The organism is Microbacterium sp. S308A+ (genome assembly GCF_049800815.1).
Classification (GTDB): Bacteria; Actinomycetota; Actinomycetes; order Actinomycetales; family Microbacteriaceae; genus Microbacterium.
The window spans coordinates 970,441-1,027,746 of record NZ_JBNAFT010000001.1; the positions used below are offsets into that span (position 1 = coordinate 970,441).

The 57,306-nt window shown below is 70.2% G+C and carries 51 protein-coding genes and 1 tRNA gene (2 of these 52 cut by a window edge); 18 read left to right on the plus strand and 34 right to left on the minus strand.

Translation table 11 applies throughout. The features are described 5' to 3' along the window. From ACP15J_RS04545 to ACP15J_RS04560, 4 genes are all read left to right on the plus strand, one after another. Nucleotides 1-575, plus strand: the 3' portion of a protein-coding gene (locus tag ACP15J_RS04545; RefSeq protein WP_424935246.1) for a riboflavin synthase. The gene continues 79 nt to the left of window position 1, outside the view; only the last 575 of its 654 coding nucleotides appear in the window; the start codon falls outside the window, past its left edge; the stop codon is at nt 573-575. Beyond that, on the plus strand, nt 572-1,861 hold the full coding sequence (gene ribA, locus ACP15J_RS04550) for a GTP cyclohydrolase II (protein ID WP_424935245.1): 1,290 nt from the start codon (nt 572-574) through the stop codon (nt 1,859-1,861). The genes ACP15J_RS04545 and ribA overlap by 4 nt, the downstream gene beginning before the upstream one ends. Then, complete coding sequence (ribH, locus tag ACP15J_RS04555) at nt 1,858-2,337, plus strand: 6,7-dimethyl-8-ribityllumazine synthase (RefSeq protein ID WP_424935244.1); 480 nt, start codon at nt 1,858-1,860, stop codon at nt 2,335-2,337. The genes ribA and ribH overlap by 4 nt, the downstream gene beginning before the upstream one ends. A 75-nt stretch (nt 2,338-2,412) precedes the next feature. Next, the gene (locus ACP15J_RS04560; protein ID WP_424935243.1) at nt 2,413-2,772 is read left to right on the plus strand and encodes a hypothetical protein; all 360 of its coding nucleotides are present in this window, start codon (nt 2,413-2,415) and stop codon (nt 2,770-2,772) included. Nucleotides 2,773-2,860: 88 nt separating this feature from the next. Here ACP15J_RS04560 and mfd read toward each other — a convergent pair whose 3' ends face one another. Beyond that, nucleotides 2,861-6,463: a transcription-repair coupling factor gene (gene mfd, locus ACP15J_RS04565; RefSeq protein ID WP_424935242.1), complete on the minus strand. Its 3,603-nt coding sequence runs from the start codon at nt 6,461-6,463 to the stop codon at nt 2,861-2,863. Nucleotides 6,464-6,654: 191 nt separating this feature from the next. Between mfd and ACP15J_RS04570 the strand changes: the two genes are divergently transcribed. After that, nucleotides 6,655-7,296 (plus strand): hypothetical protein, encoded by a 642-nt coding sequence (locus tag ACP15J_RS04570; protein ID WP_424935241.1) that lies wholly within the window; start codon nt 6,655-6,657, stop codon nt 7,294-7,296. Between the two features lie 114 nt (nt 7,297-7,410). Here ACP15J_RS04570 and ACP15J_RS04575 read toward each other — a convergent pair whose 3' ends face one another. The 3 genes from ACP15J_RS04575 to ACP15J_RS04585 all read right to left on the minus strand — a co-directional run bounded on the left by ACP15J_RS04575 (nt 7,411) and on the right by ACP15J_RS04585 (nt 9,925). After that, a complete protein-coding gene (locus ACP15J_RS04575) occupies nt 7,411-8,505 on the minus strand; it encodes a M23 family metallopeptidase (protein ID WP_424935240.1) in 1,095 nt (364 codons plus the stop codon). 139 nt (nt 8,506-8,644) lie between these two features. Beyond that, on the minus strand, nt 8,645-9,244 hold the full coding sequence (gene pth, locus ACP15J_RS04580) for an aminoacyl-tRNA hydrolase (protein WP_424935239.1): 600 nt from the start codon (nt 9,242-9,244) through the stop codon (nt 8,645-8,647). An 84-nt stretch (nt 9,245-9,328) separates the two neighbouring features. Further along, entirely contained in the window at nt 9,329-9,925 is a 597-nt protein-coding gene (locus ACP15J_RS04585; protein WP_424935238.1) for a 50S ribosomal protein L25/general stress protein Ctc, read from the minus strand. Nucleotides 9,926-10,111: 186 nt separating this feature from the next. On the opposite strand from ACP15J_RS04585, the gene ACP15J_RS04590 reads away from it, so the two are divergent. Together ACP15J_RS04590 and gndA are read left to right on the plus strand one after the other, a co-directional pair. Continuing rightward, a complete protein-coding gene (locus tag ACP15J_RS04590; RefSeq protein WP_424935237.1) occupies nt 10,112-10,237 on the plus strand; it encodes a hypothetical protein in 126 nt (41 codons plus the stop codon). A 109-nt stretch (nt 10,238-10,346) separates the two neighbouring features. Then, the gene (gene gndA, locus ACP15J_RS04595; RefSeq protein ID WP_424980887.1) at nt 10,347-11,789 is read left to right on the plus strand and encodes an NADP-dependent phosphogluconate dehydrogenase; all 1,443 of its coding nucleotides are present in this window, start codon (nt 10,347-10,349) and stop codon (nt 11,787-11,789) included. Between the two features lie 124 nt (nt 11,790-11,913). Here the strand turns inward: gndA and ACP15J_RS04600 are convergent, their stop codons facing one another. Continuing rightward, nucleotides 11,914-13,200: an FAD-binding oxidoreductase gene (locus ACP15J_RS04600; protein WP_424935235.1), complete on the minus strand. Its 1,287-nt coding sequence runs from the start codon at nt 13,198-13,200 to the stop codon at nt 11,914-11,916. Between the two features lie 94 nt (nt 13,201-13,294). Here ACP15J_RS04600 and ACP15J_RS04605 point away from each other — a divergent pair, with 94 nt between their 5' ends. Together ACP15J_RS04605 and ACP15J_RS04610 are read left to right on the plus strand one after the other, a co-directional pair. Further along, nucleotides 13,295-14,026, plus strand: a complete 732-nt coding sequence (locus ACP15J_RS04605; RefSeq protein ID WP_424935234.1) for a response regulator transcription factor — start codon at nt 13,295-13,297, stop codon at nt 14,024-14,026. 10 nt (nt 14,027-14,036) lie between these two features. After that, entirely contained in the window at nt 14,037-15,698 is a 1,662-nt protein-coding gene (locus ACP15J_RS04610; protein WP_424935233.1) for a sensor histidine kinase, read from the plus strand. Between the two features lie 43 nt (nt 15,699-15,741). Here the strand turns inward: ACP15J_RS04610 and ACP15J_RS04615 are convergent, their stop codons facing one another. The 6 genes from ACP15J_RS04615 to ACP15J_RS04640 form a co-directional block, all read right to left on the minus strand. Further along, nucleotides 15,742-17,331, minus strand: a complete 1,590-nt coding sequence (locus ACP15J_RS04615) for an FAD-dependent oxidoreductase (protein WP_424935232.1) — start codon at nt 17,329-17,331, stop codon at nt 15,742-15,744. 40 nt (nt 17,332-17,371) lie between these two features. Then, nucleotides 17,372-18,238: an FAD:protein FMN transferase gene (locus ACP15J_RS04620; protein ID WP_424935231.1), complete on the minus strand. Its 867-nt coding sequence runs from the start codon at nt 18,236-18,238 to the stop codon at nt 17,372-17,374. A gap of 1 nt (nt 18,239) precedes the next feature. Continuing rightward, complete coding sequence (locus ACP15J_RS04625) at nt 18,240-18,716, minus strand: FMN-binding protein (protein WP_424935230.1); 477 nt, start codon at nt 18,714-18,716, stop codon at nt 18,240-18,242. Nucleotides 18,717-18,789: 73 nt separating this feature from the next. Then, nucleotides 18,790-19,824: a ribose-phosphate diphosphokinase gene (locus ACP15J_RS04630; protein WP_424935229.1), complete on the minus strand. Its 1,035-nt coding sequence runs from the start codon at nt 19,822-19,824 to the stop codon at nt 18,790-18,792. 9 nt (nt 19,825-19,833) lie between these two features. Beyond that, entirely contained in the window at nt 19,834-21,267 is a 1,434-nt protein-coding gene (glmU, locus tag ACP15J_RS04635; protein ID WP_424935228.1) for a bifunctional UDP-N-acetylglucosamine diphosphorylase/glucosamine-1-phosphate N-acetyltransferase GlmU, read from the minus strand. A gap of 1 nt (nt 21,268) precedes the next feature. Beyond that, nucleotides 21,269-21,340: transfer RNA gene (locus ACP15J_RS04640), tRNA-Gln, on the minus strand. Nucleotides 21,341-21,475: 135 nt separating this feature from the next. On the opposite strand from ACP15J_RS04640, the gene ACP15J_RS04645 reads away from it, so the two are divergent. The 3 genes from ACP15J_RS04645 to ACP15J_RS04655 all read left to right on the plus strand — a co-directional run bounded on the left by ACP15J_RS04645 (nt 21,476) and on the right by ACP15J_RS04655 (nt 23,481). Continuing rightward, complete coding sequence (locus ACP15J_RS04645) at nt 21,476-21,940, plus strand: GNAT family N-acetyltransferase (RefSeq protein ID WP_424935227.1); 465 nt, start codon at nt 21,476-21,478, stop codon at nt 21,938-21,940. A gap of 73 nt (nt 21,941-22,013) precedes the next feature. Continuing rightward, nucleotides 22,014-22,523 (plus strand): MarR family winged helix-turn-helix transcriptional regulator, encoded by a 510-nt coding sequence (locus tag ACP15J_RS04650; RefSeq protein ID WP_424935226.1) that lies wholly within the window; start codon nt 22,014-22,016, stop codon nt 22,521-22,523. A 13-nt stretch (nt 22,524-22,536) separates the two neighbouring features. Continuing rightward, entirely contained in the window at nt 22,537-23,481 is a 945-nt protein-coding gene (locus ACP15J_RS04655; RefSeq protein ID WP_424935225.1) for a pseudouridine synthase, read from the plus strand. A 144-nt stretch (nt 23,482-23,625) separates the two neighbouring features. Here ACP15J_RS04655 and ACP15J_RS04660 read toward each other — a convergent pair whose 3' ends face one another. The 10 genes from ACP15J_RS04660 to ACP15J_RS04705 form a co-directional block, all read right to left on the minus strand. Next, nucleotides 23,626-24,285, minus strand: coding sequence for a methionine ABC transporter permease (locus ACP15J_RS04660; RefSeq protein WP_424935224.1), 660 nt, complete (start codon nt 24,283-24,285; stop codon nt 23,626-23,628). Next, complete coding sequence (locus ACP15J_RS04665; RefSeq protein WP_424980844.1) at nt 24,285-25,388, minus strand: methionine ABC transporter ATP-binding protein; 1,104 nt, start codon at nt 25,386-25,388, stop codon at nt 24,285-24,287. Before ACP15J_RS04665 ends, ACP15J_RS04660 begins: the two co-directional genes overlap by 1 nt. Before the next feature lie 89 nt (nt 25,389-25,477). Then, complete coding sequence (locus ACP15J_RS04670; protein ID WP_424935222.1) at nt 25,478-26,389, minus strand: MetQ/NlpA family ABC transporter substrate-binding protein; 912 nt, start codon at nt 26,387-26,389, stop codon at nt 25,478-25,480. A gap of 142 nt (nt 26,390-26,531) precedes the next feature. Beyond that, nucleotides 26,532-27,140, minus strand: coding sequence for a DUF305 domain-containing protein (locus ACP15J_RS04675; RefSeq protein ID WP_424935221.1), 609 nt, complete (start codon nt 27,138-27,140; stop codon nt 26,532-26,534). Nucleotides 27,141-27,199: 59 nt separating this feature from the next. Next, nucleotides 27,200-27,685, minus strand: a complete 486-nt coding sequence (locus ACP15J_RS04680; protein ID WP_424935220.1) for a hypothetical protein — start codon at nt 27,683-27,685, stop codon at nt 27,200-27,202. A gap of 76 nt (nt 27,686-27,761) precedes the next feature. After that, nucleotides 27,762-28,451, minus strand: coding sequence for a DedA family protein (locus ACP15J_RS04685; protein WP_424935219.1), 690 nt, complete (start codon nt 28,449-28,451; stop codon nt 27,762-27,764). A gap of 108 nt (nt 28,452-28,559) precedes the next feature. After that, nucleotides 28,560-30,323 (minus strand): Na+/H+ antiporter, encoded by a 1,764-nt coding sequence (locus ACP15J_RS04690; protein ID WP_424935218.1) that lies wholly within the window; start codon nt 30,321-30,323, stop codon nt 28,560-28,562. Nucleotides 30,324-30,440: 117 nt separating this feature from the next. Then, nucleotides 30,441-31,274 (minus strand): class I SAM-dependent methyltransferase, encoded by an 834-nt coding sequence (locus ACP15J_RS04695; protein WP_424935217.1) that lies wholly within the window; start codon nt 31,272-31,274, stop codon nt 30,441-30,443. 48 nt (nt 31,275-31,322) lie between these two features. Beyond that, on the minus strand, nt 31,323-32,180 hold the full coding sequence (locus ACP15J_RS04700) for a TrmH family RNA methyltransferase (protein WP_424935216.1): 858 nt from the start codon (nt 32,178-32,180) through the stop codon (nt 31,323-31,325). A 71-nt stretch (nt 32,181-32,251) separates the two neighbouring features. Further along, entirely contained in the window at nt 32,252-32,653 is a 402-nt protein-coding gene (locus ACP15J_RS04705) for a nuclear transport factor 2 family protein (RefSeq protein WP_424935215.1), read from the minus strand. An 84-nt stretch (nt 32,654-32,737) separates the two neighbouring features. Here ACP15J_RS04705 and ACP15J_RS04710 point away from each other — a divergent pair, with 84 nt between their 5' ends. Further along, nucleotides 32,738-33,109 (plus strand): winged helix-turn-helix transcriptional regulator, encoded by a 372-nt coding sequence (locus ACP15J_RS04710; RefSeq protein ID WP_424935214.1) that lies wholly within the window; start codon nt 32,738-32,740, stop codon nt 33,107-33,109. 15 nt (nt 33,110-33,124) lie between these two features. Here ACP15J_RS04710 and ACP15J_RS04715 read toward each other — a convergent pair whose 3' ends face one another. Then, a complete protein-coding gene (locus ACP15J_RS04715; RefSeq protein ID WP_424935213.1) occupies nt 33,125-34,951 on the minus strand; it encodes an ABC-F family ATP-binding cassette domain-containing protein in 1,827 nt (608 codons plus the stop codon). Nucleotides 34,952-35,234: 283 nt separating this feature from the next. On the opposite strand from ACP15J_RS04715, the gene ACP15J_RS04720 reads away from it, so the two are divergent. After that, complete coding sequence (locus ACP15J_RS04720) at nt 35,235-36,002, plus strand: amidohydrolase family protein (RefSeq protein WP_424935212.1); 768 nt, start codon at nt 35,235-35,237, stop codon at nt 36,000-36,002. Between the two features lie 22 nt (nt 36,003-36,024). Continuing rightward, on the plus strand, nt 36,025-36,219 hold the full coding sequence (locus ACP15J_RS04725) for a helix-turn-helix domain-containing protein (RefSeq protein WP_424935211.1): 195 nt from the start codon (nt 36,025-36,027) through the stop codon (nt 36,217-36,219). 89 nt (nt 36,220-36,308) lie between these two features. Here ACP15J_RS04725 and ACP15J_RS04730 read toward each other — a convergent pair whose 3' ends face one another. The 9 genes from ACP15J_RS04730 to metG all read right to left on the minus strand — a co-directional run bounded on the left by ACP15J_RS04730 (nt 36,309) and on the right by metG (nt 47,267). Beyond that, nucleotides 36,309-37,427 (minus strand): substrate-binding domain-containing protein, encoded by a 1,119-nt coding sequence (locus tag ACP15J_RS04730; RefSeq protein WP_424937509.1) that lies wholly within the window; start codon nt 37,425-37,427, stop codon nt 36,309-36,311. A 48-nt stretch (nt 37,428-37,475) separates the two neighbouring features. Further along, entirely contained in the window at nt 37,476-38,780 is a 1,305-nt protein-coding gene (mmsB, locus tag ACP15J_RS04735; protein ID WP_424937508.1) for a multiple monosaccharide ABC transporter permease, read from the minus strand. After that, nucleotides 38,777-40,297: a multiple monosaccharide ABC transporter ATP-binding protein gene (gene mmsA / locus ACP15J_RS04740; protein WP_424937514.1), complete on the minus strand. Its 1,521-nt coding sequence runs from the start codon at nt 40,295-40,297 to the stop codon at nt 38,777-38,779. The genes mmsB and mmsA overlap by 4 nt, the downstream gene beginning before the upstream one ends. A 154-nt stretch (nt 40,298-40,451) precedes the next feature. Then, entirely contained in the window at nt 40,452-41,465 is a 1,014-nt protein-coding gene (locus tag ACP15J_RS04745) for a LacI family DNA-binding transcriptional regulator (RefSeq protein ID WP_424980845.1), read from the minus strand. A 129-nt stretch (nt 41,466-41,594) separates the two neighbouring features. Then, a complete protein-coding gene (locus ACP15J_RS04750) occupies nt 41,595-42,533 on the minus strand; it encodes a 4-(cytidine 5'-diphospho)-2-C-methyl-D-erythritol kinase (RefSeq protein ID WP_424937506.1) in 939 nt (312 codons plus the stop codon). Nucleotides 42,534-42,540: 7 nt separating this feature from the next. Then, on the minus strand, nt 42,541-43,605 hold the full coding sequence (gene mgrA / locus ACP15J_RS04755) for an L-glyceraldehyde 3-phosphate reductase (RefSeq protein ID WP_424937505.1): 1,065 nt from the start codon (nt 43,603-43,605) through the stop codon (nt 42,541-42,543). A 256-nt stretch (nt 43,606-43,861) separates the two neighbouring features. Then, the gene (gene rsmA / locus ACP15J_RS04760; protein WP_424937504.1) at nt 43,862-44,704 is read right to left on the minus strand and encodes a 16S rRNA (adenine(1518)-N(6)/adenine(1519)-N(6))-dimethyltransferase RsmA; all 843 of its coding nucleotides are present in this window, start codon (nt 44,702-44,704) and stop codon (nt 43,862-43,864) included. A 97-nt stretch (nt 44,705-44,801) separates the two neighbouring features. After that, the gene (locus ACP15J_RS04765; RefSeq protein ID WP_424937503.1) at nt 44,802-45,686 is read right to left on the minus strand and encodes a TatD family hydrolase; all 885 of its coding nucleotides are present in this window, start codon (nt 45,684-45,686) and stop codon (nt 44,802-44,804) included. 3 nt (nt 45,687-45,689) lie between these two features. Continuing rightward, entirely contained in the window at nt 45,690-47,267 is a 1,578-nt protein-coding gene (gene metG, locus ACP15J_RS04770) for a methionine--tRNA ligase (protein ID WP_424937502.1), read from the minus strand. Nucleotides 47,268-47,444: 177 nt separating this feature from the next. Here metG and ACP15J_RS04775 point away from each other — a divergent pair, with 177 nt between their 5' ends. Beyond that, entirely contained in the window at nt 47,445-47,801 is a 357-nt protein-coding gene (locus tag ACP15J_RS04775; protein ID WP_424937501.1) for a VOC family protein, read from the plus strand. A gap of 72 nt (nt 47,802-47,873) precedes the next feature. Here ACP15J_RS04775 and ACP15J_RS04780 read toward each other — a convergent pair whose 3' ends face one another. Together ACP15J_RS04780 and rsmI are read right to left on the minus strand one after the other, a co-directional pair. Next, on the minus strand, nt 47,874-49,829 hold the full coding sequence (locus ACP15J_RS04780; protein ID WP_424937500.1) for a hypothetical protein: 1,956 nt from the start codon (nt 49,827-49,829) through the stop codon (nt 47,874-47,876). A gap of 196 nt (nt 49,830-50,025) precedes the next feature. Continuing rightward, entirely contained in the window at nt 50,026-50,847 is an 822-nt protein-coding gene (gene rsmI, locus ACP15J_RS04785) for a 16S rRNA (cytidine(1402)-2'-O)-methyltransferase (RefSeq protein ID WP_424937499.1), read from the minus strand. 22 nt (nt 50,848-50,869) lie between these two features. On the opposite strand from rsmI, the gene ACP15J_RS04790 reads away from it, so the two are divergent. Then, complete coding sequence (locus tag ACP15J_RS04790) at nt 50,870-52,432, plus strand: dolichyl-phosphate-mannose--protein mannosyltransferase (protein ID WP_424937498.1); 1,563 nt, start codon at nt 50,870-50,872, stop codon at nt 52,430-52,432. Nucleotides 52,433-52,459: 27 nt separating this feature from the next. On the opposite strand, the gene ACP15J_RS04795 is transcribed toward ACP15J_RS04790, so the two are convergent. Continuing rightward, nucleotides 52,460-53,296, minus strand: coding sequence for an aldo/keto reductase (locus tag ACP15J_RS04795; protein WP_424937497.1), 837 nt, complete (start codon nt 53,294-53,296; stop codon nt 52,460-52,462). Nucleotides 53,297-53,443: 147 nt separating this feature from the next. Here ACP15J_RS04795 and hrpA point away from each other — a divergent pair, with 147 nt between their 5' ends. Next, nucleotides 53,444-57,306: the 5' portion of an ATP-dependent RNA helicase HrpA gene (gene hrpA / locus ACP15J_RS04800; RefSeq protein WP_424937496.1), read on the plus strand. The gene runs 166 nt beyond the window's last position; only the first 3,863 of its 4,029 coding nucleotides appear in the window; its start codon is at nt 53,444-53,446; its stop codon lies off the right edge, out of view.

The window sequence follows — 57,306 nt, forward strand, 5'->3', positions numbered from 1 at the left end:
GTGCACCGCGTGCCGCCGCCGACGCCGTGCACGGGGAGTCGATCGCCGTCGACGGCGTCTGTCTGACCGTCGTCGGATCGACGGAGACCACGTTCGACACGGACGTCATGAAGCAGACCCTCGACGTCTCCGCGATCGCGGAGGCGGCCGTGGGCTCCCGTGTGAACATCGAGAAGGCGATGCCCGTCGGCGCCCGTCTGGGCGGCCACATCGTCCAGGGCCACGTCGACGGCGTCGGCGTGGTCCTCCAGGTCCGCCCTGGCGCGGAATGGCGCGTGCTCAGGATCTCGCTGCCCCGTGACGCCGCGCCGCTCGTCGTCGACAAGGGATCGATCTCGGTGAACGGCACCTCGCTCACCGTCAGCGCGGTGGGCGCCGCCGACGCGGTCGAGCACTGGTTCGAGGTGTCCCTGATCCCGGAGACCCTCGCCGCCACGACCCTGGGCGCCCTCACGGAAGGGGACCGGGTGAACCTGGAGACCGACATCCTCGCCCGGCACGTCGAACGCCTGCTCGCGTTCCGCGCCGACACTCTTGGCGCCCTCCGCGCCCGATTGGAAGGAGGCTCGCGATGAGCCTTGGCACCATCCCCGAAGCCCTCGACGCCCTCCGCGCGGGCCGCCCCGTCATCGTCGCCGACGATGAGAACCGCGAGAACGAGGGCGACGTGATCCTCTCCGCCGAGCTCGCGACGCCCGAATGGGTCGCCTGGACCGTCCGCTGGTCCTCCGGTCTCGTGTGCGCCCCGATGACGGCGGACATCGCGGACCAGTTGAACCTCCCCCCGATGGTCGAGGTCAACGAGGATGCCAGGTCCACCGCCTACACGGTCACGGTCGACGCGGCGAGCGGCGTGACCACCGGCATCAGCGCCGCCGACCGCGCGCGGACGCTGAACGTGCTCGCGGACCCGACATCGACCGCGACGAGCGTCATCCGTCCCGGCCACATCCTCCCCCTGCGCGCGGTGGACGGCGGCGTGCGCGAGCGCGGCGGCCACACCGAGGCCGCCGTCGAGCTGATGCGGCTGGCCGGGCTGCGCCCGGTCGGCGCGATCGCCGAGGTCGTGGCGGAGGACGGGAGCATGATGCGCATGCCCGGTCTCCTCCAGCTCGGAGAGACCAGCGGCATCCCCGTGATCACGATCGAGCAGCTCATCGCCTACCTCGACGAGCACGAGCCGCGCACCGCAGGCGACGCCTCGCAGGCCACGGCCCGTCGCCGCGTGAGCCTGCGTGCGAGCGCGACGGTGCCGACCGCGCATGGCGTCTTCCGGTTCCTCGCGTACAAGGACCGCACCACCGGCACCGACCACGTCGCGGTCGTCTCCGGCGAGCCAGGCGAGACGGCCCTCGTCCGGGTGCACTCCGAGTGCCTGACCGGTGAGGCGTTCGGCTCGCTCAAATGCGAGTGCGGCCCGCAGCTCGACGCGGCACTCGACGCGATCGAGCAGGAGGGCGGCGTCGTCATCTACATGCGCGGGCACGAGGGGCGCGGCATCGGCCTCATCAACAAGCTGCGGGCCTACGGCCTCCAGGAGGACGGCCTGGACACAGTCGACGCCAACCTGGCCCTCGGGCTGCCCGCGGATGCCCGCGACTACGCCGCGGCGGCAGGGATCCTCGCCGACCTCGGCATCTCGAAGGTGCGCCTGCTGACCAACAACACGGACAAGGTCTCGCAGCTCCGCGAGCTCGGGCTCGACGTCGTCGAGCAGGTGCCGCTGATCGTGGGCGTCGGCCCCAACAACCACCAGTACCTGGCGACCAAGCGTGACCGCATGGGCCACATCATCGGGGAGGCGGAGCTCGCCGCCGCCCTCGCCGGCGCCACGGACGCGAACAAGAAGGAGAAAGCATGAGCGGAGCAGGAGCACCCCCGACCGGAGGGATCGACGCGAACGGCCTGAGCGTGGTCGTCGTCGCCGGCACCTGGCACGAGACGATCACCGACGGGCTCATCGCCGGCGCGCGACGCGTCCTCGACGAAGCAGGGGCCTCCCACCGGCTCGTGCGCGTGCCAGGCTCGTTCGAGCTCGCCGTCGCCGCCCAGGCCGCCTTCGCCGGCGGCGCGGATGCGGTCGTCGCCCTCGGCGTGATCATCCGTGGCGGCACCCCGCATTTCGAGTACGTGTCGGCGGCCGCCACGGACGGGCTGACCCGGGTCTCGCTCGACGCGGGGCGACCGGTCGGCTTCGGCCTGCTCACCCTCGACGACGAGCAGCAGGGACTGGACCGCGCGGGGCTCCCCGGTTCGAAGGAGGACAAGGGTGCTGAGGCGGCGGACGCGGCCCTCCGCACCGCACTCGTGGTCCGCGGTCTCCGCGCCGGGGCCTGACGGCGCGAAGACCATCGGGCGGGGTGAGGCCTGCCTTCCTAGCGGCGCCGGAGCACGGCGGCGTAGCGTGAGGTCATGGAGATCCTGCGTCACGTCGTCGTGTTCGTCCACCTCATCGGTTTCGCCACGCTGTTCGGCGCCTGGGCCGTGGAGGCGTTCGGCGGCCGCAGGAACGTCACCCGGCTGATGAGCGTGGGAATGACGATCGCCGCTGTCGCCGGCCTCGCCCTCGCTGCCCCGTGGGGCCTGGCCGAAGGCGCGTCGATGAACTACGCGAAGATCGGCACCAAGCTCGTCGTGCTCCTCGTGATCGGCGCGTTCCTGGGCATCGGCTCGGCTCGCCAGCGCAAGGACGGCACCGTCCCCTCCGTCCTCTTCTGGGGGATCGGGGCGCTGACCCTCGTCAACGCCGGTCTCGCCGTCCTCTGGCGCTGATCCTCCTCTTCCGCGTGCACGCACGGTCGGCGTTGTCCATGCACGCTCGGTCGCGCCGACCCGGCCATGTCGGACGCACTCGCCCGACCTAGACCTGCGCCTCGGCCTCTTTCCGTGGCACCGCCGCGTCATCGCCCGCGGGCTCGGGGAACAGCGCGGTCAGCAACTGGCCGACCCACTCCAGCAGACCAGCGTCGGCCGGGGCCTCGCCCGCGGGCCGAGGCAGCGGCACGATCAGCGCCTCTCCCCCGCCGACGAGCTTCGCCTGCGGATAGAGCCGCTGCAGCCGCACTTTCATCGATTCCTCCAGCCGCGCCGGCGCCACCCGCAGGTTCGATCCCATCGCCACCACGTCCTGGAGTCCCGCCCGGGCGGCCCGTCGACGGAGACGCGCGACGGCGACGAGCCCCTGCACCTCTTCGGGAAGCCCGCCGTATCGGTCGACGAGCTCGTCGACGACTAGGTCGATCGCCTCGGCGGGCGCCGTCGCGGTCGCCGAGGAGGAGAGCTTCTGATAGGCCTCCAGGCGCAGCCGCTCGCTGTCGATGTAAGAGTCGGGGATGCGGGCGTCGACCGGCAGCTCCAGGCGGAGCTCGGCACCGGTCTCGGTCTCCTCTCCGCGGAACGTCGCCACCGCCTCCCCGATCATGCGCAGGTAGAGATCGAAACCGACCCCGGCGATGTGTCCGGCCTGCTCCGCGCCGAGGAGGTTCCCCGCCCCTCGCAGCTCGAGGTCCTTGAGGGCGACCTGCATCCCCGAGCCGAGATCGTTGTTCACGGCGATCGTCTGCAGCCGATCGGCGGCGGTCTCGGACAGCGGCTTCGCGTCGTCGTAGAGGAAGTAGGCGTAGGCACGCTCACGCCCTCGTCCCACGCGCCCGCGCAGCTGGTGCAGCTGCGACAGACCGTAACGGTCGGCACGGTCGATGACGATGGTGTTGGCGTTGGAGATGTCGAGTCCGGTCTCGATGATCGTGGTCGACACGAGCACGTCGAACTTGCGCTCCCAGAAGTCGTCGACGACCTGCTCGAGCTGGTGCTCCCCCATCTGACCGTGCGCCACGGCGATCCTCGCCTCCGGCACGAGCTCGGCGAGCTCGGCGGCGACCCGCTGGATCGACTGCACTCGGTTGTGGACGTAGAAGACCTGACCTTCGCGCAGGATCTCGCGCCGGATCGCCGCGGCGACCTGCTTGTCGCTCTTGGGCCCCACGAAGGAGAGGATCGGGTGGCGGTCCTCGGGCGGCGTCGCGAGCGTGGACATCTCACGGATCCCGGTGACTGCCATCTCCAGCGTCCGCGGGATCGGCGTCGCGCTCATCGCGAGGATGTCGACGTTGGTCTTCAGCTTCTTCAGCGCGTCCTTGTGCTCGACGCCGAAGCGCTGCTCCTCGTCGATGATCATCAGGCCCAGATCCTTGAACTGCACCTTCTCGGTGAGGATCCGGTGCGTGCCGATCACCATGTCGATCGAGCCGTCCAGGAGCCCTTCCACGACCTGGCGCGCCTCCTTCTCGGTCTGGAAGCGCGACAACGGGCGCACCTTGACCGGGAACCCGGCGAAGCGCTCGGCGAAGGTCTCCATGTGCTGCTTCACGAGAAGGGTCGTCGGGACCAGCATCGCGACCTGCTTGCCGTCCTGGATCGCCTTGAACGCCGCCCGCACGGCGACCTCGGTCTTCCCGAAGCCGACATCGCCCGAGAGGAGCCGGTCCATCGGGGTCGGCCGTTCCATGTCGGCCTTGATCTCGTCGATCGTCTGCAGCTGGTCCGGCGTCTCCGCGAAGGGGAACGCCTCCTCCAGCTCGCGCTGCCAGGGCGTGTCGGGGGCGAACGCGTGCCCCTTGGCCGCCATGCGGGCGGAGTAGAGCTTGACGAGCTCCACGGCGATGTCTCTGACCGCACGACGGGCCTTGCCCTTCGCCGCGGCCCAGTCGCTGCCGCCCATCTTCGACAGGGCGGGCGCTTCCCCGCCGACGTACTTCGAGAGCAGGTCGAGCTGATCCGTCGGCACATAGAGCTTGTCGCCGGGGTACCCGCGCTTGGACGGCGCGTACTCCAGGACCAGATAGTCACGGGTCGTCTTGGTCGCGTTCCGCCCGCCCGAGGACACCTCCCGCTGGGTCATCTCGACGAATCTGGCGATGCCGTGCGTCTGATGCACGACATGGTCGCCCGCCTTCAGCTGCATCGGGTCGACGACGTTCTTGCGGCGGGAGGCGAGCCTCTTCACCACGCGCTGGTCTCCGCCGATGGTCCGCCCGTAGAACTCGTTCTCCGTCAGCACCGCGAGCTTGGCCTCGGGGACCTGGAAACCGGCTTCGACCGAGCCCACGACGAGCGTCGCGACGCCGGGGTGGGGAATCGTGGCGAGCCCGTCCTCCACCCTCGCCGCCACGCCGCGGTCCGAGAGCACATCCCGAGCCCGCTCGACCAGCCCTGTCCCCGAGGCGACCAGCACGACCCGCCAGCCGTCGGCGACCCGCGCGGCGACGAACTCGATCGCGCCGTCGACGTTCCCGTGGAAGGACGGGATCGCGACGGCCGCCTGCCCGTCCGCTCCGTGCTCCGCGAACGCGTCCTCGGAACCGGGGTCGAAGGCGCTGAGCCGCCACCAGACCCCCTCCCGCCCGTGCACCGCCGCGCGGAGGTCCGCGATCGAGAGGAAGTCCCCCTGCTGCAGATCGATCGGCGCCGAGGCGCCGGCGGTCGCCGCGCTCCACGCCGCCTCCAGGAACTCGCGGTTGGTGTCGCCGAGGCTGGCCGCGCGCGCGCCGGAGCGTTCGGGGTCGACGAGCGCCACCGCCGCCCCCCGCGGAAGGTAGTCGGACAGCGGGACGACGGGTCCTGCGACGACCGGGAGGAGAGACTCCATGCCCTCGACAGGGATTCCCTCGGACATCTTCTGCAGCATTCCCGCGATGCCGGGGAACGCCGCGACAAGGCCCCCCGCGCGCTCACGGACCTCTGGGGTCAACAGCAGCTCCCTGCTCGCGGGGAGCGAGACACTCTCGACCGCGCCGGGCAACGATCTCTGGTCCGCCACCGAGAACAGGCGGATCTGGTCCACCTCGTCGCCGAAGAACTCCACGCGCGCGGGATGCTCGGCCGTGGGCGGGAAGACATCGAGGATGCCTCCTCGAACGGCGAACTCACCCCGTCGCGACACCATGTCCACGCGCGAGTACGCCCGCTCGACGAGTGCGCGGGCCATCGTGTCGAGATCGTGGCCACGCGACCCCTGGCGCAGCTCGAGCGGGGCGACCGCGCCGAGACCGGCCGCGATCGGCTGCAGGGCCGCTCGCACCGAGGCCACGACGACGAGCGGACGCTCTCCGTCCCAGACCGTCATACGGCGCAGCACATCGAGCCGGCGACCCACCGTGTCCGGGCTCGGGCTCAGACGCTCGTGCGGCAACGTCTCCCACGCCGGGAAGGAGAGGATCTCGGCGTCGGGGAGGAACGACGCCAGCGCGGCGGAGAGCGCCTCCGTCCTGCGCCCGGTCGGCGTGACCGCCAGCAGCGCGGCCGGCGCGCCGGAGCCGGCGCGCCGAGAGAGAAGCCCGGCGAGCATCGGAGCGTCCAGGCCGCCCGCGGCGACCAGATCGGCGTCGGTCTGAGCCCAGGTCAGGGCATCGCGAAACGACGACGCATCCTGTTCCAAGGCGCGAATGATCCCCTGCACAGTCACCGGAAGAGTCTACGCGGACCCCCGGACACCGCCGGCCGCAGCCCCGCGATCCCGCACCGGTCACCGTGATGTCGGCCCGGACGGACGATGCCCCCACCCCGCTCCTCACCGGCAACGACCACCTCATCCGAGGCTCGGACGTGATCGCAGACGATCGCGATGCTCCCTCCCGTCACGTCTAGGATGAACGCGTGAGCGATCCGCAGCAGCCGTCCGGTCCAGGGGCGACCCCGGGCTTCCCGCCTCCCGCCGCGCCGGCGCAGGGCTTCCCACCCCCGGCGGCGACGGCACCCAGGACAGCCACGCCCGACCTCACTCCGGCCTCTCCCGGCTCGGCTCCCTCGGCGTCGCCCCTGTCGGCTCCGGCACCTCACGCCCCGCCCGGTGCCTACCTCGGCCCCGCCGGCGGGTACACGGCCCCCTTCGCGGCGGCGACGCCGGCGGCGGCGCGACCCTCCCTCGGGCTCGGGCTCACGGCCTTGATCCTGTCGCTTCTGGCGACGGTCGGCGCATCCCTGGCGGGCGGCTGGGCCGCCTTCGAGATCGGCCGTGGCGTCGTGGACGACGAACACCTGAGCTCGCTCAGCGGTTCGCTGCTGCGCATCCTCTCCCCCGTGCGCGACATCGTGCTGTGGGCGGAGATCTCGTTCTGGGTCGGGACCCTGCTCGGGCTCACGGCCTTCGTGCTCGGCATCGTCGCGACAGTCCGGCGCAACGGTCGGCCCATGGGCATCGCCGCGATCGTGCTGGCCACGCTCGGCCCGGCCGTGTTCGGGGCCATCGTGTCGATGCTCCTGCCCCTCGGTGCCGCAGCCGGGTCCGTCGGCGCCTGACGCCCGCCCGGGACGGACTCCCGGCGCAGGCATCGCCGCGCCGTCAGGGAGGGAACGATCCGATGGACGCCGCTGCTCGGCGATCGGACGGCCGAGGCGGCGCTGACCGCCCGATCAGCGCACGTTCGCTTCCATCCACGGCACCGGGTCGATCGCAGTGCCATTGATGTGCACCTCGAGGTGCAGGCAGGAGCCGACGATCCATCCCGTGTTGCCGACGTACCCGAGGAACTGGCCGGCGGTCACGCGTTGGCCGACCTCCACCGCCCTGCTGCCGTACTGCATGTGGGAGTACAGGGTGGCGACGGCCTGACCGTCCCCCAGACCGGTGTGCTCGACCTGGACCGTGACACCGTAGCCCTGATAGCTCTCCTGGGAGAGCGAGATCACGCCATCGGCGACCGCATAGATCGGGGTGCCGATGGCGGCCGCGTAGTCCTGGCCCATGTGGGAACGGCCCGACCGCGCCGCGCCGAAGCCGTCGGTCAGCGTGTAGCTACCCGCCGTCAGAGGCTGGACCACCTGACCGGGCTTCGCGATCGAGGCGATGCCGGTCTTGGCCATCGCGGCCTCGGCTGCGCGGATGTCGAGAAGCTCGTCGGGCGTGGTGGCCGTGTAGCTGCCGGAGATGCGAACCTCGGGAAGGATGTCCTCATCGGCGGTGTAAGACTGCGCCGCCCGGATATCGGAGGCAGCGAGCGTCGTCGCACCCCCCTTGTCGTCGGCGTGCACCAGGGCGGCGGACACCGGCAGGGTCGTCCCGCAGACCAGCGCGACGATGGCGAAGGCGGCACCCACCGTGGTGGTGCGCCCGGCCCCGCCACGAGGGTGGGTGGGATCCGCCGAAGGACGTTCGGGGGCGGTAGAGGCCCGGCGCCCGGGTCGGGGCACCGGCGGGACCGCGCGGGCCGCACGACGACGCCTCTTCGGCTCCTGCGCCGGCTCTGCCTTCGGCGCGGCGATGTCATCAATCCGTGCTGCATCGATCTGTGCGGCGTCGGTCTGCGTCACGTCGTCGGACGAAGCCGCCTCATCGCCCTGAACCGCCCCGAGCCGCTGCGCCTCCGTCGAGGACGCGACGACAGCTGCCGGCGACGTCTCGCCGCCGCCCCGCTGCGTCCGCTCACGTCGGAGATCACGGCGCAGGCGCACCGGAGCCGCTTCGGCGTCCGAGGTCGCGGAGCCCGTCGGCCGAGCAGGAGTGGGCACGGTTTCGGGCAGTGACGAACTGATGATGGGCTCCTCGGGACGCGGAGTGTGTGATCAAAACGTAACAATAATACGGGGAGCTTCGCTGAGCACACTCCCAGGTTGGCGGAAAACGGCGCACGGAACGGCGTAAGAACGCTCAGGGGCGCGGCGCATGATGCTTCTGCTGCGCGGCGAGCAGTCCCTCCTCGATCAGCTGCTCGACAGCGTCCGCCGCGTCCGAGACGAGGATCGGGAGGTTCGGCTGCTCGGCGCTCCCGAACGGCGCCAGCACCCAGTCCGCCGGGTCCTGCCGTCCGGGTGGACGTCCGATCCCCACCCGGACGCGGGGAAAGTCCGGGGTCGCCAGCACCCGGGCGACATCGCGGATGCCGTTGTGTCCGCCGTGTCCGCCGCCGACCTTGAGCTTGACCGTGTCGAACGGGATGTCCAGCTCATCGTGCACCAGGACCACCCGCTCGGGCGGGACCGAGTAGAAGCGGGCGAGGGCCGCCACCGGGGGTCCGGAGACGTTCATGAAGGTGGTCGGCTTGGCGAGGACGAGCCTCTCGCCCCCCTGCCGCAGCCAGGTCTCGACGACGCGGGCCCCGCTGGACCGGCCACGGACCGAATGTTCACGGAACGACTCTCCCCGGCGTGCCGCCAGCTCGTCCACGACCATCTGGCCCACGTTGTGCCGCGTCGGCGCGTAGCGGGGGCCGGGGTTCCCCAGACCGACCACGAGCCATGTCTGTGCCATGACCTCATCCTTCCGGAACGGTGAAGGGGGCGCGACGCGCGGTCGCACCCCCTTCGGAGTCGTTGCGGGGCATGCCCGGGCGGATTACTCCGCGGCCTCCTCGGCCGGCGCCTCGTCCGACGCCGCCTCCTCGGCGACCTCGGCCGCCGGGACCGACACGGTCAGGAGCAGCAGGTCGGCCTCGTCGGCAAGCGTCGCGCCCTTGGGCAGCGTCACATCGCCGGCGGTGACGCGGGCGCCCTCCTGGAGGCCCTCCACGCTCACCTCGACGTGCTCGGGGATGTGGGTCGCCTCGACCTCGAGCTTGATGGTCGTGATGTCGACCGTGACGATCGTGCCGGAGAAGGACACGCCGGTGACGAGGACGGGCACCTCGACCGTGACCTTCTCGCCCTTCTTGACCACGAGCAGATCGATGTGCTCGATGACCTGGTGCACCGGGTCCTTCTGCACGTCCTTGACGAGCGCGAGCTGGTCCTTGCCCTCGATGACGAGCTCGAGCAGCGCGTTCGCGCGACGGACGATGAGCGAGACCTGGTGGCCGGGGAGCGCGAGGTGCACCGGGTCGGTGCCGTGGCCGTACAGCACGGCGGGGATCTGACCGGCGGCACGCAGACGGCGGGCGAAGCCCTTGCCGAAGTTCGTGCGGATCTCGGTCTGGACCTTGTTGTCTTCGGTCATGATGCTCTCCTTCATGCGCACGGGGCGGTTCCGCGCGGGGGTCTGGGTCGTGTCCTCCCGGGCACGACACGAGGAGGAGAGCATCGGGGCCCGCTTCGCCGCGTCGATCACGGACGGGCGCAGACGCACACCGTCCCTCGCCGAGGAACCCCTCCATGCTACCCGAAGACCCGATAGGCTGAAGGCATGCTCGATGGCGCCTTCCTCTCCCATGTCCTCTTCTGGCTGATCGGCGCCATGACGGTCGCCGGCGTGGTCCTCGGTTTCGGCGCCATGTTCACCATGGGCCGCTCCGGCTACCGGAAGGACTGAGGCTCGCCCGCGGGCCGAACCCGTCCTTCGACGAGCGCCGTCATGGCGCGGCGCTACGCTGATTCCGTCACCCAGGAGATCAGGAGCACACATCGTGTCCGAAGCAGAAGTGCCCGAGGCCGCAGCCAACATCGGAGTCGTCGGACTCGCGGTCATGGGATCCAATCTCGCCCGCAACCTCGCGAGCCGCGAGGGCAACGCCGTGGCGATCTACAATCGCAGCCGCGAGAAGACCGACGAGCTGATCGCCGCGCATCCCGAGGCCGGATTCACCCCTGCCTACTCCTACGAGGAGTTCGCCGCCGCGCTGCAGAAGCCGCGGACCGCGATCATCATGGTGAAGGCCGGCGCGCCCACCGACGCCGTGATCGACGAGCTGGTGCGGGTCTTCGAGCCGGGCGACATCATCGTGGACGGCGGCAACGCCTACTTCCCGGACACGATCCGCCGCGAGAAGGCGGTGCGCGAGACGGGCATCAACTTCGTCGGTGCCGGCATCTCCGGCGGCGAGGAGGGCGCGCTGACTGGGCCCTCGATCATGCCCGGCGGCTCGGACGAGTCCTGGGTCACGCTCGGCCCGATCCTCCGCTCGATCGCCGCGGTGGCCGAGGGCGAGCCCTGCGTCACCCACGTCGGCCACGACGGCGCCGGCCACTTCGTGAAGATGGTGCACAACGGCATCGAGTACGCCGACATGCAGCTCATCGCCGAGGCGTACGACCTCATCCGCCGCGGCACCGGCAAGACGCCGGCCGAGATCGCCGAGATCTTCGCCGAGTGGAACAAGGGCGAGCTCGAGTCCTACCTGATCGAGATCACCGCCGAGGTTCTGCGGCAGGTGGACGCCGAGACGGGCACACCGCTCGTGGACGTCATCCTCGACCAGGCGGGGGCCAAGGGCACCGGTGCCTGGACCGTGCAGACGGCGCTCTCCCTCGGCATCCCCGTGTCGGGCATCGCTGAGGCCACCTTCGCCCGCTCGCTGTCCTCGCACCCCGAGCAGCGCGCCGTCGCGGCCGCCCTCCCCGGGCCCGACGAGACGTTCTCGGTCGCCCCCGGCGACGTCGACGCCTTCATCGAGGACGTGCGCCTGGCGCTCTACGCCTCCAAGATCGTCGCGTACTCGCAGGGCTTCGACGAGATCCGTGCCGGCGCCGCCGAGTACGGCTGGGACATCGACCTCGGGGCGATCTCCAAGATCTGGCGAGGCGGCTGCATCATCCGTGCCCAGTTCCTCAACCGGATCGCCGACGCCTACGGCGAGACCCCCGATCTGCCCGTGCTCATGACCGCGCCGTACTTCGCCGAGGCCCTCGCCCGTGGGCAGGCGTCCTGGCGCCGGGTGGTCGTCGCCGCCGCACAGGCGGGCATCCCCGCGCCGGCGTTCTCGTCGTCTCTGTCGTACTACGACGGCATCCGCGCCGACCGTCTGCCCGCCGCCCTCGTGCAGGGCCAGCGCGACTTCTTCGGCGCCCACACCTATCGACGCGTCGACAAGCCGGGCGTCTTCCACACGCAGTGGTCGGGCGACCGGACCGAGATCGAGGTCTGACCCGACCGCGACCGGTCGCGCCGATCGGCCACGCTCGCCGAACGATCGCGCGTGCAGGCCGACTGCGCAGCCCGCCCAGCAGGCCCCGCCCCGGCGGGGCCTGCTGGGCGGGCTGCGAGCCGGGTCAGGCCGTCGGCGGGACGTTGTGGTTCGTGCGGAAGAGGTTCCGCGGATCCCACTCGGCCTTGATGCGCGCCAGGCGCGCGAACGCCTCGGGCTCGTACATCCGACGCACGTCCTCTCCCGATGCGGCATCGGTGAAGTTGCCGTACCCGCTCAGGCGTCGCGCTCCGATCGCAGCCCAGTCCCGCAGCGCGGCAGTCCGGCTCTCCTCGTCTATCCCCGGGTGGTCGAAGGCGCCTGCCATCACGAACCAGGACGCCCCGCGTCCGGGGAAGGGGGTCTCAGCCTGGGGCACGTCGCCGAACGCGCCGCCCAGGGAACGCACGAACGTCACCGAGGCCGGGTGATCGCGCCGGAAGGCGACGAGCCGGTCGATGAGGTCGTCGTCGAGCTCGGCGAACAGGCCGTTCCCGCCGAGGAAGCCGGGAGGCCCCTGCTCTTCCGCGGGGCCGTCGTTCGCCGGCATCTCCATGAGGATCTCCCGATAGGACGGTGTGGTCACCTCGCCCGCCACGCCGGGAAGGGCGCGCACCGGTGCGAGGACCCCGGCGAGCCGCTCCGGCTCGGGGCCGGCCCAGACCGCCGTGAGACCTGCCCCGGGAGGCGCGCTCGGATCCATCGGAGGCACGTCCATGAACGTCGTGGTGAGCTCGCGCGGAGCATCGCGCAGGACGTCTCTCATCGCGCGGAGAAAGGCGCCGTGATCGTCGGCGGCCTTGAGGTCCGCGAATGCGATGCCGGGGAGCGAATGGGCTTCGAAATCGAAGCGCGTGACGACGCCGAGGTTGCCGCCGCCGCCACGCAGCGCCCAGAACAGCTCGGGGTTCTCGGTCGCCGAGGCCTCGACGATCCGCCCGTCCGCCACAACGACCTGCGCGCCCCGCAGCTGGTCGGCCGCGAGCCCCCAGGCCCGGACCATCCAGCCGACGCCCCCGCCGAGGGTGAGACCGCCGACGCCCACCGTCGCGGTGTCGCCGGAGCTGATGGCAAGACCATGCGGCGCGAGCTGCTCCGCGACCTCATGCCACAGCGCTCCCCCGCCGATGCGCACCCTGGCGCCCTCGACTTCGACCGACGCGAGGGCGCGCAGGTCGATCGTCAGTGCCCCTGGTTCCGGAGTCCAGTGCCCATGGCCACCGGCCCGCACCGCGATCGCTCGCCCCTCGGCACCTGCTCTTCGTACCGCCGCGGCGACCTCGGCCACATCCCGGGGGTGCGCCGTCTCCGCCGCGGCCGCACGCCACGGTTCTGTCTCGCCTGCTGCCTCGCTCATGCTCTCTGCAGTCATGCCGTGACCTTAGACCATGCCACCGACACCGACCATGCCACCGAGACCGTGGTCCTCATAGGAAAGTCATAGCATTCTGGCGGATGATGACGACATGAACGATCACGTGCCGTCCGAGCTGCGCCGTGCCGATGGCGGCCCCCTCCGCATCCTCGCGGTCGACGACGAGCCGATGCTCACCGACCTGCTCTCGATGGCCTTGAGGATGGAGGGCTGGGAGGTGCGAACCGCCGGCTCCGGGCTCGAAGCGCTGCAGACCGCGCGCGAGTTCGGACCAGACGCCCTGGTCCTGGACGTGATGATGCCCGACCTCGATGGCGTCGGGGTGCTCAAGCGCCTCCGCGAGGCCGGCAACATGGTCCCCGTGGTCTTCCTCACCGCGAAGGACGCGGTGAGCGACCGGATCGCCGGTCTCACCGCGGGCGGCGACGACTACGTGACCAAGCCGTTCAGCCTGGAGGAGGTCGTCGCTCGGCTCCGCGCCGTCATCCGTCGCAGCGGGGTCGCCGCGACGGACGCCAGCGACTCGGTGCTCCAAGTCGGCGACCTCACCCTCAACGAGGACAGCCATGAGGTGATCCGCGACGGCGTCGAGATCGAGCTGACCGCCACCGAGTTCGAGCTCCTGCGGTACCTCATGCGCAACGAGCGACGCGTGCTGTCGAAGGCGCAGATCCTCGACCGCGTCTGGAGCTACGACTTCGGCGGGCGTTCGAGCGTCGTCGAGCTCTACATCTCGTACCTCCGCAAGAAGATCGACGCGGGGCGCACCCCGCTCATCCACACGGTGCGCGGCGTCGGCTACATGATCAAGACCCCGCAGTAGGCGGCACCCGATGTTCGCGAGTCGCGTGCTCCATCGCCGTCCGCCCACGCTGCAGACGCAGCTCATGACGGCGGTGATCGGCATCGTCTCGCTGATCCTCGTCATCGTGGCCGTGACGACGAGCGTCTTCCTCGGTCGCGCCCTCGAGGGGAGCCTGGACGCCGAGCTGCGCTCCACCGCGGACCAGCTGACGAGGGTTGCGCAGTACCGGGCGGGCATGACGCAGACGACGCCCTCCCCCGCGCAGATCCTCGACTCCCAGTACGTGCCCCGAGGGCTGGCGCTCTTCGTCCGCGGCTCAGAGGATGCGAGCGGAAGTGTCGTGGGGCCGCTCGGCCGGACCGTGGAGGTCGACGCCGAGACTGTTCAGAGCGCGGTACAGACCGTCCAGGACGGCGAGAACGTCATGACCATCGGGTCCTTCGGCTCGTACCAGCTGATCGCGGTGCGCGTCGACAGCGTCCGGTCGAGCCTGAACGGTGCGCAGACGCAGCCGTTCACGATGCTCATCGGCCTGCCTCGCACCGAGATCCAGCACACGCTGTCGTCGCTGTTCACCGTCATCGCCCTGGCCACCGCCGGAGGCCTGATCCTCCTGGCGGTCACGACCGCGATCGCCATCCGGGTCAGCCTGCGCCCGCTGCGTGCGGTGGCGACCACGGCGACCCGTGTCGCGAACCAGCCGCTCGACCGCGGCGACGTTTCGATCCAGGAGCGTGTCCCCGACGCCGAGGCCGACCCCCACACCGAGATCGGACGCGTCGGCGCGGCCCTCAACACGCTGCTCGACCACGTCGACACCTCTCTCGCGGCGCGCCAGCGCAACGAGGAGCGCATGCGGCAGTTCGTGGCGGACGCGAGCCACGAGCTGCGCACCCCGCTGGCGTCGATCCGCGGATACTCCGAGCTGTCCCTGCGGTCCACCGACCTCCCGGAGACCGCGCACACCGCCCTCGAGCGGATCCAGGCACAGTCGTTGCGGATGACCCGGCTGGTCGAGGATCTCCTCCTCCTCGCCCGGCTGGACGAGGGGCAGGAGCTCGTGCACACCCCAGTGGATCTCACGCTCCTCGCGATCGAAGGCGTGGAGGACGCCCGCCCGACCGCCCACGACCACCTCTGGGAGCTCGACGTGCCGGGCGAGCCGGTGACAGTTCTGGGCGACGCCGGCCGCCTGCAGCAGGTCATCGCGAACCTGCTCGCGAACGCGCGTACTCACACCCCGGCGGACACGCGCATCACGGTGACGCTCACGACGGACGAGACCTCCGCCGTGCTCCGCATCCACGACGACGGACCGGGGATCGACCCGTCCGTCCGTGACGAGCTGTTCGCGCGGTTCGCCCGTGGCGACCGCTCCCGCACCAGGGCGACCGGGGGCACGGGTCTGGGGCTCGCGATCACCAAGGCGATCGTGGAGGGACACGACGGCGTGATCCGTGTCGAGAGCGAACCGGGCTCCACCACGTTCGAGGTCCGTCTCCCCCGCCTCCGTCCCACGGATCATGCGAACGGCGCGCCGGACGCCCCGAGTGCTTCTGCCGCCCCCGTCGAAGAGGCGACGGCGCCGGATCCGCCCGCCGACGTCCGGGCGGATCACGGCCGCGGCCAGCACCTCATCGTGGGCAACCCCTCGTCCGACGACTCCCCGGGCGGCGCGACCGCCCGCTGAGAGCGAGGCTCACCCCGCGGCTACGCCGGGCGTGGTGCTCAGCTCAGTACCCGGCGAAGGCGTCGGTCGTCACCCGGCGGCATCGGCGCAGCGCGGGAGCGAGGTCGGCGATGAGGCGCGGAGGGCCTGACACGAGGGCGTGACGGCTCGAGAGGTCCGGCACCAGCTCCGCGAGCGTCTCCGCGTCCAGCCGCCCTCCTCCGGCCCAACGCCAGCCGTCCGGCACGCCGCCGGGCTCGTCCGGGGTCACGACGACCCCGGGGACGCCGGCCGCCGCGATCTCGTCGAGATACGCGGTCTCGGCCCGGGACGAGGCCACGAGCACCACCACGACGTCCCGCCGTGCGGCCGCCCCCGTCCGTGCGAGGTGGCCGAGCTGCGAGACGAACGGCGTGACGCCGATCCCCGCGGCCACGAGCAGCAGGGGGGAGGAGCCACGCGGGAGTGTGAAGTCACCCCAGATCCCCGTCGCGCTGAGGACGTCTCCGACCTGCACCGCCGCGAGCGCACGCTTATAGCTGGACTCCGGGCGGTGCCTCGCCGCCTCCTGGCCCGTCTCGCCGCTCTTCGCTCCGGTCGCCTCGCGGTACGCGATCCGCAGATGAGGGAGCTCCTCCGGCGCGGAGACGATGCTGAACTCGCGCCGGGTGCCCCGGTCGTCCGGGTGCCGATGCGGGACCTGGAGTTCGAGATACTGTCCCGGCGCGAACTGCGCCGGGCGACGCAGACGGAAGGTCAGCTCCCGCACCGTCGGGGTCACGTCACGGCGCCCTTCGAGGGCGAGCCGCAGGCCGCCGCGGCGGGCGAGGAGGAAGGCGAGGAGGTTTCCGACGAGGAGAGCCCGCTCCTGCCCGAGAGTGATCGGCCCCAGCGCGATCGGCCAGCCGACGAGCACGCCCACCGTCCCGGCGACGAGGAACTGCTGCCAGCGTCGCGGTGGCAGTGTGAGGGGCTCGGCCAGCATGAACGCGCCGAGGAACAGCACCGGCGACTGGACCAGCGCGAGGGTGAGATCGGCCCAGGGGTCGGCAGGGAGGCCGGCCGCCGCTCCCTGGACGCCGGAGCGCACCATCGCGACGACGACCGCGACCACGACGAACAGCACGACCACCCGCACGCGCTCGGTCCGCCACAGCACGACGAGCCCGAAGACGAAGACCGGGATCGCGAGCGCAGGCGTTCCCACCCACCAGGCGGAGAAGCCGAGCCCGGACAGCGTCAGCACCGTCGCGGCGACGGCGGCCGGGTTGAAGACGTGGCGTCCACGCCAGGCGAGGACGTACTTCGATGCCGCAGCGACGACGCCGGCCAGGGCTGCGGCGCCCAGCTGGTCCGGGTTCGTGCCCGGCGGGATGACGAACACGAGGATGAGCGCGGTGATCAGCGAGGACTCCACACGCCGTGGGACCTTCAACAGCAGCTGCGCCCCCGCGTCCACGAGCATCACCGCGGTCACGAGAACGCCCGTGGTCGCCAGGAGTTCGAGCGGAGTGGGCGAGAGAACTCCGAGGACGCTCCAGATCAGCGCGACCATGAGGAGAGAGAGGAGCATCCAGAGCGTGAGCCGGTACATCGACATCCGCCCGAGCACGCCGAGCACCCGCTGCCGCGACGCGGTGAGCAGTGCGATCATGCGAACCTTCCCTTCGTCGGATCGATCTCGAGCGGACCGATCAGCGGAACAGCTCGGCCGACGATCCCGGTGACCATTCCACGGCCCCTGACGTCGTCATCCGCACCCATTCCACACCCTGTGCATGCGCGAAGGCAGTGCCCCCGTCGAAGAACAGCGCCGTCGCCGCGGCGTCCGCGACCATCGCCGAGGGCGCGATCGCCCACGTCGCCGCGATCGTCCGCACCGGCTCCCCGGTGCGCGCGTCGAGGACGTGATGCAGCCGGTCGCCCCAGGCTCGCCGGTTGACCGCGGAAGCGCACAGTGCGCGGTCACGCAGCTCGACCACGCCGATGGCGAGCGCGGGGTCGTACGGGTGTTCGAGTCCCACGCGCACAGAAGGACCGCTGACGGCGAGATCCCCGCTCGCGTCCACGATGACCTCGCCGTACCCCCGCGATCGGAGCAGGGCATGGACGAGATCGACGAGACGCCCCTTGCCGATCGCTCCGACGTCGATCATCGCCGTCTCCGACAGCACGAGCTCGTCCGGCGACCAGGTAAGCGTCGACCGCCAGCCCGCAGGAGCGGGGACGGCGCCACGGTCCCGAAGGCTCAACGTCGCGTCGTAGCCGCGGCGGGCCAGGCTCTCCCCCACCAGCGGGTTGACCGCGCCCTCGGTCGCCTCGGCGAGCTCCGTGTAGAGATCGAGCATCGGCGGGGCGTCGTCCGGCAGCGGGACCGCCCCGGGGGACGCGGCGAGCCGCGACACGACCGAGTCCGCACGGAATCGCGACCAGGTGCGATCGAAGTCCTCGATGAGCGCCGTCACGGCGCCCCTGTCCTCGGCGCTCAGAGACCGCCCTGTGCCGATCTCCCAGGCGGTGCCGATCGCCTCGAACCGCCACGGGGGCGCCGGGGCGTCCACCTCAGGAGGCCGCCTCGGCGCGGATCTTCTCGATCGCCTGGGTGAAGCCCTGACCCGTGAGAGAGGATCCCGCGACCTTGGTCACGGAGATCTCGCCGAGCGGCTTGCCCACGACCTGCTCCGAGATGCCGCCGATGAACTGGCCCTGATACTGCTCGGTCTCTCGCGCCTGGGGGTCGCCGGTCACCTCGACCTTGTCCACGACGCCGCCGGAGAGCGTCACCGTGACCGTGATCTTCTCCACCGTCTCCGGCGTCCGATACGAGCCGTCCGCCGTGTACGTCCCGTCCTTGTACGCACCGGATGAGCCCGAGGCCGCCGACGGGGCGGGCGACGACGGCGTGCTCCCCGTGCCGCCGGCTCCGGCTGTCCCCTCGGCCTCGTTCGCCGTGGGCGAGCCGGCGCAGCCGGCGAGGAGCAGGACTCCGGCGATGCCGGCGAGCGCGGATCCGTGGCGGACCGAAGGCGAGATGTTCATGCGAACAGCATCGACGAGTCGCCTATGAGCGCCCTTTGAGCGCCGCCCGTTCGGCGGCGCAGGCGGACGAGGCCTACGCGTCGCCGCCGAACATGCTGGTGACGGAGCCGTCCTCGAACACCTGCCGGATCGCGCGGGCGAGCAGAGGGGCGATGGGGAGGATGGTGAGCTGCTCCCAGCGCCGTGACTCGGTCAGCGGGATCGTGTCGGTCACCACGACCTCGTCGATCGCCGGGTCCTGCAGACGCTCGTTCGCCGGGTCGCTGAAGATCGCGTGCGTGGCCGCGACGATCACGCGGCGGGCGCCGTTGGCCTTGAGCGCCTGCGCCGCCTTGACGATCGTGCCTCCGGTGTCGATCATGTCGTCGACGAGGAGACAGGTGCGCCCGTCCACACTTCCCACGATCTCGTGCACGGAGACCTGGTTGGCGACCTTCGGGTCGCGACGCTTGTGGATGATCGCGAGCGGCGCGTCCAGGCTGTCGGACCAGGTGTCCGCCACACGCACCCGGCCCATGTCGGGAGAGACGATCGTGAGGGTCGCGCGATCCTCTGCGGTCAGCGTCTCCTCGAAGTGGTTCAGCAGGACCGGCTTGGCGAAGAGGTGGTCGACGGGCCCGTCGAAGAAGCCCTGGATCTGCGCGGCGTGCAGGTCGACGCTCATGACACGGTCGGCCCCGGCGGTCTTGAGCATGTCGGCGACGAGACGGGCGCTGATCGGCTCGCGGCCGCGGCCCTTCTTGTCCTGGCGGGAGTACGGGTAGTAGGGCGCGACGACAGTGATCCGCTTGGCCGATGCACGCTTGGCTGCGTCGAGCATGATCAACGTCTCCATGAGCCACTCGTTCACCGGTTCCCCGAAGGACTGGACGATGAACAGGTCGCATCCACGGATCGAGACCTCGAAGCGGGCGTAGATCTCGCCGGAGGCGAACGTGCGGTGCTCGACCGGGGCGATCTCGGTGCCGAGGGCCTCGGCGACGGCCGCGGTGAGCGCGGGGTGGGAGCGTCCGCCTGCGACGACGAGCCGCTTCTTCGTCTTGGCGATGAGGCCGGGGGCGACCCCGTTCTCGCGATCCAGCTCGACCGTCTTCTTCTTCTGCCCCATCGGACCCGCCTATTCCGCTTTTCTGTTCGCCCGAGCCGCCGCATCCGCTGCTCCCGTGCCTGCCCTGTTGTTCTCGACCCAGCCCTCGATGTTGCGCTGAGGGGCCACGCTCATGGCCAACGCGCCGGCCGGGACGTCCTTGCGGACGACCGCGCCGGCGCCGGTCTTCGCTCCGTCACCCAGCCTAACCGGCGCGACGAGCACCGTGTGCGACCCGGTGTGCACCTCGTCGCCGATCTCGGTGCGGTGCTTGTGGACGTCGTCGTAGTTGGCGGTGATGGTGCTCGCCCCGAGGTTCACACCCCGACCGATCGTGGCGTCTCCCACGTACGAGAGGTGCGGGACCTTGCTGTCCTCGCCGATCTCGGCGTTCTTCGTCTCCACGTACGCGCCGATCTTTCCACCTGCCCCCAGGACCGTGCCGGGGCGTAGGAAGGAGAACGGGCCCACCGTCGCCCTCGCACCGATCACGGCCAGGTTCGCGTCCGTGCGCCGGATCGCCGCGTCCTCGCCCACCTCACAGCCGACGAGCGTGGTGTCAGGGCCGATCGTGGCTCCCTCGGCGACGGTCGTGGCGCGCAGGATCTGCGTGTGGGGGAGGATGGTCACGTCGGGTGCGAGGGTGACGTCATCGTCGATCCAGGTGGTCGCCGGATCCAGGATCGTGACGCCCTCCCGCTGCCAACGACGCACGATGCGGTCATTCAGCGTGCGGGCGGCCTCCGCGAGCTGAGCGCGGTCGTTCACCCCGAACGTGGCCGCGGCGTCGTCGGCGACCTCGACCCCGACCTTCTCGTTCGCGCCCCGGAGGAGGCCGATCACGGCCGTCAGGTACATCTCGCCCTGCGCGTTGTCGGTGCCGACCTGCGCCAGGTGGGCGCGCAGGGGGCCGCTGCGGAAGACATAGACGCCGGAGTTGATCTCGGTGATCGCAGCCTCGTCGGGCGCGGCGTCCTTCTGCTCCACGATCCGCGCGACGTCTCCGTCGGCGTCGCGGACGACCCGGCCGTAGCCTGTCGGATCATCGACGAGGGCGCTGAGGACCGTTGCCGCCGCCGCCGCCGCCCTGTGCTCGTCGACGAGATGGCGCAGTGTCGCCTCCTCCAGCAGCGGGACGTCGCCGGAGAGCACGAGCACGTCGCCGTCGAACCCCGCCGGCAGCGCATCCAGCGCCACCTGGACCGCGCGCCCCGTGCCGGCGATCTCGTCCTGGTCGACGACGACGACGTCGGGGAAGTCGGCCTCGAGCATCTCGACGATGCGGTCCCGCTCGTGCCGGACGACGATCTCGATGTGCTCGGCGCCGAGCCGTGAGGCGGTGGCGAGGACGTGACCGACCAGGGGGCGTCCGCCGATCGGGTGCAGGACCTTGGGAAGCCGCGACTTCATGCGCGTGCCCTGCCCCGCGGCCAGGACGACGATGGCGAGATGGTTTCCGGTCATGCTCCGCCGCCAGGACTCGAACCTAGACCTCACAGCTCCAAAGGCTGTCGTGCTGCCATTACACCACGGCGGACTGCGGCGGGACTTCCCGCACCATCGCCAATTCTGCCATGCGTCACCCGGGAGCCCCGCCCGCCCCTCGTCAGCCGTGACCTCTGCGGAACCCGTTCGTAACACCGCCGTCATCGCGGTGCGGCACCGTGGACCCATGACGATCCGCATCGACCGCGCCCGCTCCTCGACCCCGGAGCTGGAGGCGTTCATCGTCGCGCACCTGCAGGACATGGAGCCGACCGCCCCGGAGGCGAGCCGGCACGCGCAGGGCACCGCCCGTCTGCTCGCTCCCGATGCGCGACTCCTCCTCGCCTTCGACGACGACGCTCTGGTCGGCACCGGCGCGCTCGTCCCGGTCGAGCCGGGGCACGAGGAGCTCAAGTCGATGCGGACCGCCCCGTCGCACCGGGGCCGCGGGATCGGTGCCGCGATGCTGGGCGCCCTGCTCGATGACGCGCGCTCACGCGGGGTCGGGCGTGTGTCGCTGGAGACGGGGGCCGCGGACTTCTTCTGGCCGGCGCACCGTCTCTACGCCAAGGCCGGCTTCGAGGAGTGCGAGCCGTTCGGCGCCTACGTCGACGATCCGCACAGCCTGTTCCTCTCGCTGCGTCTCTCCTGAGCCCCAGGGCTCCGGGCCCCGGAAGAACGCGGAGAGGCCTGCCGTGACGCCAGAGCCGCGCGATAATGGACGGATGAGCACGAGCGATCCCGCGACCGGCGACGAGGTCGACCGGATCGTCTCCGCGTGGGACTCACAACGCCCCGACCTCGACTTCGCGCCGCTCGAGGTGCTCTCCCGCGTCGATCGTCTCTCTCGACTGCTCGACCGTGCCCGCCGCGACGTCTTCCGCCGCAGCGACCTGGAGCCCTGGGAGTGGGATGTGCTCTCGGCGCTCCGCCGGGCGGGGACGCCGTTCCAGCTCTCCCCCAAGCAGCTGCTGCAGCAGACCCTGGTCTCGAGCGGCACCATGACGAACCGCATCGACCGGCTTGTCGGACGCCGCCTCGTGCGTCGTGAGGCGGACCCCGACGACGGACGAAGCGTTCTGGTCACCCTCACAGACGACGGCAGGGTGCGCGTCGACGCCGCCATCACCCGTCTGGTCGACGCCGAGGCGACCCTGCTCGCCGCCCTGCCCCGCACCGACCGCGAACGCCTGGCCTCGCTGCTGCGCAAGCTCAGCCTGAGCGTCGACGTCTGAGGCGTCGATGGGCATGCGTTCGCCGCTCCCGGTGCGCGACGGCGTCGGTGCGACCCGGCTGCACGTCCCCCACGACGGTCCATGGCCGACGATCTCGGCGTACATGGCCGAACGCTTCTTCCACCTCGACCCCGAGCGTCTGCTCGCCCGCTTCGATCGCGGCGAGATCGTTTCCCGCGACGGCGCGCCGCTCGCCAGGACGACCCCGCTCGGCGCACACGAGTTCGTCTGGTATTACCGCGAGCCGCCGGTCGAGCGCGAGATCCCTTTCGTCGAGGAGATCCTGCACGTCGACGACGATCTCGTCGTGATCGACAAGCCGCACTTCCTGCCGACCACGCCCGGCGGCAAGTACCTGCAGAACTCGGCGCTGGTGCGTCTGCGCAACCGGCTCGCCCTCCCCGAGCTCACCCCGATCCACCGCCTGGACAGGGCGACCGCCGGGCTGCTGATGTTCTCGGCTCGACCGCAGACGCGCGGCGCGTATCAGCTGCTCTTCGAGAACCGCCGCGTCGAGAAGGTCTACGAGGCGGTCTCCGCTCTCCCCGAAGGCTGGGATCCCGCTGCCCCCGCGCTCGATGGCCGGTCTTTCCCGATCGTCTACCGGAATCACATCGAGAAGCGGCGCGGGAACGTCTGCGTCCGCGTCGACCCCGACCGCGAGCCGAACGCCGAGACCCGCATCGAGCTGATCGGCGCCGACGACCATGTGCTCCATACGCGCCTGCGTCCGCACAGCGGGCGGATGCACCAGCTGCGCGTGCATCTCGCGGCACTGGGCGCGGGCATCCTCAACGACGGCTTCTATCCGGTCCTCCTCCCCGAGCGACCGGACGACTTCACCCGCCCCTTGCAGCTGCTCGCCCGCGAGCTCCGCTTCACCGATCCGCTCTCCGGCGAACCCCGCGTCTTCCGCACCAGACGCACGCTGCAGGAGGCGCCCTCGATGGGACGGTGACTCCTTCACCCAGGAGGGGGGTTCCTCTCTCCGAGATCTCAAGGACGGATGCATGAGATTCCTCCGCCTGCAGGAGAAATCTATGGCGGGTCGCCCTGCAATCGGAATTTCCTCAGCCATCCGGCTGACCGGGCGGACGGGCGGTCAGCGTCGCATGATCGCCCGCGCCAGCCACGTGCCGAGCGACTGCACGAGGTGCACGAACACGACGATCAGCACGATCGCGGCCCACATCACCAGCGGCTCGAACTGGCGGAAGCCGTAGACCAGGGCGAACGCGCCGAGACCACCGCCGCCGACGGCGCCGGCCATCGCCGTCATGTCGATGAGCGCGACGACGACGAACGTGTACCCGAGGATCAGCGGGCCGAGCGCCTCCGGCATCACGACGGTGAGCAGGATGCGCCAGGGCCCGGCGCCCATGGAGCGGGCCGCCTCGATCACCCCGGGAGGGACGGAGACGAGGTGCTGCTCGACGATGCGCCCGATCGCGAACGCCGCCGCGATGCCGATCGCGAAGGCGCCCGCGTTGATGCCGATGCCGGTTCCGATGACGAGCCGGGTGAACGGCTGGAGGACCGCGAGGAAGATCACGAACGGGATCGGGCGGAAGAAGTTGACCAGGAGGCCGATGAGCAGGGCGATCGGCCGGTTCGGCAGCAGACCCCCTGGCCGGGTGATGTACAGACCGATCCCGATGATCGTGCCGAGCACGCCCGCCATCGCGAGGGCGATGGTCGTCATGTACAGCGTCTCGCCGGCGGCCTTCCAGAAGTCCGGCAGGAGCTCGATGAGCCGATCCATCAGCGCACCCCCTCGCCTCGGTCAGACGGTTCCGCTCGGCCGGGCGTATCGGCACGGCCCGTCGCCTGGGCCGGGCCGTCGATCTCGGTCACCGTCGCATGCGAGCGGATCGTGGCGAGAGCGGCGTCGACAGTCGCGTCCTCGCCCCGGATCGCGAGGGTCAGATGCCCGAACGCACGCCCGCGAATGTCGTTGATGCCGCCATAGACGAGCTCGAACTCCAGCCCCGCCTCGGCGAGGTCGACGAAGACGCGCGCCTGGGAAGAGTCGCCGTCACGAAACGAGAACGTCGCGAGGCGCCCCTGGTGCCTGGCCCGGAGCGACGCCTGCTCAGCCGGCGAGGGGATGCCCTTGATGACCGTCCCGACGAACCGCTGCGATGCAGGGTTCTTCGGACGGGAGAAGACCTCGAACACGTCGCCTTGCTCGACGACCCTTCCCTTCTCCATCACGGCCACCTTGGTGGCGAGGGTCTGGATCACGTCCATCTCGTGCGTGATGACGACGATCGTGACGCCCTGCTCCCGGTTGACGCGGGCGAGGAGCTCCAGCACCTCATGCGTGGTCTGCGGGTCGAGCGCGCTCGTGGCCTCGTCGGCGAGGAGGATCGCGGGTCGGGTCGCGAGCGCCCTGGCGATCCCGACGCGCTGCTTCTGTCCCCCGGAGAGCTGCTCGGGGTAGGACCTCGCCTTGTCTGCGAGGCCGACGAACTGGAGAAGCTCGGCCACTCGCGCGTCGATGTCTTCCTTGGCCCAGCCGGCGAGTTTGAGCGGGTAGGCGATGTTCGCCTTGACCGTCTTGGCCGAGAAGAGGTTGAACTGCTGGAAGATCATCCCGATTCCGCCCCTGATCCGGCGCAGCTCCCGCTCCCCGAGCAGGGTGATGTCGATGCCGTCGACGGTGATGCCCCCCGAGGTCGCCGGTTCGAGTGCGTTGATCAGCCGCACGAGCGTCGACTTCCCGGCGCCCGAGTAGCCGATGATCCCGTAGACGTCGCCCCTCTCGATGTCGAGGGTGACGTCGTCGACCGCGACGACCTCGGCGGTGTCACGGCCCGTAGGCGGATACGTCTTGGTGACGCGGCTCAGGCTGACGATCGGCATGGCGGTGCTCCGGGGTCTCGGACGGACGGGAATCGGGCGGCGCACTCGGCGCCGCCCGATTCTCTCGTACTCAGCTGAACGGTGTGCGCTCAGCCCTTGTGGGACTCGGTGTCCTTCTCGACCTTCTCGAGGGTCGTCTGGAGCTCGGTCGCAGGGATCTGCAGCGGCACGCCGGTGCCGCCGGAGGCCTTGTCCAGCCCCTCCTGCACGGCCTTGTCGGTCTGGAAGATCTCGACGAGCTTCTGGAAGGTCTTGTCGTCCTTGTCCGCGGCGCGGGCGGCGAAGATGTTCACATACGGCAGGGCGTTGGGGTCCTTCGGGTCGTCCTGTGCGATCGCGTCGGAGAACGACAGCCCGGCCTTCTCGACGAAGTCGTTGTTGATGATCGCGGCGGCCACATCGGGGAGCGAGGTCGGGATGATCGCCGCCTCGAGCGCGGTGACCTTGACCTTGGAGGCGGCCGTGTCGACATCGGCGAGGTCGGAGAAGGTGGAGCCGCCGCTCTTGAGCGAGATCAGCCCGGCGGACTGCAGCACGAGCAGCGCGCGCGCCTGGTTCGACGCGTCGTCTGGCACCGCGACGGTCTCGCCGGCAGGGATGTCCTTCACATTCTTGAACTTGGCCGAGTACAGGCCCAGCGGGTAGATCGCGGTCGATCCGACGGGGACGAGATCCTTGCCGGAGGCGACGTTGTACTGCGCGAGGTAGACGATGTGCTGGAACTGGTTGAGGTCGAGCTCGCTCTCGGCGAGTGCGGGATTGGGCTGCTCGTAGGAGCCGAAGTCGACGATCTCGACGGTGATGCCCTCCTTCTTCGCCGCGTCGACGAACGCGGGCCACTGCGGGTCGCTCTTGCCGACGACGCCGATCTTGATCGGCTTGTCGCTCGAGCCGCTGGCCTCGGCCCCCTTGTCGGAGGAGCCGGAGGCGCAGCCGGCGAGCGCGACGGCGAGGGCCGTGGCCGCGACAGCGGCGAGGACGGAGGTGATGCGGCGGGACATGGCTGTGGGGTTCCTCTCTCCAGGGACTCCGACACGTTATGCGCCCGACCGGGCCGCGCTCGAATCGGTTCGTCACAGAGCGTCACAGCCGGACGCCGGACAGGGCGGGGCGGGGCGGAGCAGGCCACCCCGCCCCGGGCGCTCACGACGCCAGCATTCCCTTCATCTCGGCGATCTCCGCGGTCTGGTCGTCGATCACCTGCTGTGCGAGCGCACGGACCTCGGGCGTCAGGGCGCCGGCGAGCGCCTCCTCGGCCATCGCGACGGCTCCCTCGTGGTGGACGATCATCTGCTCCAGGAAGAGACGGCCGGCCTCCGCGCCGGTCGCGTCCCGGAGGGCTCCCATGTCGGATGCGGACATCATGCCTGCGCCGTGATCCATCCCGGCCATCCCGGCCTGCTCGCTCGCTCCCCCGTCAGCGAGCCAGCCACGCATACGATCGATCTCCGGCTGCTGCGCGGCCTTGACCTCGCGGGCGAGATCCGCGACGCGGGCGTCGAGTCCGTCCTTGCCGAGGACGAGATCCGCCATCTCGATGGCCTGCTGATGGTGCGGGATCATCATCGTGACGAACATCGCGTCGGCAGCGCTGACGCCCGTGGACGAGGTCGCGGGCGCCATCCCGCCGTGTCCGGCGTGCTCCGACCCCGCTGAGGGGTCAGGGGCCCCCGACGTGACGGCGGTGCACCCGGTCAGTACGAGGGTGAGGGCGATCACGCCTGCTCCCCGCGCGCGTGTGAATACGGTCATGTCTTGCTCCTTCTCGAAGATGTGGTGTGACGCGGACCGGCCGGACGGCCGGACCCGCCTCACGTCCGGCTGATCGAGAGGACGTGCAGGGAGGGAGGGCGCGGAGCGCGCCGTGCACGGGGCCTTGCGGAGACGAGGCCGGGACGAGGCCGCATCCCGAGCATCGGACGGAACGGAAACAGCAGCAGGAGGACGCCGGCGAGGAGCGCGAGAAGACAGGCGATCATCGTTCCTTCCAGGCTGCCCGGCGCGGAGAGCAGGTGCGAGACGTCCGCCTGAGACGACGCTCCGCGCAGGCCTGCGGAGGGCTCGGCCCCGACCGCGCGGTGCTGCGCCGGCGCTCCGTACGCGGCGCCCGTGTCTCCTTCCGCCACGCTCGGGAGAAGGGCGCCTGCATCGTCGAGGACGTCCGGGGCGGACGCGTGCTCCGCTCCGAGCATCGCCCGATGCGTGCCGTGATCCAGGGCGGAGCCGCTGAGGACGTGCATGCCGAGGAGCCCGAGGATCAGCAGAAGGGCGAGCCCGATCGTCCGCGGTCTCGCCATGCCCACCTCCTCGATACCCCGATAGGGTACCAAACGGAGTGAAGACAGCGAGAGCCGAGCGCGAAGGGATCGCGGCTCAGCGCGCGACGACCGCGTCCTCCGCCGCGCTGTCGTCACGGACCGGGGTCTCCGCCTCCGAGGCCACCCCCTTCTGAACGGAGCCTCTCCGCGCCCGGGCCCGCTGGACGAGGCGGACGCCGAGGTCGATCGCGAAACCCATGAGGATCGAGACGGCGATCCCGGCCCCGGCGGCCAGCAACGGCGAGTGCCCGAACCATGCCGCCGCGACGCTGGCGATCGCGAAGCTGAGACTGACCCACGCGACCGCCGCCACGAGCGTGAGCGGGAGGAAGCGACGGTACGGCAGCCGCGTGGCGCCGGCGGTCATGTTGACGGCAACGCGGCCGATGGGGATATACCGGGCGACGAGCAGGTAGATCGCCGGCCTCTCGGCCAACCGCTCCCCCGCCCAGACGAGGGACTTCCGCACCCTGGGCCGTCGCATCCAGGCCCAACGATCCGTGCCGAGCCGTCGGCCGATCGCATAGGCGAGGTTGTCGCCCGCGGCGGCGCCGATGCCCGCCGCGACGAGGATCGCGATCACGCTCGGGACCCCTTCCGACCCCGCTGCGAGCGCCAACGGCAGGGAGCCGACGACGACCGTCTCGCTCGGCACCGGCGGGAAGAAGCCGTCGATGAAGCAGCAGAGCAGGATGACGATCGGCAGCCACGGCGAGAGAGCCAGCGAGGCCAGGACGTCGTTCATGACCCCACGGTACGTGCGGCACCTGAGAGCACGCATCAGCCTCGAGAGTGATCTGCACCCCGACGACAGGGGCATCCCCGTCGGCCGGATCGGCGAACCCGGCCCCCGTCAGTCGATCTCCTCGATCCCCTGCAGTCGCACCTGCTCCAGGTCCAGCCGTGCGGAGATCCGCCGCACGATCATGTCGTCCACGGTGCCCGCCCGGCGCAGGCTGTGCAGCACCTCACGTTTCTGCTCGATCATCGCGAGCTTGAGCCGGGAGTACTCGTCATGTCGCAGGAGCGGAGAGCGCTGCATCACGTCCACGTCGGCGGACGTCGCGATCATCTGCAGCGTCGTCCCTTCCGCCGACTCCGTCACACCGCCGGAGACGCCGAACGCATCGAGATCCGCCGATGCGTCCGCGGAGACGGCGAGCGGGTCTGGCTCGTCGAGCATCGCCTCCATCGCACCGACCTCGGCGTCGATGAGCGCGCGCTCCCGCGCCAGGGCCCGCGCGTTCGCGAGCTCCAGCATCTCGTAGCCGTCCCGCCGGACGCGGTCTCGCACCTCGTCGCTGACACCGTGCTCGACCGCGAGATCGTCGAGGACCGCCATCGCCGCGCCCGAGATCGCCCGCTCCGCCAGCTCGTACTCCTCGTCCTCGGCGTGGTCGGCGGGGAAGCCCGCCCAGCGCACGACCGCGGGGAGCAGCGGCCCCTGCGCGAGCAGGCTCAGCAGGATCACGCCGGCCGTGACGAACACGATCTCCTCCCGCCCGGCGAGCGGCGCACCGTCGGCGGTCGTGAGCGGGACCGAGAGGGCGATCGCGAGCGAGACCGCGCCGCGCATACCGGCGACGGTGCTGACGACCCGCGCACGGTGCCGGAGCCCGCGGGGCGGAGCCGGCGCGCCGCTGCCGAGACGAAGGAATGGCACGGACAGCCACTGGAAAAGATAGCGGACGACGAGCAGCACGCCCCACACGGCCAGGGTGAGGAGCAGAAGCCGGCCGATCTTCTCCAGCGACACCTCGTGCACCACCCACTGGACCTCGAGGCCGATAAGCACGAACAGCGCGCCATTGAGGAGGAAGACGCCGAACGGCCAGACCTCCTCCGCCTGGCGCCGCGAGGCCGCCGTGCTGATCCGCGGGCTGAGGTAGGCCGCGATGAGGCCGGCGACCACGACGGCGAGCACACCGGAGGCGTGGACCAGCTCCGCCAGCAGGAACGCCGCGAACGGCACGAGCAGGAGCGTGACGTTGATCACGATGGCCCTGGTCTGCGTGCGCAGCAGGAGCCAGGCGAGAGCCGCGACGATCGCGCCGGCCGCGATGCCGCCGAGGTACGAGACGAGCACGGTCAGCGTGACGGACAGGGGCGTGATGCTGCCGCCCATCGCGAGCGACACCGCGATCGCGTACAGCACGAGCGCGGTGCCGTCGTTCGTGAGGCTCTCCGCCTTCAGCTTCATGAAGCCGCGGCGGGGCAGCAGGCGCCCGAGGGCCGCGACCGCCGTCGCGTCGGGAGGCGCCACGGCGGCGCCGAGGATCAGCGCAGCCTCCCAGGGCAGTCCGATCAGGACGCCGACGGCGGCGACCGCGAACGCGGAGGCGACGACGAGCAGCGTGCTCATCGGCAGGATGTAACGGAAGTCGCGGCGGATCGACCGCAACGACGTCGTCAGGCTCTCCCAGAAGAGCATCACCGGAAGGAAGAGGAGAAGCACCGTCTCCGGAGGCAGCTGCACCTCCCTGAGGGCGGGGACGAATCCCAGCAGCAGCCCGAAGACCACCAGGACGAGCGGCAACGCCACGCGCAGTCGCGGTGCCAACATGGTCCCGGCCAGGATCGTCAGTCCCAGCAGGACCGTGACCTCGAGTCCTTCCATATCTTCCCCCTCCGCCGTGCGCGATCGCGACACGCACGTGCCCAGAGCACAGCGCCCGACAGGCCCACGGTATTCCCAGACCGTGTCCAGGAGAAGAGGTCGTCCCGGTCGCGGCCGCTAGACCGGCTTGCTCGCGCGAAGCGTGTAGGACAGCGGGGCGACGCCGGCCCGCTCGGTCAGGACCCACTCCCCGTCTGGCCGCAGGGTCATCTGCCCCGGCAGGGCCTCCCAGGGGACGCTCTCGTGCTCGACGAGGAGATCGATGCGCAGGCCGCTGCGGATGAGCGCGGTCACGATCTCACCGAGACCATGGTTCCACTCGTAGGTCTTGCCGAGGACGGGCTTCTCTGTGGTCGGGACGTAGGTGTCGCCGTCCGCCCATTCCAGCGGCTCCTCGTGCTCGAAGTAGGGGAAGCGCAGATGCAGGTCATCGGAGAGCGTCTCGTCCATCGCCCACAGGATCGGGTGCGCCTCGCGGAGGAAGAGCGAGCCGCCGGGCGCAAGGAGGCGGGCAACGACGTCCGACCAGTCCACGATGCGCGGCAGCCAGCACAGCGCGCCGATCCCGGTGTAGACGAGGTCGAAGGCACCCTCGGGAAGCACCGAGGCGGCGGCGTGGACGTCGGACCGCACGAACGCCACGTCGTCGCCGGCCTCCGCGGCGAGCGCCCTGGCCTCCCGGATCGATGCCTCGGAGAAGTCGAGCCCGGTGACGCGGGCGCCGAGGCGGGAGAGGGAGACGGTGTCGGTGCCGATGTGGCATTGCAGGTGCACGGCGCGGAGTCCGGCGATGTCACCGAGCAGCGGCAGGTCGTGCCGGACGACGTCCGAGAGCAGTTCCCGGTCGGCCACGTATCTGCGCACGTCGTAGCCGGAGCCGTCGCGCGCGGCGTGCAGCGGCGCCCGCTGGTCCCAGTTCGCCCGGTTCGCCTCGATCCAGCGCTCGTCCATATGCCCTCCTCGATCCGGCGCCGAGCGTACCGCAGGCGGATAAGCGGCCTACGTCGTCGGCCGGCTCCGCTCGTAGAGCGCGATGCCCGCGGCGACCGAGACGTTGAGCGACTCCACGCCCTCGCTCATGGGCACGCGATAGCGGCGCTCGGCGAGGGCGTCCAGCTCCGGTGACGCGCCGGTGCGTTCCGACCCCATCAGAAGCGCGATGCGCTCGGGGGCCTCCGCGATCGCCGGCAGCGGTGCGGCGCCGTCGGCGGCGAGGCCCACGAGCGGGATCCCGGCGGCACGGAGGTGCCCGGCCAGCTCCGCGCCGGTGGCGAGGAGGATCGGGATCGAGAAGGTGAGTCCTCGGCTCGCCCGGATGAGCCGCCTGTCGAAGACGGTCGTGAGGCCACTGTCGACGAGCACGATCCCCGCCGCGTCGAAGGCTCGGGCGGAACGGATGATCGCACCGATGTTCCCGGCGATCCGGACGCCGTCGAGCACGACGACATCGCCGTCACGCGCGGCGACGTCCTGCCAGGTTGTCGGCCTCGGCGCACGGGCGAGGGCGAAGAGCCGCGCACGCTTCTCGGTCTTGAACAAGGATCGCATGACGCCGTCTGCGACGAGGTGGAGCGGCGTGGACGGCGTCCGGGCGCGCAGCCCTTCCGCCTCCGCTGCGGCGACACCGGGCACCGCGTACAGCGCGTCGAGCTGCACGCCGGAGGCGAGCGCCTGCGCGATGTTCTCCTCGTCGTCGACGATCAGCGTCCGCGGCCGCGAGACCGCGCTGCGCAGCACATCGGCGACCCGGCGGACGAGCGGATGCCGCGGATCGTCGATGACCGGCTCTCCGTCCTTGTGAGGACGGGCAGACTCTGTGGAAACAGGCGCAGACGGGACGGGCTCTTCGCGGGACACGGCTCCAGGCTAGCCCGGCCACCCGCCGCCACGGCGGAGGGCCGGGGCCCGGTCTTCCGCCGTGGCGTCCGTCAGACCCCGCCCCAGAAGGCGTCCTCTGCGGGACCATCCCCCGAGAAGAGGCGCACCTCGACGATCTTGCCCCCGCGGACGGTCAGCAGGTCGACACCCTCCATGTCCATCGATGCCCCGGCCCGGCTCCCGGCGAAACGGACGGAGACGGCGACCAGCTCGCCGTTGACCATCGGCGGGCCGGTGACGGAGAGCTGGAAGCTTCCCCCGCTGACCTCCATCATCCCGCCCAACAGTGCGCCCACCTCGTCGATGCCCGAGTGATCGCCGGAGAAGCGGTTGGCGCCCGGCTGATGCCACTGCACCTCCGGGCTCAACAAGCCCATCGCGCCGGGCACGTCCCCGCGCTCGACTGCCTCGAAATACGCTGCGGCCACGGCCGCCGGGCTCTGCTCAGTCATGTTTCTCCTTGATGATCGACTGCAACCGAATCATGATCACATTTGGTAACCTGTTACCTCAACGTAACTAAGGGGAGGCATGGGATGGAACAGCCCGCGTGGGACGTCATGATGGCGTCGTGCCCCTCACGGACCTCGCTCGCACGCATCGCGAACAAATGGACGGCCATGATCGTCATAGCCCTCAGCGACGGGCCGCTACGCTTCGGAGGGGTCCGGCAGGCCGTGGACGGCATCAGCGCCAAGGTCCTGGCCGACACGCTGCGAGACCTCGAGCGCGACGGCATCCTGACCCGCACGCCTTATGAGCAGATGCCCCCGAGGGTCGACTATGCGCTGACACCGCTCGGCCGCACATTGCGGGAACCCCTGGCAGCGCTCGCGCGCTGGGCCGAGACTCACATCGAGGAGGTCGAAGAAGCACGCGCGGCCTACGATGCCGCGGCGGCCTCGTGACCTCGAGGCCGCCTCCTAGGCGATCAGATCGGACAGCTCCAGCCAGCGTTCCTCGAGCCCGGCGGCCTCTTCCTCGAGGGCCGTGATCTTCGCCATCTCCGCTCCGAGGAGCTGATAGTCCGACTGGTCGAGGTCGGCGAGCTTCGTACGGGACTCGGACGCCTGCTGCTGCAGACGCTCGATGCGGCGCTCCAGAGACGCCAGTTCCTTCTCCGCGGCACGCTGCTCGGCACCCGAGACGGCGTTGACCGACTTCTGATCTGGCTTCTTCGCCGCCGCTGCCGTGGGGGCGTCCTCGGCCGCGCGCAGACGGAGATACTCGTCCACCCCGCCGGGGAGGTGACGGAGGCGCCCCGCGCCGTCGGGGCCGGGGAGGATCGCGTACTGCTGATCGGTCACACGCTCCAGGAAGTACCGGTCGTGCGAGACGACGAGAAGCGTCCCCGGCCAGGAGTCGAGCAGATCCTCGATCGCCGCGAGCATGTCGGTGTCCATGTCGTTCGTCGGCTCGTCGAGGATGAGGACGTTCGGCTGGTCGAGCAGGACGAGGAGCAGCTGCAGGCGCCGCTGCTGACCGCCGGAGAGGTCCTTGACCGGGGTCGAGAGCTGCGCGGAGGAGAATCCGAGCCGCTCCAGCAGCTGCCCCGGCGTCAGCTCCTGCGCCTTGGAGCCGCTGCCGAGCGTGTACGACGTGCGGAGACGCCCGACCACGACCCGCACCGGCTCGTCCCACACCTCCTTGAGCTCGTCCAGCCGCTGTGTGAGGACGCGCACCTGCACGGTCTTGCCGTGCTTGACACGACCGGAACTCGGGGCGATCTCCCCGGAGACGAGCCCGAGGAGAGTCGACTTCCCCGCGCCGTTGACGCCGAGGATCCCGGTGCGCTCCCCCGGCGCGATCCGCCACTCGACGTCCCGCAGCACGGCACGCTCGGGGAAGGAGGCGGTGGCCGGGAACGTCACTCCCGCGTCGACGAGGTCCACGACGTCCTTCCCGAGCCGCGACACGGCGAGGGACTGCAGGGCGATCCGATCACGGATCTCCGGCACGTCGGCGATGAGCGCGTTGGCCGCATCGATCCGGAACTTGGGCTTGGACGTGCGGGCCGGCGCGCCGCGGCGCAGCCAGGCGAGCTCCTTGCGCGCCAGGTTCTGCCGCTTCGCCTCGGTCGCCGCCGCCATCCGGTCGCGCTCCACCCGCTGCAGGATGTACGCCGCGTATCCGCCCTCGAAGGGCTCGACGATCCGGTCGTGCACCTCCCAGGTCTCGGTGCACACCTCGTCGAGGAACCAGCGGTCATGGGTGACGACGAGGAGCGCTCCCTGGTTCGCCGGCCAGCGCTTCTTGAGGTGCCCGGCCAGCCAGGTGATCGCCTCGACATCGAGATGGTTGGTCGGCTCGTCGAGCGCGATGACGTCCCACTCCTCGGCGAGGAGACGGGCCAGCGCGACCCGTCGTCGCTGGCCGCCGCTGAGCGCCCCGACCGGCGCGTCCCACGGCAGGTCACCCGCGAGGCCGTCGATCACGTCTCTGACCCGTGGGTCGCCTGCCCATTCGTGCTCCGCCGCGTCGCCGACGATCGCCCGGCCCACGGTGAGCGCGTCGTCGAGGACGTCGGCCTGGTCGAGGACTCCCATCCTGGTCCCTCCGCGCACCGTCACCCGGCCGGCGTCGGGCTCGAGGCGCCCGGCGAGCATCGCGAGGAGGCTGGACTTGCCGTCGCCGTTGCGCCCGACGATGCCGATCCGGTCCCCCTCCTCGATGCCGAGCGTGACCGCGTCGAACACGACGCGCGTGGGGAACTCGAGGTGGAGCCCTTCGGCCCCGAGAAGATGTGCCATCCCTTCTAGGCTACGGCGCCCGGCCGCGCGCTCCGCCGTGTGTGCCGCCGCGCGCCCGCTCCGGTCTCGAAATCCGTCAGCCCATCTCGTTCCCGTCGCGAAACCTGTCGGTTCCGCCGGCCAGAAGCGACAGATCTCGCGACGGGAGCGAAAGAGACGGGGCGAGAGAGACGAGACGGAGGGACTGACGGGGCGGAGGGACTGTCCGGGCACACCAGCGAGCATGCCCTGTTCGTGCGAGAGGCCAATGCCGCCGCCCTCGCGGATGTGTCACGGTGGGACCGTGGACACACTTCTGCGACGTGGCAGGGTCGTCGATCCCGGATCCGATCTCGACGCGGTCACCGACCTGCTCATCCGCGACGGGCGCATCGCCGCGATCGGGCACGACCTCACGAGCTCCGACGGCGCGACGATCATCGACGCCACAGGCGTGGTGGTGGGGCCAGGGTTCATCGATCTGCACAGTCATGTCCATTCCGTCGCCGGGCAACGGCTGCAGGCGATGGACGGGGTCACGACGGCGATGGACCTGGAGGCCGGCCTCATGCCGGTCGCCGAGGCCTTCTCCCGTGCCGCGGCCGAGGGCCGCCCCCTCAACTACGGGTTCTCTGCGTCATGGGCCCAGGCCCGTGCCCTGGCGCATCTCGACCTCGCCCCCACCGCCGACCTGAACAAGGCGCTGGACCTGCTCGGCGATCCGACCTGGCAGCGCGCGTCCGCTCCCGCAGAGCGCACCCGCTGGCTCGCCGCCCTCGAAGGAGAGCTGGCCGCGGGCGCGATCGGCATCGGCGTGCTCATGGGCTACGCGCCCCGCACGGATCCCGCGGAGTACCTGGAGGTCGCCCGTCTCGCCGCCGCCGCGGACGCCCCCACCTTCACGCACGTCAGGGAACTGATCGAGGTCGACCCGGAGACGCCGATCGACGGCTCGGACGAGCTCCTGCGCGCGGCCGCCGAGACGGGCGCCGCGATGCACCACTGTCGCCGACCTCGCCCGCGCGAGGGGCGAGCGCCCCACCGGTCCGGTCTCCCTCCTCATCGAGCATGACCGCGAGCGCGGGACGCATCTCGTGGAGACGCTGAAGTCCTGGCTGGACTCCTTCGGCGACGTGGCCACCGCGTCGGCACGTGTCTTCACCCACCCCAACACATTCCGTTACCGGCTCCGCAGGCTCTCCGAGATCAGTGGCCTGGATCTGACCGATCCCGACGCACGCTTCTCGGCCATGGTGCAACTGCGCCTCCTGGACGTCGACGTCCGTTAGCCCCCCCCCCCCCCCGCACGGGCGGTCGACACGCGATGGGGCCGCGCGGCTCTTCTGCCGCGCGGCCCCATCGCCCTGAAGGCGGACTCCTACTTGTAGGAGTTCACGATGTCGAGGAGCTTCGGGACGTTGGCGTAGGCCTCCGCCGCGTTCTCCTTGGTGACGATCACCGGAGAGAGAAGGTACGCCGGGACGACCTTCTTGCCGTTGTCGTACTGTTCGGTGTCGTTGACGTCGACCTTCTCGCCCTTCTGGAGCTGCCCGGTCATCTTGATCGCCTGCTCCACGAGGAGCGCGGTGTCCTTGTTGATCGTGGAGTACTGGATGCCCTCCATGATCGACTTCACCGACTCGACCTCGGAGTCCTGCCCGGTCACGACCGGGACGGGCTTGCCCGCCTGCTGCACCGAGGTGATGATCGCCCGGGCGAGCGTGTCGTTGGGCGAGAGCACACCGTCGAGCTGCTGCGAGCCATAGGTCGAGGTGAGGATCGAGTCCATCCGGCGCTGGGCGTTCTCAGCCTTCCAGCCCTCGGTGGCGGTCTGCTTGATGTCGGTCTGCTTGGACGCGACGACGAGCGTGCCGTCGTCGATCTTCGGCTTGAGCACATCCATCGCGCCCTCGAAGAACACCGCCGAGTTGGCGTCATCCGGCGAGCCCGAGAACAGCTCGACGTTGTAGGGCTTCGGGTGTCCCGCCCGGGCGGCGAGCCCGTCGAGCAGCGCCTGCCCCTGCAACTGGCCGACCTTGAAGTTGTCGAACGCCACGTAGTAGTCCACCGCGTCGGTGTTCTCGATCAGGCGGTCGTAGGCGATGACGGTCGCGCCCGCCGCCTTCGCGGCCTGCACCTGCGTGGAGAGCTGCTTGCCGTCCTTAGCGCCGATGATGATGACCTTGGCGCCGCCGGTGACCATCGCCTGGATCTGGTTCTGCTGCTCGGCGACGGTGTTGCTCGCCGGCGCGTACTGCACGTCGGGCTTGAAGCCGGCCTCGGTGAGCCCGTCCGTGAAGAGCTGCCCGGCGAGGACCCAGTTCTCACTGGTCTTGTCCGGGAGCGCGACGCCGATCTTGGCCCCCGCGTCGAAGCCCGAGGCCGCCGCGCTCTCCGAGCCGGCCGGGGCGGCGCCGCCCCGGTTCCCGGAGCACCCGGTCAGCGCGAAGGCACCCGCGACGACGATCGCCGTCGCCGACAGAAGGATTTTCTTCATGTGATCTCTTTCTCTGAGTGTGAGGGCGGATCCGCGTCGCGGATCGTCCTACTTCCCGCTCGCCGTGCCGGAAGCGGTGGTCTGGAAGGGCTCGGGGCGGCGCCCGAGCCGACGGGTGAGGAATCCGATGATCGAGGGACGGCCCTGGCGCTTGTTCCAGACGTCCACCCCCACGGCGAGCAGGAGCACGAGCCCCTTGATCATCGCCACGACGTCGGCGCCGGCGCCCATGAGCGCGAGCCCGTTGTTGAGGAACGCCATCACGAGACCGCCGATGATGGACCCGAGGACCGTGCCGATGCCGCCGGAGACGGCCGCGCCGCCGATGAAGACCGAGGCGATCGCGTCGAGCTCCCATCCGTTGCCGTCCTGCGGCCCCGAGGCCGTCGCCCTGGCGACGTAGATCATCCCGGCGACCGCGGCCAGCACCGACATGTTCATCATCACGAAGAAGTCGGTCCAGCGATCCTTCACTCCCGACAGCCTGGCCGCCTGACGGTTGCCGCCGACGGCGTAGATGTGACGCCCGAAGACCGTGTTGCGGGTCGCGAACGTGTACAGAATCACGAGGACGAGAAGGATCACCCCGGAGACCGGGAAGCTCGTGCCGGGACGCCCGGTGGCGAACTGCCAGCCCGCGGCGAGGATGATCGCGGAGAGGAGGAGCACCTTCACGATGCTCACCCACAGCGGGGCGCTGTCCGCACCGGTCTTGCGCTGGGAGGACCGCAGCCAGAACTCGAACCCGACGACCCAGACGACGCCGACCACCGCGAGCACCATCGTCAGGACGTTGAAGTCCAGCGGCACCGCCAGCTCGGGGAGATACCCGGCGCCGATCTGCTGGAACTCGTTCGGCACGGGGACCGTGGTGGACTGCCCGATGAACTGGTTCGCGCCTCGGAAGAAGAGCATGCCCGCGAGGGTCACGATGAAGGCGGGCACGCCCACATAGGCGACCCAGAAGCCCTGCCACGCACCGACGAGCACGCCGACGCCGAGGCCCAGGAGGATCGCGACCCACCACGGGAGGTGCCACTCCGCCATCGACTTGGCCACGATGATGCCGGTGAACGCGGCGACCGAGCCGACCGACAGGTCGATGTGCCCCATGATGATGACCATCACCATGCCGATCGCGAGGATCAGGATGTAGGAGTACTGGTTGACGACGTTGATCAGGTTCTCGGAGGAGAGCGTGAGACCGCTCGTCAGGAACTGGAACAGCAGGATGATGACGATCAGCGAGCCGAGGATGCCGAACTGGCGTCCTGTCGACTGCCCACCGCCGAACATCTTGCGGATGTCGCCGAAACGGAATCCGCTCTTCTCGGCGTCGGTCGTGGTGCTCATGCGGTCGCTTTCTGGGTCAAGGAGGTCATGCTGCGCATGAGCGCCTCCGGCGTGGCCTGGGATGCGGGGATACAGTCGGTGACGCGCCCCTCGAAGACGGTGTAGATGCGGTCGGAGATGCCGAGCAGCTCCGGCAGCTCGCTGGAGATGACGATGACGCCCTTGCCCGACGCGGCGAGCTCGTTGATGATCGCGTAGATCTCGTACTTCGCGCCAACGTCGATCCCGCGCGTCGGCTCGTCGAGGATCAGCAGGTCGGGATCGGTGAACATCCACTTCGCGAGGACGACCTTCTGCTGGTTGCCTCCGGACAGCGTGCCGACACCCTGCTCGACCGTCGGGGTCTTGATCCGGAGCGACCTGCGATACCGCTCGGCGACGGTCGCCTCCTCGCGATCGTTCACCACCCCGCCCCGGGCGATCTTAGAGAGCTTCGCCGAGACGATCGAGCGCTTGATGGTGTCCAGGAGGTTCAGGCCCAGCACCTTCCGGTCCTCGCTCACATAGGCGAGGCCGTGCTTGATCGCCGCGCTGACGTCGGGAAGCACGATCTCCTGTCCGTCCTTGACGAGCGTGCCGGAGAGATAGGTCCCATAGGAACGGCCGAAGATGCTCATGGCGAACTCGGTGCGCCCCGCGCCCATGAGCCCCGCGATGCCCACGACCTCTCCCCGTCGCACCTCAATGCTCGACCCCTTCACGACCATGCGGTCGCTCACGGTCGGATGCTGCACCCACCAGTCCTTGACCTGGAAGAACACCTCGCCGATGTCCGGTGTGCGGTCGGGATAGCGACTCTCGAGGGAACGGCCGACCATGCCGCGGATGATCCGGTCCTCGTTGATCTCGCCGCGTCCGACGTCGAGCGTCTCGACCGTGCGCCCGTCGCGGATGATGGTGATCTCGTCCGCGATCTGCTCGATCTCGTTGAGCTTGTGGCTGATGATGATCGAGGTGATCCCTTTTGCCTTGAGGCCCAGGATCAGATCGAGCAGGTGCTGCGAGTCGTTCTCGTTGAGCGCCGCGGTCGGCTCATCGAGGATCAGCAGCTTGACGTCCTTGTTCAGTGCCTTGGCGATCTCGATGAGCTGCTGCTTGCCGACGCCGAGGTGCTTGATCGCGAGGTCAGGGTCCTCGTTCAGACCGACCCTCGCAAGCAGCTCCGTGGTCCGCCCTCGCTGAGCGGTCCAGTCGATGCGCGGACCGCGGCGGATCTCATTGCCGAGGAAGATGTTCTCCATGATCGAGAGCTCGGGGATGAGGGCGAGCTCCTGATGGATGATGACGATCCCCGCCTGCTCGCTCGCCGCGATGTCCTTGAAGCGCTGCTCCTGACCGAACAGGAGGATGTCGCCGTCGTAGCTTCCGAACGGGTAGACGCCGGAGAGGACCTTCATCAGGGTGCTCTTGCCCGCTCCGTTCTCGCCGCAGATCGCGTGCACCTCCCCGGTGCGGACCGTGATCGAGACGTCGGAGAGCGCCTTCACTCCAGGGAACTCCTTGGTGATGCGACGCATCTCCAGGATCGGGGCGGAGACGCCGGGAATCGTTGCTGTCGTGCTCACGAATCATCCTCGATATCGACGGTCATTCCCAATGTGACCGTTCACATTGGGTTCCATGCTGCAACGACGGTCGCCCTCTGTCAAGTTCTCGCGGCGGATCGTGGCGCTACCGTGACGCGGCGGATTCTCGCCCGCACAGCACGGGGACGACCGGCCCGAACACGGGCGCCTCCTCGCCACGAAGCTGCGCGAGGAGGATCTCCACCGCCCGTCGGCCGAGCTCCGGGAAGTCCTGGTGCACGGTCGTCAACGGCGGCGCGACATGCGCCGCCACGGGGACATCGTCGAAGCCCACGACGCTGACGTCCGCCGGCACCCGGATGCCGGCGTCGCGGAACCCGTGCATCAGTCCGATCGCCATGACGTCGTTGGCGGCGAACACCGCGGTGAAGTCGCGCCGGCGCGCGAGCTCCGTTCCGGCGAAGTAGCCGAAGTCCGCCGTCCAGTCGCCGCGGATCGGAGGGAAGGTCGGCAGATCCGCGTCCCGCAGCGCGTCCAGATAGCCACGCATGCGCGACTCCGCCTCGATCCAGTCCTGAGGGCCGGCGATGTGCAGGATGTCGGTGTGGCCGAGGCGGATGAGATACTCCGTGATCATCCGCGCCCCCGCGACCTGATCGGCCGAGAGCGTCACGCCATCCGATCCCGACGCCGTCTGCAGGCTCACCACGGGGACGGACACCGCAAGCCCGCGCAGGACGTTGAACACCCGCACCTGGGGAGCCAGCACGACGATGCCGTCGACGTGCTCCCGGATGAGCTGGCGCACGGCGGCGCCGATCGCCTCGGGGGTGGTGTCGGGAAGGTTCAGCGTGCTCACCGCATAGCCGGCCGCGCGCGCCGCGTTCTCGATCCCGGCGATAGAGGAGGTCGGCCCGAACTCGCCCGTCGTCGAGGAGAGGATGCCGAGGGTGCTGGAACGGCTGGTGGCGAGAGCCCGTGCCGCCACGTTCGGCCGATAGTCGAGCACCGCGATCGCGTCCAGCACCCTGGCCTTGGTCTCCGGGCGGATGCTGGGGTGCTCGTTGAGAACGCGAGACACCGTCTGGTGCGAGACGCCGGCGAGCCTCGCCACGTCCCGGATGCTCGGCGTCCTGGCACGCTCGGAGGGGCTTGGCACCGCAGACCTCCCGAGAATGTGCACGGTCACATTAGGTTCTGCCCATTATGTCCCGGCGAATGGCGTCGCGCATCCGCGTCCCGCACTGCCCCACGTTTCCCGCGGGACGCCTCGCCGCTGCTCGGCCGCTCAGACGATCAGCCTGGCCCCGGGAGCGGGGGCATGGACGTGCAGAGCCTCACGCCCGCGCGCGACCAGCCGGTCTCTGACGCGCATGGCCTCGCCGGGACCGGCGCACAGCAGCGCCACGGTCGGGCCGGATCCGGAGACGATCCCGCGGAGGGCTCCGGCCTCCGTCCCTTCGTCGATCACGGACTGGAGGCCGGGCCGTTCCAGAAGCGCGGCGGCCTGCAGGTCGTTGTGCAGCTCGTCGGCGAGGTTCTCCGCATCGCCCGCGAGCAGTGCCTGCAGCAACGACGGGGGCACCTCCAGCGACGGCGGCGGATCGTCGGCGAGCGCCCCTTCCTCGTCGCGATGCCGGTCCAGCCGTCCGTAGATGGCCGGGGTCGACATCCCCTCGGCGCTCGGCACCAGCACCCAGTCGAACCTGCCTCGGGCGAGGGCGGGCGTCAACACGTCACCCCGCCCCGTTCCGACCGCCGTCCCGCCCTGAAGCGCGAAGGGGACGTCGGCGCCCAGGCGGGCTGCGAGCTCGTGCAGCCTGGCTGCGGGCACCCCGGTCCCCCACAGCGCGTCACAGGCGACGAGCGCCGCGGCGGCGTCCGCCGACCCCCCGCCCATCCCGCCCGCGACCGGCACGGCCTTGCGCACCTCCAGATGCACGCCTCCTTCGTAGCCGGTCGCGGCGGCGAGTAGCTTCGCGGCACGCATAGCGAGGTTGCGGTCGTCCAGAGGCACCGTGGCGGGATCCGCCACGCCCGAGACGGTGATCCGGTAGCCCTCGGCCTCGGTCGCGATGACGTCCTCCGAGAGCGAGACCGCCTGGAACACGGTCGCAAGCGCGTGGTACCCGTCCTCGTGACGGTCTCCGACCCCGAGGAAGAGGTTGATCTTCCCCGGCGCACGCACATGAACAGAACGGACGGAGGGCGAGGGGGAAGCACTCATACCGGGCTCACAGGTCCGACGAGGTCGCCCAGAGGTTCACGTCCACCGTCTCCGCCAGCGCGTCGATGCGCGAGAGCTCCTCCGCGGTCAGCGGCGGGGCGTCGAGCGCGGCGAGGTTCTCGTCGAGCTGCGCCGGGCGGGAGGCCCCGATGAGCGCCGACGCGACGACCTCGTCGCGCAAGACCCATTGCAGGGCCAGCTGGGCCAGGGACTGACCGCGCTCACGGGCGAGATCCGACAACGCTCGCAAGGTCCGCAGCGTCTTCTCGGACAACGGTCCGCGAGGCAGCGACCCTCGCTGCTGCGCCCGTTGCGCCGTCCCGTCGCCGAGGTACTTGTCGGTCAGCAGCCCCTGGGCGAGGGGGGTGAAGGCGATCGCGCCCATCCCCTCCTCCCGGAGCGTGCCGGTGAGGCCGTCCTCCACCCAGCGGTTGAGGATCGAGTATGCGGGCTGATGGATCACCAGCGGCGTGCCCAGCTCTCTCGCCACGTCGATCGCCTCTTCGGTGCGCTCGGCGCTGTAGGACGAGATCCCCACGTACAGCGCCTTGCCCTGGCGCACGAGCGCGTCCAGAGCCGCGACGGTCTCCTCGATCGGCGTGACCGGGTCCACCCGGTGCGAGTAGAAGATGTCGACGTAGTCGAGCCCCATGCGCGTCAACGACTGCTCGGCGCTCGCGATGATGTACTTGCGGCTCGCGAAGTCGCCGTATGGTCCCGGCCACATGTCCCAGCCGGCTTTCGAGGAGATGATGAGCTCGTCGCGGTAGGGCCGCAGATCCTCCGCGAAGACGCGGCCGAAGTTCTTCTCCGCCGATCCGTGGGGCGGACCGTAGTTGTTCGCCAGATCGAAGTGCGTGATACCCCGGTCGAACGCGTGGCGCAGGAGCGCGCGCTGGTCGTCGAGCGGGATGTTGTCGCCGAAGTTCCACCACAGGCCCAGAGAGATCGCCGGCAGGTACAGCCCGGAGGAGCCGACGCGACGGAAGCTCGCCCCGTCGTAACGGGCCGGTGCGGCCGCGTAGGGCCGGTGTATGTCGGGAACGTCGGGGCGGAAGCGCTGTTCGGTCACCGTCTCAGGTTAGCCGTCGGCCTCTCCCGTTCGGATGCCCAATCTCCACGACTCCTCCGGCCTCCGCGTCGAGGGCGACGATCCCCTCCTCGTCGAGGACGCGGACCGGAGCCATGCCGGCAGTCGACGTCCGTCTCAAGAAACCCGCTTCCATCCCTGCTCCGGTCGCGATATCTGTCGCCAAGATCGACCGGTAGCGACAGACATCGCGACAGGAACGACGGAAGCGACAGCTCGAGGATGGACCGCCGGAGAGCTAAGGAGAGACGAGGGCGATGCGGTGGTAATCGGCGACGGTGAGGTCCTCGCCGCGGGAGGTCGGTGCGACGCCGGCCCGTTCGAGCACCTCGCTCGCGGCCGACGACGATCCGAAGGTGCCGGACAGCGCCTGGCGCAGCATCTTCCGGCGCTGGTTGAAGGCGGCGTCGACGATCTCGAAGGTGCGGCGCCTCTCCTCCTCGCTCCCCCGCGGCTCCGGATCGCGGACGAAGCCCACCAGGAGGCTGTCGACGTTGGGCACCGGCCAGAAGACCTGGCGGGACACGGTCCCGGAGAGCTGCCACTGACCGTACCAGGCGGCCTTGACGCTGGGGGCGCCGTAGATCTTCGACCCGGGCTTCGCGGCGAGCCGCTCGGCGACCTCGGCCTGCACCATGACCACACCGCGGGTGATCCCGGGAAAGGACTCCAGCAGGTGCAGCAGGACGGGGACGGAGACGTTGTACGGCAGGTTGGCGACGAGCACCGCCGGATCGCCGGGAAGCGTCGTCACACGCAGGGCGTCGGCCTCGACCACCGTGAGCGCACCGTCCGGCACGCCGTGAGCGCGGGCGGTGTCGGGGAGATGGGCCGCGAGACGGCGATCGATCTCGACCGCCGTCACCCGCGCGCCGGCCTCAAGGATCGCGAGGGTGAGCGATCCCAGCCCGGGCCCGACCTCGACGACGCTCTCCCCCGCCGTCACCTCAGCGGCCTGCACGATCTTGCGCACCGTGTTGGCATCGACGACGAAGTTCTGGCCGAGCCTCTTCGTCGGGGTGACGTCGAGCTCGGCCGCGAGCCGGCGGATCTCGGCGGCGCCGAGCAGGGAGACGGTCATCCCCCCATTCTCGCCCACCGGCCCGGTCTCCCCCGACGACCCCCGGGCTTCCCGTGTCCCGAGGTGAGGGGCGCGCTCGGCCACGCTCCCCGCACGGTCAGGCGAAGGAGCCGTAGACCTCGAGCGTGTTCGCCGCGATCCGTGCGCCGAGCTCGTCGACGTCGATCCCCCGCTCTCGGGCCATGAAACGCATCGTGATCGGCACCAGGTACGGCGCGTTCGGTCGTCCGCGCAGCGGCGTCGGTGTGAGGAAGGGCGCGTCGGTCTCGACGAGGATCCGGTCGAGCGGCGCGATCCGCAACGCGTCGCGGAGGTTCTGCGCGTTCTTGAACGTGACGTTGCCGGCGAAGGAGAGGTAGTACCCCTCCTCGGCGCACACGCGCGCCATCGCCTCGTCGCCCGAGAAGCAGTGGAAGACGGTCTTCTCCGGGGCCCCGACCCGCGCCAGGGTCGCCAGGACGTCGTCGTGCGCGTCACGGTCGTGGATCTGCATCGCGATGCCGTGCTTCTTCGCCAGCGCGATGTGCGCCTCGAACGAGGTGTGCTGCGCGTCACGGCCGTCTTCGCCGGTGCGGAAGTAGTCGAGCCCCGTCTCGCCGATCGCCCTCGTCCGCGGGTGCGCGGCGAGCTCGTCGATCGCGGCGACAGCCTCGTCGAGGCGCCCCGCCGCCGCATACGTCGGCGCGTCGTTCGGGTGGATCGCGACGGCGGCGAGCACCCGCGGGTCGGCCTCGGCCGCCGCCACCGCCCATCGCGAGGACTCGATGTCGCCGGATGCCTGGACGACCCCGAGGATCCCCACCGCCTCGGCGCGATCGAGCTGTTCGACGAGCGTGAGCGTCTCGTCGCCGTCCTCGATCTCGAGGTGAGCGTGGTTGTCGTAGACGGGCACCCCGAGCGGCTCGGGAGCGGGCGGGTAACGCAGGTCCTTCCGCCCGTCCGGCGAGCGCTCGCGGACGTAGGTCTCCGGCGCCTCGGCCATGGGTTAGACGGCCGCCTCGACGCGCGGGAACAGCGGGGCGAGCGGCTGCACGCGCGTGCCGGCGGGGAGCTGTCCCCACCGTCCGGCATCGCGGATCGGCTGGGCCGTGAGCGCGCCGAGCGCGTCCTCGGCGCCGAGGGCGGTCCACAGCACCGCGGTGGACCGCGGCATCACGGGCGAGAGGAGCACGGCGAGCGCCCGCAGCCCCTCGGCGCAGATGGAGAGCACCGTGCCCAGCCGCTCGCGCTGCGCCTCGTCCTTGGCGAGCGCCCAGGGCTCGTTCGCGGTGATGTATCCGTTGAGCTCGTCCACGATCGTCCAGATCGCGGCGATCGCCTCGTCGATCCGGAATCGCTCGATCGCGGCGTCGGCCTCCGCGGCCGCAGTCGCGACGACCTCCTGTACGCGCATGTCCTGCTCCGCATACTCGGCTGCGGGCGGGACCACGCCGTCGAAGTACCGCTCGATCATGGCGATCGTGCGCGACGCGAGGTTGCCGAAGCCGTTGGCGAGCTCGGCCTGGTAGCGCGCGGAGAGGTCCTCCCAGGAGAACGAGCCGTCCTGACCGAACGCGATCGCGGACAGGAAGTAGAACCGGTAGGCGTCGGAGCCGAAGACGTCGGTGATCTCGGTCGGGGCGATGCCGGTGAGCTTGGACTTCGACATCTTCTCGCCGCCGACCAGGAGCCAGCCGTGCGCGAACACGCCCTTGGGCACGTCGATCCCCGCCGCCATCAGCATCGCCGGCCAGATCACCGCGTGGAAGCGCAGGATGTCCTTGCCGACCACATGGTAGGCAGGCCAGCGACGGGCGAACTGCTCGTCGTCCGAGCCGTACCCGACCGCGGTGGCATAGTTCAGCAGCGCGTCGACCCACACGTAGATGACATGCGACGGGTCCCACGGCAGCGGAATGCCCCAGTCGAAGGTCGAGCGCGAGATCGAGAGGTCTTTCAGCCCCTGAGAGACGAACGAGACCACCTCGTTGCGTGCGGAGTCGGGGCGCACGAAGTCGGGCTCGGCCTTGTAGAGCTCCAGCAGGCGGTCCTGGAACTCGCTGAGCTTGAAGAAGTAGTTCTTCTCCTGCAGGAGCTCCAGGGGCTTGGAGTGGATCGCGCAGACCTTGAGCCCCTCGAAGGGACCGGTGCCGTCGACGATCTCGGACTCCGGCTTGAACTCCTCGCACCCCACGCAGTACAGGGCCTCGTACTCGCCGGCGTAGATGTAGCCCGCGTCATAAAGCCGCTGGAAGAAGACCTGCACGTTCCTCTCGTGCCGCTCCTGGGTGGTGCGGATGAAGTCATCGTTGGCGACGTCGAGCGTCTGCAGCAGGGGGAACCACGACTCGCTGACGAGCTTGTCGACCCATTCCTGCGGAGTCACGCCGTTGGCCGCCGCCGCGCGCAGCATCTTCTGCCCGTGCTCGTCGGTGCCGGTGAGCATCCAGGTGTCGTCCCCTGCCTGGCGGTGCCAGCGCGCGAGCGTGTCCGCGGCGACGGAGGTGTAGCCGTGGCCGATGTGCGGCACGTCGCTCGGATAGTAGATCGGCGTGGTGATGTAGAACGATTCGCCTGCGGGCATGGCTTCGATTCTAGGCGGGCCGAGGCCGCCCGACGCGCCCCGTGACGAGGCGAGGAGCGCCCACGGGCGAAAGCTGCGGATTCGCCGCAGACGCTTGTCCCCGCGGAGGGCAGAGGAGCATGCTGGACGGGCGGAGCGACGCCGCCCCGCGACGGACATCGGATCCTGGAGGGGGCCATGGCACACGGCGACATCACCCACATCGACATCCCGGTCACCGACATGGAGAAGGCGAAGGCCTTCTACCGCAGTCTCTTCGGCTGGAGCATCCAGGCGCCGCCCGGCTTCGAGGACTATCCGATGTGGCAGGCGCCGAACCAGATCAGCGGCGGCGGGCTCGCGCCCCGTTCCGCCGACTTCGCTCAGCCGCGGTCATACGTCGAGGTCGACGCGATCGACGAGATCCTCGCCAGGGCCGAGGCCCAGGGCGGACGGGTGCTCATGCCCCGGACACCGATCACCGAGACCAGCTGGTGGGCCGTCTTCAGCGATCCGGACGGCAACGTGCTCGGGCTCTTCGAGGGCACGGTCTAGGTACGCAGAGCAGGCCCTGCGCGGCGATGAGGCGGGGCACGGAACGCTCCGGCTGCCCCGCCTCATCCTCCGCTATCGGGCGGTCCAGGTGAACCTTTCCCAACCGAGGATCTCGGTGGCCTTTGCCCGCAGTGGCGCGCGTTCGGCGTCGATCCAGGCGCTGACGAACCGGGTCTTCAGCTCCGAATGGAGCGCGAAAGTCCCCCCGGCCTCCGGGAGGTCGATCCAGCGGAATCTCTCCGCCGCACCGATCTCGTTCGCGGTCGCCTGCAAGGGGGCGTCCGCCGAGCCTTGGTCAACGCTGACGTACTTGCCGTTGGCCGCCGAACGGAGGGCGACCTGCCCTTGGCCTGCCTCGACCACGGCGAAGGTCTCCCAGTCCGCGACATGCGGAGCGTTCGCTTCGAGAGGCGCACCGTCTCGACCGAGCGACGCGCTGACATTCAGCGAGTTCCATGACGATGTGATCGAGACCGCCGGAGTCGAGAGCGTGACATAGACGGGCCGAGTGCCGATCGTGAGCTGCGCACCGGAGACGTCCACCGCGTTCCCGTACGCGTCGACGGCGCTGCGCGGCATCTTGCCGGCCGGGATCACGTCGCCGATCGGGACCGTCGTCCTGTTCGCGTCTGCCGGGGTGTCGGCCTTCAGCTCGCTGTCGGCGAAGAGAGCGAGCTTCGTCAGCGGCCCGTTCGTATAGGTGGCGCGCCAGATCCCATTGGGGAGCTTCTCCAGCGCGGTCTGCCTGTATCCGTCGACCTGGCTGCGAAGCACCCACAGGGCGAGGGCCGACTCCTTGGGCTGGAACGCCCGCACCGTGGCTGTTGTCGTCCGGTAGACGCCGAAGTTCAGCTCGGTGCTCGCCGGGTCCGTGCCGAGGTTGACGCCCTCATACCAGTACACCGTCTGCACGCCGGCGTTGGCATGCAACAGGTAGGTGGCAGCGAGCCGTTCCGCCTGTACCTCGTCGTCGAGGGCGCGCGCAGGGTTCCCGTTGTATGCCGTCGGCGTCGTCGACCAGCCGACCTCGGTCAGCAGAAGCGGTCGCGGTTCCTCTCCCGCGGCCAGATACGGGGTCTGGGCCGCACGGATCGCCGCGGCCCGCTCGACATAGCTCGCCGGGGTGGCCAGCTCGTTCTGGCCGGGGTTCGCGTAGGGGTGGTACGAAAGAGCGTCGAACTTGTGCGAGAGACCGCCCGCGGCAAAGAAACTCTGGAACCAGGACAGATCCGCGCCCATGATCCCTCCGCCGACGATCTGCACCGAGGGACGAGCCTGCTTGATCAGATCGGCGATCGGGCCGATCTTCTCGGCGTAGCACGCCCCGGTACGACACCAGTGGTTGAAGTGCTCGTTGTTGAACTCGTTCCACAACTCGACGCGCTGTGCGCCGGTCTGGTCCAGCACCGCGATCGCGTAGTCGGCGAACCATTGCTGCTCCTGCGGCGTCTGTGGGACACGCTCGCACGGGTTCGGGTCCTGGACCGGGTCACACAATCCGGAGGGCCCTTGGACGACCGTATTGCCGTAGTCCGCGGTGAAGAGGCGGTCGAATCCCAGATCCGCGGCCTTCTGCTGATACTCGCGCACCTCGTCGACGACCTGCCGAACACCGGGGATCTTCTCTGTGTTCTGCCAATACGCCTCGTCCCGGATGGCCGAGAACCCGATCGACTTCAGATCGGGAAGGGTCGTCTCCGGCTTCGACCACGTCGTCGGGTTCGGGAACGCGAAGTGCGTCTGAACGCCGAAGTAGCGGTCCGCGGTCGGGGTCGCGCCGACGACCAGGAAATCCGCCGTGGTCGTGCCGGAGGCGTTTCCGACCGTGAGAGTGTAGAGACCGGGTTTCAGGGCGCCCGGCTCGACGACGTTGTTCGCGACCTGCCCGGTCTTTGTGTCCCCTCCCGTGATCTTGTTCGCCACCGTCCAGTTCTCGCCGTTGGAGTTGTACACGGGAATGGACGGTGAGTCGTCGGCGAACGTGAGCGACCCATAGGGCTCGCCGACGACGGGCGGATCCAATGCCACCGCCGAGGACGCTCCAGCGCCTATGACCAGGGCGGCGGCCGCCAGCACCCCTATTCCAGCCCGGGACATCCAGGATCTTGCACGCATTTCTCACCTTTCCCCAGAGGAGCCAATGTCGAGAGAAGTGCACCATAGAGAAGCGTGGCCGATCAAGAGAGAAAGCCGCCGACGGAACGGATCGCCCTTTCCTCGCGTTTCAGTTCTTTCGCGCGGCGAGTGCCGCCTGATAGAGGTCACGGGATGAATGTCCGGTAATGCCAGACACCTCGGCCGCTGCCTCTTTCAGGCGCGTTCCGTCGCCGACGAGCTCCTGGACCTGTGCGAGCGCATCGGCGAGGGAGACCTCGCGAGGCGCCGCACCGGCGACGACCACGACGATCTCGCCCTTCACGCCGTCCGCCGCCCACGCGGCGAGCGTGGCGAGATCACCACGCCGCACCTCCTCGTAGAGCTTGGTGAGCTCGCGGCATACGCTCGCCATCCGTCCCGGACCGAACGCCGTCGCCATGTCGGCAAGGCTCACGGCCAGGCGAGAGGGAGACTCGAAGAAGACCATTGTGCGCGGCTCGTCCGCCAGGACGCCGAGCGCCGCACGACGCTCGCCCGGCTTGCGCGGCAGGAAGCCTTCGAACGTGAAGCGATCGGTGGGGAGGCCAGACACCGCGAGCGCCGTGACGACCGCGCTCGGACCGGGGATCGCCGTCACGGTCACGCCCTGCTCGACGGCTGCGGCGACGAGACCGTACCCGGGATCGCTGACGGTCGGCATGCCCGCGTCGCTGAGCACGACGACGTCCTCCTCCGCAGCGAGACGGGCGATCTCGGCGGCCTTGGCCTTCTCGTTGTGATCGTGGAGCGCGATCATCCGCGGGCGGTTGGCGATGCCGAGCGCGCCGAGGAGGCGCTGAGTCGTCCTGGTGTCCTCCGCCGCGATCACGGTCGCGTTCTCGATCGCCTCGACGAGGCGTCGCGAGGCGTCCCCGAGGTTTCCTATCGGGGTCGCCGCGAGGATGATCACCCGCCCAGCATAGGCTGGTGCCGTGACCGCAGCCCTGCTCCCTCCCGTGGATGAGAGGCCGACGCTCTGGGAGCGCCTCCGCGACCGGTGGACCCTCGATCCCCAGCGGCACCGTCTGATCTCCTGGCTCGCCCCGACGCTGCTCCTCATCCTCGCCGGCGCCCTGCGCCTGATCGGGGTGGGCCACCCGCACACCCTCGCGTTCGACGAGACCTACTACGTCAAGGACGCATGGTCTCTCTGGGCCCTCGGGTACGAGGGGAAGTGGGGCGAGAACGCGAACGCCCTCCTCGCGGAGGGGGACACGAGCACTCTGCAGCCGCAGAGCAGCTTCGTCGTCCACCCGCCGCTGGGCAAGTGGGTCATCGCCCTCGGGATGGGGCTGCTCGGGCCTGGTTCGAGCGCCGGCTGGCGCCTGATGACCGCCCTGCTAGGCACCCTGAGCGTCCTCGTGGTCTATCTGATCGCTCTGGAGCTCACCCGGTCGATCGCCGCGGCCTCGATCGCGGGACTCTTCCTCGCGGTAGACGGCCTGGCGATCGTGCTGAGCCGCATCGCGCTGCTCGACGGGATCCTCACGTTCTTCCTCCTCCTCGGCTTCCTCTTCGTCCTCATCGACCGACGGCATACGATGCCCGTGCTCGAGGACCCCCGCACGCATGCGCGGGCCGACGGCGCCTCGCCGCTGTGGGGACGCGTGCTGTGGCGGCGCCCCTGGATCCTGGCCGCCGGAGCGGCGGCCGGAGCGGCATGCGCCGTGAAATGGTCCGGGATGTACGCGCTCGCCGCGCTGGGCCTCTACCTCGTCGTGACCGACGCCCTCGCCCGCCGGCGCGCGGGCGTCGCCCTGTGGCCCAGCGACGCCGCGCTCCGGCAGGGGCCTGTCTCTTTCCTGCTCCTCGTCCCGATCGCGTTGGTCCTCTATCTCGCTTCCTGGGCGGGCTGGTTCGCGACAGCGGGAGGATACGACCGCGGGAGCGATCCGAATCCTCTGATCGCGCTCTGGAGATATCACGAGGCGATCCTCTCCTTCCACGTCGGCCTGACCTCCAGCCACCCGTACGCGAGCCCCGCGTGGCAATGGCCGCTGCTCCTGCGCCCCACAGCCGTGTGGGTCGGAGGCAAGGATCAGTCCTGTCTCGGGTCGGACAACTGCATCGCGACGATCTCGACGATCCCGAACCCGGTGCTGTGGTACCTCGGCGTCGCCGCCGCACTGTACCTGCTGTTCCGGTTCGTCCGTGGGCTCGTCGAGCGGGCGCCGATGCCGTGGACGCATGCGATCCCGCTCGTCGGCCTCGCGGCGACCTATCTGCCCTGGCTGATGTTCCCCGAGCGGACGATCTTCCAGTTCTACACCGTGGCGATGCTGCCGTTCCTGCTCCTCGCGCTCGTCCTCGCGCTGCGCGATCTGGCGGGGCGGGCCGCCGCCGCCCGTCACCGGCGTGCGGCGGGTCAGCGCACCGTCGTCATCGTCGTCATCGTCGTGCTCGTCGTCTCCGCGTTCTTCCTCCCGCTCTGGGTGGGGACGACGGTGCCCTACGACTTCTGGCTCGTCCACAACTGGATGCCAGGCTGGGTCTGAAACCCGACCCTGGCGCGCCGGAGCCGATCAGTTCACGTCGTTCGGGTGCGAGCCCACCCGGCCGGACCCGTCGAGCGGATCGATCGCGTCGATCTCGGCGATCTCGGCATCGGTGAGCGCGAAGTCGAACACGTCGAGGTTCTCCCGCAGACGCTCCGGACGCACCGACTTCGGGAAGACGATGTTGCCGTGCTGCAGATGCCAGCGCAGCACCACCTGCGCCGGGGTCTTGCCATGGGCGACCGCCGCCTCGGCCACGGCCGGTACGGAGAACAGGTCGTACTTGCCCTGACCGAGCGGACCCCATGCCTCGATCCGGACGTCGTTTTCGTGTGCCCAGGAGACCACGTCGCGCTGCTGGTATGCCGGGTGCAGCTCGATCTGGTTCACCGCGGGCAGCACGTCGGTCTCGGCCGCGATCCGCTCCAGGTGCGGGACGAGGAAGTTCGAGACGCCGATGGAGCGGGCAAGCCCACGCTCGCGGATGCCGATGAGCTTCTCCCAGGCGTGGACGTAGTCGTCCTTCGCCGGAGTCGGCCAATGGACGAGGTAGAGGTCCACGACGTCGAGGCCCAGCTTGTCCAGGCTCTCCCGGATCGCGGCGTCCGGCTCATCGCCGTGATGGCGGTCGTTCCAGAGCTTCGTGGTCACGTACAGCTCGTCCCGGGCGATCCCGCTCTTCGCGATCGCCGCGCCGACCCCCTCCTCGTTGCCGTAGATGGCGGCGGTGTCGATGTGTCGGTACCCGGCGGCGAGCGCCTCGCTCACCGCGCGCTCGGCGTCGGCGGCGGGGACCTTGAAGACGCCGTAGCCGAGCTGGGGGATCGTGCGACCGTCGTTGAGGGGAAGAGCGGGGATCGTCATGGCTCCAGCCTAGGACGGGCACCGGCCCCAAGGATCACCGACGCCAGGCGCAGCTCCCGTGCCACCACCAGACCCTTCGGGGGATCGGAGGATCCGCCCGCCGCGGCCGTGCGCAGCGGGCTCCTGCTCGGCATACGATGGAGGGCTATGTCTGCGCCCGTCATCGCCTATCCTCCGGAACTGCCGGTCAGCGCTGCGCGCGACGAGATCGCGACGGCGATCCGCGACCATCAAGTGGTCGTGGTCGCGGGCGCCACCGGGTCAGGGAAGACCACGCAGCTGCCCAAGATCTGCCTCGAGCTCGGCCGCGAACGGATCGCTCACACCCAGCCGCGGCGGCTCGCCGCCCGCACGATCGCCGAGCGCGTGGCCGAGGAGCTGCAGGTGCCGATGGGCGGTCTCGTCGGCTACAAGGTGCGATTCACCGACCAGGTGTCCGAGGAGACGCGCATCGCGCTGATGACCGACGGCATCCTGCTGAACGAGATCCACCGTGATCGCCTGCTCCGTCGCTACGACACGATCATCATCGACGAGGCCCACGAGCGCTCCCTCAACGTCGACTTCCTGCTCGGCTACCTGCACCGGATCCTCCCCGAACGCCCCGACCTGAAGGTGATCATCACCTCGGCGACGATCGATCCGGAGAGCTTCGCACGGCACTTCGCCGACGCCGACGACTCCCCCGCCCCCGTGATCGAGGTGTCGGGACGCACCTACCCGGTGGAGATCCGCTATCGCCCCCTCGTCGACGAAGCCTCCGCCGACCAGCCACAGGAGACCCGCTCCGCCGCCGCCCCTTCGACGAAGAGCGGCCGGAGGGGCCAGAGCCCCCGGCGCTCGGCGGAAGGCGAGCCGGCGGACGAGGTGTCCGCCATCGTCGGCGCCCTCCGCGAGCTCGACCGCGAGGCGCCAGGCGACGTGCTCGTGTTCCTCCCGGGCGAGGCGGAGATCCGCGACGCCGCCGACGCCGTGCGCGGCGCTTACGGCCGGGACACGGCTCCTACCGAGGTCCTGCCGCTCTACGGTCGGCTGTCGGCCGCCGAGCAGCACCGCGTCTTCGAGCGGTCGCCTGTGGCCGGGATCCGCCGACGGGTCGTGCTCGCGACGAACGTCGCCGAGACCAGCCTCACGGTTCCGGGCATCAAATACGTCATCGACACCGGCACCGCCCGCATCTCGCGTTACAGTCACCGCTCCAAGGTGCAACGGCTCCCCATCGAGCCGATCTCCCAGGCCTCGGCCGACCAGCGTTCCGGCCGGGCCGGGCGCACCAGCGACGGCATCGCGATCCGGCTCTACGCCGAGGAGGACCTCGGCAAACGCCCCGAGTTCACCCAGCCCGAGATCCTGCGCACCTCACTCGCCTCGGTCGTGCTGCAGATGCTCTCGCTCGGCTTCGGCGACATCGCGGACTTCCCCTTTCTCACCCCGCCGGACTCCCGCGGGATCAAGGCCGCGCTCGACCTGCTCGCCGAGCTCGGCGCGGTGACGCTCGGAAGCGCCAGGGGCGGGACCGGCGCCGCCGGGGAGACCCCGCGCCTGACCCGCATCGGACGCGAGATCTCGCGTATGCCGATCGACCCGCGGTTCGCCCGGATGCTCGTCGAGGCGGGCAGGACCGGGGTCGTGCGCGACGTGCTCGCGATCGTCGCGGGCCTGTCGATCCAGGACGTGCGCGAGCGCCCTTCCGCCGACGCTCCGCAAGCCGTGCGCGACGAGGCGGACCGGATGCACGCCCGGTTCGCGGATCCGACCAGCGACTTCCTCGCTCTGCTGAACCTCTGGAACCATCTGCGCACGCAGCAGCAGGACCTGGGATCCGGCGCGTTCCGGCGCCTGTGCCGCAGCGAGCATCTCAACTACGTGCGCGTCCGCGAGTGGTTCGACGTGCATCGTCAGCTGCGCACGCTCGTGAAGGACGGGGCGAGGCGCGGACCGTCGGACGCGGCGGCCGATCCCGACGCCGTGCACAAGGCGCTTCTCGCCGGCCTCCTCTCGCAGATCGGCGTTCTCGACGAGCGCACCGCCGCGAAGGGCGTGAACAAGACCGCCTCCCCCAGGGAGGCCAAGCGCCGGATCGCCGAGTACCGCGGGGCACGGGGCATCCGCTTCTCGATCTTCCCGGGATCGGGACTGCGCAAGCGCAGCCCGCAGGCGGTGATGGCCGCCGAGGTCGTCGAGACCTCGCGCACCTTCGCCCGCACGGTCGCCGCGATCGACCCGGCCTGGGCCGAGGCGCTCTCGGGCGATCTCGCCAAGCGGCAGGTCTCTGAGCCGCACTGGTCGAAGGACGCCGGTGCCGCGGTCGCGTTCGAGAAGGTGACGCTCTTCGGCGTCGAGATCATCCCCCGTCGACGCGTGCAGTTCGCCCGGATCGACCGCGCGGGAGCGCGCGAGCTGTTCCTGCGCCACGCCCTGGTCGAGGGCGAATGGGATCCGACACGCCTGGACAAGAGGGTGAGCGCGTTCTGGCGGAGCAACGCCGAGCTGCGCCGTCGCCTCGAGAAGCTCGAGGAACGCGAGCGTCGTCGCGACATCCTCGCCGGCGACGAGGCGGTGTTCCGCTTCTACGACGAGCGGATCCCCGCCGAGGTCTTCGACGTCCGCTCCTTCGAGAAGTGGTGGCGCGACGCTCTCGCCTCCTCCCCGCGGCTCCTCACGATGCGCGAGGAGGATCTGCTCGACGACGCCGACCGCGCGGATCAGGGCGAGTTCCCGACCCGCTGGACGCAGGGCGACCAGGTGCTCGGCCTCGCCTACCGCTTCGACCCCGGCGCCCCGGACGACGGCGTGAGCGTCGTGATCCCGCTCGCCCTTCTGCAGCAGATCGAGGACACCGGGTTCGACTGGCAGGTGCCTGGGCTCCGAGCCGAGCTGGTCACCGCGCTCCTCCGCGCCCTCCCGAAGACGATCCGCCGGCATGTCGTCCCCGCCGCAGACTGGGCGGAGCGGTTCGGGGCGGAGCTTGCCGCCGAGGCCCCGGAGCATCATGACGGGCGCCCGCCGCGGTCCCTCGCCGACGCGCTCGCGAAGCTCGTCCAGCCCCTGGCCAACCAGCCGGTCTCGGCCGGGGGCTTCGATCAGGAGCGCGTCCCGGGGCATCTGCGGATGAGCTTCCGCGCCGTCGACGAGCGCGGACGCATCGCGGGATCCGGACGCGACCTGCGCGCCCTGCAGGCGCAGCTCGCCGATCGCTCCCGAGCGAGCGTGGCGCGGTCGGTACGCACCGCTCCGGACGGGCGCGCGACGCCCGCGGGAGCCGCGGCGGTCGCCGACGCTTCGGCGCGGTCGGCGCCGCGCGAGCGCACGGGCATCACCTCCTGGGACCTCGGCGACCTGCCGGCCGTGCTCGACACCCGGGTCGCCGGCGGTGTGGTGCGCGGGTATCCCGCCCTGGTGGACACGGGGAAGAGCGTCGACCTCCGTGTGGAGGCGACCGCCGACGCGGCGGCCGCGGCGACCCGCGACGGCGTCCTGCGCCTCGTCCTGCTGAACGTCCCCTCCCCCGCCGCCTACGTGCAGGAACACCTGACCTCCGCCGAGAAGCTGGCCCTGGCGGCATCGCCCTACCCTTCGGTGGCCGCGCTCGTCGAGGACTGCCGAGCCGCGGTGGCGCGAGCTGTCATCGAACGTCACGAGCCCGGCGGCGTCGTCCGCTCCGAGGGCGCGTTCGACCGCGTGCGCGACGCGGTCTCGGCGGCCATGGTGGACGAGCTGTTCGCCTGCGTCTCGCTCGTCGCGCGGATCCTCACGAGGTCACGGGACGTCGAGCGCGCGATCAAGGCGGAGAACTCGCTCGCCCTGCTCGGCCCCCTGAACGACATCCGCGCCCAGCTCGCCGGCCTCCTCCCACCAGGGTTCGTCTCGGCGACCGGCGTCGAACGCCTCGCCCATCTCCCCCGGTACCTCGACGGGATGCGGGACCGGCTGAAGACGCTGAGCGAGACCCCTGGCAAGGACCGCGCGCGGATGAACGAGTACGAGCGAGTCGCGCAGGCCTACGCCGA

Bases quoted from the DNA above. Each gene is read 5' to 3' on its own strand.
- ACP15J_RS04685 (WP_424935219.1), bottom strand. From the start codon at position 28,451: ATGAACGACGTCCTGGCCTCGCTGGCTCTCTCGCCGTGGCTGCCGATC.
- ACP15J_RS04585 (WP_424935238.1), bottom strand. From the start codon at position 9,925: ATGACCGAAGACAACAAGGTCCAGACCGAGATCCGCACGAACTTCGGC.
- ACP15J_RS04660 (WP_424935224.1), bottom strand. From the start codon at position 24,285: ATGGATCGGCTCATCGAGCTCCTGCCGGACTTCTGGAAGGCCGCCGGC.
- glmU (WP_424935228.1), bottom strand. From the start codon at position 21,267: ATGACCGGAAACCATCTCGCCATCGTCGTCCTGGCCGCGGGGCAGGGC.
- ACP15J_RS04690 (WP_424935218.1), bottom strand. From the start codon at position 30,323: ATGGAAGGACTCGAGGTCACGGTCCTGCTGGGACTGACGATCCTGGCC.
- ACP15J_RS04615 (WP_424935232.1), bottom strand. From the start codon at position 17,331: ATGATCGCACTGCTCACCGCGTCGCGGCAGCGGGTGCTCGGCGTGCTC.
- ACP15J_RS04655 (WP_424935225.1), top strand. From the start codon at position 22,537: ATGCGTTCGCCGCTCCCGGTGCGCGACGGCGTCGGTGCGACCCGGCTG.
- ACP15J_RS04630 (WP_424935229.1), bottom strand. From the start codon at position 19,824: ATGGGGCAGAAGAAGAAGACGGTCGAGCTGGATCGCGAGAACGGGGTC.
- ACP15J_RS04675 (WP_424935221.1), bottom strand. From the start codon at position 27,140: ATGACCGTATTCACACGCGCGCGGGGAGCAGGCGTGATCGCCCTCACC.
- mmsA (WP_424937514.1), bottom strand. From the start codon at position 40,297: ATGCGTCGCATCACCAAGGAGTTCCCTGGAGTGAAGGCGCTCTCCGAC.
- ACP15J_RS04715 (WP_424935213.1), bottom strand. From the start codon at position 34,951: ATGGCACATCTTCTCGGGGCCGAAGGGCTCCACCTCGAGTTCCCCACG.
- ACP15J_RS04560 (WP_424935243.1), top strand. From the start codon at position 2,413: ATGGAGATCCTGCGTCACGTCGTCGTGTTCGTCCACCTCATCGGTTTC.
- pth (WP_424935239.1), bottom strand. From the start codon at position 9,244: ATGGCACAGACATGGCTCGTGGTCGGTCTGGGGAACCCCGGCCCCCGC.
- mmsB (WP_424937508.1), bottom strand. From the start codon at position 38,780: ATGAGCACCACGACCGACGCCGAGAAGAGCGGATTCCGTTTCGGCGAC.
- ACP15J_RS04665 (WP_424980844.1), bottom strand. From the start codon at position 25,388: ATGCCGATCGTCAGCCTGAGCCGCGTCACCAAGACGTATCCGCCTACG.
- ACP15J_RS04750 (WP_424937506.1), bottom strand. From the start codon at position 42,533: ATGAGTGCTTCCCCCTCGCCCTCCGTCCGTTCTGTTCATGTGCGTGCG.
- ACP15J_RS04625 (WP_424935230.1), bottom strand. From the start codon at position 18,716: ATGAACATCTCGCCTTCGGTCCGCCACGGATCCGCGCTCGCCGGCATC.
- ACP15J_RS04730 (WP_424937509.1), bottom strand. From the start codon at position 37,427: ATGAAGAAAATCCTTCTGTCGGCGACGGCGATCGTCGTCGCGGGTGCC.
- ACP15J_RS04645 (WP_424935227.1), top strand. From the start codon at position 21,476: ATGACGATCCGCATCGACCGCGCCCGCTCCTCGACCCCGGAGCTGGAG.
- ACP15J_RS04765 (WP_424937503.1), bottom strand. From the start codon at position 45,686: ATGGCCGAGGCGCCGGAGACCTACGTCCGCGAGCGCTCGCCGGACGGG.
- ACP15J_RS04590 (WP_424935237.1), top strand. From the start codon at position 10,112: ATGCTCGATGGCGCCTTCCTCTCCCATGTCCTCTTCTGGCTGATCGGC.
- ACP15J_RS04650 (WP_424935226.1), top strand. From the start codon at position 22,014: ATGAGCACGAGCGATCCCGCGACCGGCGACGAGGTCGACCGGATCGTC.
- rsmA (WP_424937504.1), bottom strand. From the start codon at position 44,704: ATGACCGTCTCCCTGCTCGGCGCCGCCGAGATCCGCCGGCTCGCGGCC.
- ACP15J_RS04710 (WP_424935214.1), top strand. From the start codon at position 32,738: ATGGAACAGCCCGCGTGGGACGTCATGATGGCGTCGTGCCCCTCACGG.
- ACP15J_RS04610 (WP_424935233.1), top strand. From the start codon at position 14,037: ATGTTCGCGAGTCGCGTGCTCCATCGCCGTCCGCCCACGCTGCAGACG.
- ACP15J_RS04605 (WP_424935234.1), top strand. From the start codon at position 13,295: ATGAACGATCACGTGCCGTCCGAGCTGCGCCGTGCCGATGGCGGCCCC.
- ACP15J_RS04705 (WP_424935215.1), bottom strand. From the start codon at position 32,653: ATGACTGAGCAGAGCCCGGCGGCCGTGGCCGCAGCGTATTTCGAGGCA.
- metG (WP_424937502.1), bottom strand. From the start codon at position 47,267: ATGCCCGCAGGCGAATCGTTCTACATCACCACGCCGATCTACTATCCG.
- ACP15J_RS04600 (WP_424935235.1), bottom strand. From the start codon at position 13,200: ATGACTGCAGAGAGCATGAGCGAGGCAGCAGGCGAGACAGAACCGTGG.
- ribH (WP_424935244.1), top strand. From the start codon at position 1,858: ATGAGCGGAGCAGGAGCACCCCCGACCGGAGGGATCGACGCGAACGGC.
- ACP15J_RS04680 (WP_424935220.1), bottom strand. From the start codon at position 27,685: ATGGCGAGACCGCGGACGATCGGGCTCGCCCTTCTGCTGATCCTCGGG.
- ribA (WP_424935245.1), top strand. From the start codon at position 572: ATGAGCCTTGGCACCATCCCCGAAGCCCTCGACGCCCTCCGCGCGGGC.
- ACP15J_RS04695 (WP_424935217.1), bottom strand. From the start codon at position 31,274: ATGGACGAGCGCTGGATCGAGGCGAACCGGGCGAACTGGGACCAGCGG.
- ACP15J_RS04775 (WP_424937501.1), top strand. From the start codon at position 47,445: ATGGCACACGGCGACATCACCCACATCGACATCCCGGTCACCGACATG.
- ACP15J_RS04670 (WP_424935222.1), bottom strand. From the start codon at position 26,389: ATGTCCCGCCGCATCACCTCCGTCCTCGCCGCTGTCGCGGCCACGGCC.
- ACP15J_RS04795 (WP_424937497.1), bottom strand. From the start codon at position 53,296: ATGACGATCCCCGCTCTTCCCCTCAACGACGGTCGCACGATCCCCCAG.